Annotated in this window: 43 protein-coding genes, 2 tRNA genes and 1 pseudogene (1 of these 46 cut by a window edge); 19 read left to right on the top strand and 27 right to left on the bottom strand. The window is 70.4% G+C overall.

The window, feature by feature from the left end:
• The 8 genes from mrdA to AB0917_RS00625 form a co-directional block, all read right to left on the bottom strand.
• On the bottom strand, nt 1-2,107 hold the 5' portion of the coding sequence (gene mrdA / locus AB0917_RS00660) for a penicillin-binding protein 2 (protein WP_366817236.1). It extends 110 nt beyond the left edge of the window; the window shows 2,107 of its 2,217 coding nt (coding positions 1-2,107); the start codon lies at nt 2,105-2,107; its stop codon lies off the left edge, out of view.
• Nucleotides 2,108-2,141: 34 nt separating this feature from the next.
• Nucleotides 2,142-2,807 carry a rod shape-determining protein MreD gene (mreD, locus tag AB0917_RS00655; protein ID WP_366817235.1) on the bottom strand — a complete coding sequence of 222 codons (666 nt, stop codon included), beginning with the start codon at nt 2,805-2,807 and terminating at the stop codon, nt 2,142-2,144.
• 11 nt (nt 2,808-2,818) lie between these two features.
• Nucleotides 2,819-3,832 carry a rod shape-determining protein MreC gene (gene mreC / locus AB0917_RS00650; protein WP_366817234.1) on the bottom strand — a complete coding sequence of 338 codons (1,014 nt, stop codon included), beginning with the start codon at nt 3,830-3,832 and terminating at the stop codon, nt 2,819-2,821.
• A gap of 157 nt (nt 3,833-3,989) precedes the next feature.
• On the bottom strand, nt 3,990-5,009 hold the full coding sequence (locus tag AB0917_RS00645; protein WP_366817233.1) for a rod shape-determining protein: 1,020 nt from the start codon (nt 5,007-5,009) through the stop codon (nt 3,990-3,992).
• Nucleotides 5,010-5,297: 288 nt separating this feature from the next.
• Nucleotides 5,298-5,711 (bottom strand): nucleoside-diphosphate kinase, encoded by a 414-nt coding sequence (gene ndk, locus AB0917_RS00640; protein ID WP_032753273.1) that lies wholly within the window; start codon nt 5,709-5,711, stop codon nt 5,298-5,300.
• A gap of 161 nt (nt 5,712-5,872) precedes the next feature.
• On the bottom strand, nt 5,873-6,226 hold the full coding sequence (locus AB0917_RS00635) for a DUF4233 domain-containing protein (protein WP_366817232.1): 354 nt from the start codon (nt 6,224-6,226) through the stop codon (nt 5,873-5,875).
• 7 nt (nt 6,227-6,233) lie between these two features.
• Nucleotides 6,234-7,766: a folylpolyglutamate synthase/dihydrofolate synthase family protein gene (locus tag AB0917_RS00630; protein WP_366817231.1), complete on the bottom strand. Its 1,533-nt coding sequence runs from the start codon at nt 7,764-7,766 to the stop codon at nt 6,234-6,236.
• A 136-nt stretch (nt 7,767-7,902) separates the two neighbouring features.
• Entirely contained in the window at nt 7,903-10,524 is a 2,622-nt protein-coding gene (locus tag AB0917_RS00625) for a valine--tRNA ligase (RefSeq protein WP_366817230.1), read from the bottom strand.
• A 137-nt stretch (nt 10,525-10,661) separates the two neighbouring features.
• Between AB0917_RS00625 and AB0917_RS00620 the strand changes: the two genes are divergently transcribed.
• Nucleotides 10,662-11,732 carry a hypothetical protein gene (locus AB0917_RS00620; protein WP_366817229.1) on the top strand — a complete coding sequence of 357 codons (1,071 nt, stop codon included), beginning with the start codon at nt 10,662-10,664 and terminating at the stop codon, nt 11,730-11,732.
• A gap of 76 nt (nt 11,733-11,808) precedes the next feature.
• On the opposite strand, the gene clpX is transcribed toward AB0917_RS00620, so the two are convergent.
• The 5 genes from clpX to AB0917_RS00595 form a co-directional block, all read right to left on the bottom strand.
• Entirely contained in the window at nt 11,809-13,107 is a 1,299-nt protein-coding gene (gene clpX, locus AB0917_RS00615) for an ATP-dependent Clp protease ATP-binding subunit ClpX (protein WP_366817228.1), read from the bottom strand.
• A 157-nt stretch (nt 13,108-13,264) separates the two neighbouring features.
• Entirely contained in the window at nt 13,265-13,948 is a 684-nt protein-coding gene (locus AB0917_RS00610; RefSeq protein ID WP_097866920.1) for an ATP-dependent Clp protease proteolytic subunit, read from the bottom strand.
• A 79-nt stretch (nt 13,949-14,027) separates the two neighbouring features.
• Nucleotides 14,028-14,633, bottom strand: coding sequence for an ATP-dependent Clp protease proteolytic subunit (locus AB0917_RS00605; RefSeq protein WP_366817271.1), 606 nt, complete (start codon nt 14,631-14,633; stop codon nt 14,028-14,030).
• A gap of 334 nt (nt 14,634-14,967) precedes the next feature.
• Complete coding sequence (gene tig / locus AB0917_RS00600; RefSeq protein ID WP_366817227.1) at nt 14,968-16,368, bottom strand: trigger factor; 1,401 nt, start codon at nt 16,366-16,368, stop codon at nt 14,968-14,970.
• Nucleotides 16,369-16,518: 150 nt separating this feature from the next.
• Nucleotides 16,519-16,595, bottom strand: a tRNA-Pro gene (locus AB0917_RS00595).
• A 166-nt stretch (nt 16,596-16,761) separates the two neighbouring features.
• Between AB0917_RS00595 and AB0917_RS00590 the strand changes: the two genes are divergently transcribed.
• Nucleotides 16,762-16,835, top strand: a tRNA-Gly gene (locus AB0917_RS00590).
• A gap of 167 nt (nt 16,836-17,002) precedes the next feature.
• On the opposite strand, the gene AB0917_RS00585 is transcribed toward AB0917_RS00590, so the two are convergent.
• Nucleotides 17,003-17,179: a hypothetical protein gene (locus tag AB0917_RS00585; protein WP_366817226.1), complete on the bottom strand. Its 177-nt coding sequence runs from the start codon at nt 17,177-17,179 to the stop codon at nt 17,003-17,005.
• Nucleotides 17,180-17,642: 463 nt separating this feature from the next.
• Here AB0917_RS00585 and AB0917_RS00580 point away from each other — a divergent pair, with 463 nt between their 5' ends.
• Entirely contained in the window at nt 17,643-18,773 is a 1,131-nt protein-coding gene (locus AB0917_RS00580) for an acyltransferase family protein (protein WP_366817225.1), read from the top strand.
• A gap of 339 nt (nt 18,774-19,112) precedes the next feature.
• Nucleotides 19,113-20,327, top strand: a complete 1,215-nt coding sequence (locus AB0917_RS00575) for a cation:proton antiporter (protein ID WP_366817224.1) — start codon at nt 19,113-19,115, stop codon at nt 20,325-20,327.
• 179 nt (nt 20,328-20,506) lie between these two features.
• On the opposite strand, the gene AB0917_RS00570 is transcribed toward AB0917_RS00575, so the two are convergent.
• Complete coding sequence (locus tag AB0917_RS00570) at nt 20,507-21,652, bottom strand: PP2C family protein-serine/threonine phosphatase (protein ID WP_366817223.1); 1,146 nt, start codon at nt 21,650-21,652, stop codon at nt 20,507-20,509.
• A gap of 105 nt (nt 21,653-21,757) precedes the next feature.
• Between AB0917_RS00570 and AB0917_RS00565 the strand changes: the two genes are divergently transcribed.
• Nucleotides 21,758-22,993 (top strand): GNAT family N-acetyltransferase, encoded by a 1,236-nt coding sequence (locus tag AB0917_RS00565; protein ID WP_366817222.1) that lies wholly within the window; start codon nt 21,758-21,760, stop codon nt 22,991-22,993.
• Between the two features lie 125 nt (nt 22,994-23,118).
• On the opposite strand, the gene AB0917_RS00560 is transcribed toward AB0917_RS00565, so the two are convergent.
• Together AB0917_RS00560 and AB0917_RS00555 are read right to left on the bottom strand one after the other, a co-directional pair.
• Nucleotides 23,119-23,943, bottom strand: coding sequence for a DNA-formamidopyrimidine glycosylase family protein (locus AB0917_RS00560; RefSeq protein WP_366817221.1), 825 nt, complete (start codon nt 23,941-23,943; stop codon nt 23,119-23,121).
• A 96-nt stretch (nt 23,944-24,039) separates the two neighbouring features.
• On the bottom strand, nt 24,040-24,528 hold the full coding sequence (locus AB0917_RS00555) for a ribose-5-phosphate isomerase (RefSeq protein WP_356750215.1): 489 nt from the start codon (nt 24,526-24,528) through the stop codon (nt 24,040-24,042).
• A gap of 189 nt (nt 24,529-24,717) precedes the next feature.
• Here AB0917_RS00555 and AB0917_RS00550 point away from each other — a divergent pair, with 189 nt between their 5' ends.
• Complete coding sequence (locus AB0917_RS00550) at nt 24,718-26,061, top strand: FAD-dependent oxidoreductase (protein ID WP_366817220.1); 1,344 nt, start codon at nt 24,718-24,720, stop codon at nt 26,059-26,061.
• A 15-nt stretch (nt 26,062-26,076) separates the two neighbouring features.
• Here the strand turns inward: AB0917_RS00550 and AB0917_RS00545 are convergent, their stop codons facing one another.
• The gene (locus AB0917_RS00545; RefSeq protein ID WP_366817218.1) at nt 26,077-26,670 is read right to left on the bottom strand and encodes a biotin transporter BioY; all 594 of its coding nucleotides are present in this window, start codon (nt 26,668-26,670) and stop codon (nt 26,077-26,079) included.
• A 258-nt stretch (nt 26,671-26,928) separates the two neighbouring features.
• Between AB0917_RS00545 and AB0917_RS00540 the strand changes: the two genes are divergently transcribed.
• From AB0917_RS00540 to AB0917_RS00530, 3 genes are all read left to right on the top strand, one after another.
• Nucleotides 26,929-28,389, top strand: a complete 1,461-nt coding sequence (locus AB0917_RS00540) for an amino acid permease (protein WP_366817217.1) — start codon at nt 26,929-26,931, stop codon at nt 28,387-28,389.
• 174 nt (nt 28,390-28,563) lie between these two features.
• Nucleotides 28,564-30,048, top strand: coding sequence for an amino acid permease (locus AB0917_RS00535; RefSeq protein ID WP_366817216.1), 1,485 nt, complete (start codon nt 28,564-28,566; stop codon nt 30,046-30,048).
• A 288-nt stretch (nt 30,049-30,336) separates the two neighbouring features.
• Nucleotides 30,337-32,460, top strand: coding sequence for a hypothetical protein (locus AB0917_RS00530; protein WP_366817215.1), 2,124 nt, complete (start codon nt 30,337-30,339; stop codon nt 32,458-32,460).
• A gap of 162 nt (nt 32,461-32,622) precedes the next feature.
• Here AB0917_RS00530 and AB0917_RS00525 read toward each other — a convergent pair whose 3' ends face one another.
• Entirely contained in the window at nt 32,623-33,294 is a 672-nt protein-coding gene (locus tag AB0917_RS00525) for a DNA starvation/stationary phase protection protein (RefSeq protein ID WP_366817214.1), read from the bottom strand.
• Between the two features lie 85 nt (nt 33,295-33,379).
• Nucleotides 33,380-35,641, bottom strand: a complete 2,262-nt coding sequence (tkt, locus tag AB0917_RS00520) for a transketolase (protein ID WP_366817213.1) — start codon at nt 35,639-35,641, stop codon at nt 33,380-33,382.
• 453 nt (nt 35,642-36,094) lie between these two features.
• Between tkt and AB0917_RS00515 the strand changes: the two genes are divergently transcribed.
• Complete coding sequence (locus AB0917_RS00515; protein ID WP_366817212.1) at nt 36,095-36,736, top strand: superoxide dismutase; 642 nt, start codon at nt 36,095-36,097, stop codon at nt 36,734-36,736.
• 501 nt (nt 36,737-37,237) lie between these two features.
• Nucleotides 37,238-38,500 carry a lectin gene (locus AB0917_RS00510; RefSeq protein ID WP_366817211.1) on the top strand — a complete coding sequence of 421 codons (1,263 nt, stop codon included), beginning with the start codon at nt 37,238-37,240 and terminating at the stop codon, nt 38,498-38,500.
• A gap of 188 nt (nt 38,501-38,688) precedes the next feature.
• Here AB0917_RS00510 and AB0917_RS00505 read toward each other — a convergent pair whose 3' ends face one another.
• Complete coding sequence (locus AB0917_RS00505; protein ID WP_366817210.1) at nt 38,689-38,895, bottom strand: DUF397 domain-containing protein; 207 nt, start codon at nt 38,893-38,895, stop codon at nt 38,689-38,691.
• Complete coding sequence (locus AB0917_RS00500; protein WP_366817209.1) at nt 38,892-39,770, bottom strand: helix-turn-helix transcriptional regulator; 879 nt, start codon at nt 39,768-39,770, stop codon at nt 38,892-38,894. The genes AB0917_RS00505 and AB0917_RS00500 overlap by 4 nt, the downstream gene beginning before the upstream one ends.
• 208 nt (nt 39,771-39,978) lie before the next feature.
• Here AB0917_RS00500 and AB0917_RS00495 point away from each other — a divergent pair, with 208 nt between their 5' ends.
• A complete protein-coding gene (locus tag AB0917_RS00495) occupies nt 39,979-40,380 on the top strand; it encodes an ATP-binding protein (RefSeq protein WP_366817208.1) in 402 nt (133 codons plus the stop codon).
• Between the two features lie 214 nt (nt 40,381-40,594).
• Here the strand turns inward: AB0917_RS00495 and AB0917_RS00490 are convergent, their stop codons facing one another.
• Complete coding sequence (locus AB0917_RS00490) at nt 40,595-41,008, bottom strand: MerR family transcriptional regulator (RefSeq protein WP_366817207.1); 414 nt, start codon at nt 41,006-41,008, stop codon at nt 40,595-40,597.
• A gap of 59 nt (nt 41,009-41,067) precedes the next feature.
• Here AB0917_RS00490 and AB0917_RS00485 point away from each other — a divergent pair, with 59 nt between their 5' ends.
• Nucleotides 41,068-41,979 (top strand): NAD(P)-binding domain-containing protein, encoded by a 912-nt coding sequence (locus AB0917_RS00485; protein WP_366817206.1) that lies wholly within the window; start codon nt 41,068-41,070, stop codon nt 41,977-41,979.
• A gap of 206 nt (nt 41,980-42,185) precedes the next feature.
• Nucleotides 42,186-42,707, top strand: coding sequence for a GNAT family N-acetyltransferase (locus AB0917_RS00480; RefSeq protein WP_366817205.1), 522 nt, complete (start codon nt 42,186-42,188; stop codon nt 42,705-42,707).
• 128 nt (nt 42,708-42,835) lie between these two features.
• On the opposite strand, the gene AB0917_RS00475 is transcribed toward AB0917_RS00480, so the two are convergent.
• Together AB0917_RS00475 and AB0917_RS00470 are read right to left on the bottom strand one after the other, a co-directional pair.
• Nucleotides 42,836-43,183: a VOC family protein gene (locus tag AB0917_RS00475; RefSeq protein ID WP_366817204.1), complete on the bottom strand. Its 348-nt coding sequence runs from the start codon at nt 43,181-43,183 to the stop codon at nt 42,836-42,838.
• An 80-nt stretch (nt 43,184-43,263) separates the two neighbouring features.
• Nucleotides 43,264-43,914 (bottom strand): DsbA family protein, encoded by a 651-nt coding sequence (locus AB0917_RS00470; RefSeq protein WP_366817203.1) that lies wholly within the window; start codon nt 43,912-43,914, stop codon nt 43,264-43,266.
• 168 nt (nt 43,915-44,082) lie between these two features.
• Between AB0917_RS00470 and pepN (AB0917_RS00465) the strand changes: the two genes are divergently transcribed.
• From pepN (AB0917_RS00465) to AB0917_RS00450, 4 genes are all read left to right on the top strand, one after another.
• Nucleotides 44,083-46,683 carry an aminopeptidase N gene (gene pepN, locus AB0917_RS00465; RefSeq protein WP_366817202.1) on the top strand — a complete coding sequence of 867 codons (2,601 nt, stop codon included), beginning with the start codon at nt 44,083-44,085 and terminating at the stop codon, nt 46,681-46,683.
• 209 nt (nt 46,684-46,892) lie between these two features.
• The gene (locus AB0917_RS00460; protein ID WP_366817201.1) at nt 46,893-47,978 is read left to right on the top strand and encodes a hypothetical protein; all 1,086 of its coding nucleotides are present in this window, start codon (nt 46,893-46,895) and stop codon (nt 47,976-47,978) included.
• 231 nt (nt 47,979-48,209) lie between these two features.
• The gene (locus tag AB0917_RS00455) at nt 48,210-51,518 is read left to right on the top strand and encodes a S8 family serine peptidase (protein ID WP_366817200.1); all 3,309 of its coding nucleotides are present in this window, start codon (nt 48,210-48,212) and stop codon (nt 51,516-51,518) included.
• Nucleotides 51,519-51,900: 382 nt separating this feature from the next.
• The gene (locus AB0917_RS00450; RefSeq protein ID WP_366817199.1) at nt 51,901-52,929 is read left to right on the top strand and encodes an aspartate-semialdehyde dehydrogenase; all 1,029 of its coding nucleotides are present in this window, start codon (nt 51,901-51,903) and stop codon (nt 52,927-52,929) included.
• A 120-nt stretch (nt 52,930-53,049) separates the two neighbouring features.
• Here the strand turns inward: AB0917_RS00450 and AB0917_RS00445 are convergent.
• Nucleotides 53,050-53,451: pseudogene (locus AB0917_RS00445) on the bottom strand (DUF1203 domain-containing protein); the annotation flags it as partial.
• A gap of 163 nt (nt 53,452-53,614) precedes the next feature.
• Between AB0917_RS00445 and pepN (AB0917_RS00440) the strand changes: the two are divergent.
• Nucleotides 53,615-56,191, top strand: a complete 2,577-nt coding sequence (pepN, locus tag AB0917_RS00440) for an aminopeptidase N (protein ID WP_366817198.1) — start codon at nt 53,615-53,617, stop codon at nt 56,189-56,191.
• Nucleotides 56,192-56,451: 260 nt separating this feature from the next.
• On the opposite strand, the gene alc is transcribed toward pepN (AB0917_RS00440), so the two are convergent.
• A complete protein-coding gene (alc, locus tag AB0917_RS00435; protein ID WP_366817197.1) occupies nt 56,452-57,606 on the bottom strand; it encodes an allantoicase in 1,155 nt (384 codons plus the stop codon).
• Nucleotides 57,607-57,671: the final 65 nt, after the last annotated feature.

Here is a 57,671-nt window from a genome sequence, read left to right as displayed (position 1 = left end):
GGTTGTACGGCTCGACCTTCGGGCCGTGGATCGAGCCGTCGGGCTGGATCTTCGGCAGCGCCTTCTGGGGCTGGGGCAGCAGGGCCTTCTTCAGGTCCTGGTTGCCCTCGGCGTCGAGGCCGTAGAGCGCGTCGTAGATCTTGCGGACGGCGGGTCCGGAGGCGCCGGAGCCGGTGCCGCCCTGGGAGATCGTCATGATGACCGTGTAGTCGTCGGTGTAGGTGGCGAACCACGAGGTGGTCTGCTTGTCGTGCACCTGCGCGGTGCCGGTCTTGGCGCGCATCGGGATCTTCTCCTGCGGCCAGCCGCCGAACCGCCAGGCGGCGGTGCCGCCGGGCTCGACCACCGAGCGCAGCCCCTTGTCGAGGTCCTTGACGGTCTTGGCGTCGATGGGCAGCTTTCCGGTGGCCTTGGGCTTGATCTCCTGGACGGTCTTGCCGTCGGGGCTGATCACGGCCTTGCCGACGGTGGGCGCGTAGAGGGTGCCGCCGTTGCTGATGGCGGCGTAGGCGGTGGCCATCTGGATGGGGGTGACGAGGACGTCACCCTGGCCGATGGCGTAGTTGATGCTGTCGTAGGCCTTGAGCTGGTTGCCTTCGAGGCAGCTCTCGTAGGCGATCTGCTGCACGTAGGTGCCGCCCTTCTTGCCCTCCTTGCACCAGGCGTCCTTGTTCGCCTCCCAGAAGTTCTGCTTCCACTCCCGGTCGGGGATGCGGCCCTTGACCTCGTCCGGCAGGTCGATACCGGTCGTGGAGCCGAGGCCGAAGTCACGGGCGGTGGTGTAGAACCAGTTCTTGGCGTCCTTCTTCGGCTTTATGCCGCCGTCCCGCACCCACTCCTCGTGGCCCAGACGGTAGAAAACGGTGTTGCAGGAGTATTTGAGCGCGTCGCCGAGGGTGATGGGGCCGTGGCCCTGGGACTCGAAGTTGGCGAAGGTCTGGCTGCCGAGGCTGTAGGAGCTGCTGCAGTTGTAGCGGCCGTCGAAGGGGTGGCCGCCCCGCACGGCGGCGCTCGCGGAGACCACCTTGAAGATGGAGCCGGCGGGCGCCTGGCCCTGGATGGCCCGGTTGAGCAGCGGGTAGTTGGACTTCTTGCTCGTGAGCTTGGCGTACTCCTTGCCGGAGATGCCGCCGACCCAGGCGTTGGGGTCGTAGTCGGGCTGGGAGGCCATCGCGACGACGCGGCCGGTCCGGGACTCCATGACGACCACGGCGCCGGAGTCGGCCTCGTACTTACGGCCGGTGATCTTGTCGGTCTCCTGGCGGACGGTCTTCATCGCCTGCGCGAGCTCGTACTCGGCCACCGCCTGCACCCGGGCGTCGAGGCTGGTGACGAGGTTGGAGCCGGGCACCGCCGGGTCGTTCTCCGCCTCGCCCATGACACGGCCGAGGTTGTCGACCTCGTAGCGGGTGACGCCCGCCTTGCCGCGCAGCTCCTTGTCGTACGTGCGCTCCAGCCCGAAGCGGCCGACCTGGTCGGAGCGCAGGAACGGCGACGGCCCGTCCTTCGCCTTCTGGATCTCGTCGTCGGTGACGGGCGACAGATAGCCGAGGACCTGCGCGGTCTTCGCCTTGCCGGGTGCGGCGTAGCGGCGTACGGCGGTGGGCTCGGCGGTGATGCCGGGGAAGTCCTCGGCGCGCTCGCGGATCTGGAGGGCCTGCTGGGTGGTGGCCTCGTCGGTGACCGGGATCGGCTGGTAGGGCGAGCCGTTCCAGCAGGGCTGGGGGGTCTTGGCATCGCAGAGGCGGACCTTGTCCCTGACGTCCTCGGGCTTCATGTCCAGGACGTCGGCGAGCCGGGTGAGGACGCCGACGCCGTCGTCCTTCATCTTCAGCAGCTCGGTGCGGCTCGCGGAGACGACGAGCCGGGTCTCGTTGTCGGCGAGCGGTACGCCGCGCGCGTCGAGGATCGAGCCGCGCACGGCGGGCTGGACGACCTGCTGCACACCGTTGCCCGCCGCTTCGGCGGTGTACTCGTCGCCGTTGCGGATCTGGAGGTACCACAGGCGCCCGCCGAGGGTGAACAGCAGCGAGAGGACGAGGACCTGGATGACGATGAGCCGGATCTGGACCCGTTGGGTCCGCCCGGTCTCGGGGATGTTGCTCACAGGGCGCCCCCGGTCTCCCGCGTCGAGTACGGCTTCACAGTCGCTTGACCCCCTTGATGCGGCCGGCGCGGGCGGCGCGGTTGCGGGCGGCCTTGACGCGCAGGCCGCCGCGCTGGCTGCCGATCCGCAGACCGGTGCCCGAGGCGAGCCAGCCCGCGGCGACGTCGTTGGAGCCGGAGGAGGCCTCGGAGACCGGGTCGTTCTCGGTGCGTCTGGCCAGCGCCATGATCAGCGGCACCGTGAAGGGGGCCAGCAGCAGGTCGTAGACCGCGGCGGTGAACAGCAGGCTGCCCAGGCCCACATGGCGGGCGGCCGTGTCGCCGACGAGGGCGCCGACGCCCGCGTACAGCAGGGTCGAGCCGATCGCGGCGGCGACCACCACGGCCATCGGGGCGAAGGCCGACTTGAGCTGCCCGTTCTCCGGCCGGGCCAGGCCCGCGAGGTAGCCGATGAGACAGAGCACCAGGGCGTAGCGCCCGGCGGCGTGGTCGGCGGGGGGCGCGAGGTCCGCGAGGAGGCCCGCGCCGAAGCCGATGAGCGAACCGCTGACGGGCCCGTACACGAAGGCGAGTCCGAGGACGGTGAGGAGCAGCAGGTCGGGGACGGCGCCGGGGAGCTGGAGGCGGGCGAGGACGGAGACCTGGACGACGAGGGCGACGACGACCAGGACGGTGGAGAGCAGAGTCCGGTTCAGGCGCATGGGGATCAGCTCTACTCCTGGTCGTTTGCCGCGTTGTCGGGTTGCTGTGCGTCGCCCTGCTGGTCGTTGACGTTGCCGACGACCTTGCCCGAGCCGTCGACGATGTCGCCGCCGGGCTGGACGGTGACGGTGACCGTGGGGGCCGGCTTCGTCTCCGTCTTGGCGGGCGCCTTCGGCAGGACCGCGTCGCGGGGGTCCGAGCGCGGGGCCTGGACGACGACGCCGACGATGTCGAGCTTGGTGAACCCGACGTACGGCTTCACGTGGACGGTCCGGGTCAGCGCACCGCCCGAGGGGTCGACGCGGACGACCTCGCCGACCGGGACGCCGGGCACGAAGGGCTTGTTCTTGCTGGAGCCGAAGGTGACGAGCCGGTCGCCCGGCTTCACCTCGGCCTTGCCGTTGAGGAACTGGACCGAGAGCGGGCGCGAGCCCTGGCCGGTGGCGAAACCGAGCTCGTCGGTCTTCTCCATCCGGGTGCCCACGGTGAAGTCGGGGTCGTTGGCCAGCAGGACCGTCGCGGTGCTCGGGCCGACGGTGGTGACCCGGCCGACCAGCCCCTCACCGTTGAGAACGGTCATGTCACGGCTGATGCCGTCGTCGGAGCCGGCGTCGATGGTGATCGTCCAGGAGAAGCCCTGGGCCGCTCCTATGGCGATGACCTGGGCGCCCTTGATGCCGTACTGTCCGGCGCCCGCGTTCTTCAGCATGGCGTCGAGCTGGCGGACGCGGCTGTTGGTGCGGTCGTCGCTGCCGAGCCGGGCCTTCAGCGCGGCGTTCTCCTGCTCCAGGACGGAGATCCGGTCGTGCCGGTTGCCCGAGTCCCGTACCGCCCCTATGGCGTTGCCCACCGGATTGACCGCTGCGGCGACGCCGTTCTCCACGGGTCCGAAGACCGTGGCCGCGGCCTGCCGGGCGCCGTCCACCGGTGACTCCTCGCCGCCTCGGATATCCACCGTGATCAGGGCGAATGCGATGGCGATCAGCAGCACCAGGAGCAGCCGGCTCTCTCGTGTGTCCCTCACGTGCGGCGGCCGTGCCTTCCTCGTCGGAATGTTCGTGCCTGTGTGTACGTGGCTGTCGTGACGTCAGTCGGTACGTGCACAGCAACGATCTATATCAACGATCCGGCGGGCGGAGCAGCAGCGTCCGCGCGCCGGATCGGGTGATGCTCCGTCTGCCCTACCGGCGGGGCTGGGCGTCCAGCACCTGCTGGAGCGCCTCGAACTCCTCGACGCACTTGCCGGAGCCGAGCGCCACGGAGTCCAGCGGGTCCTCGGCGATGTGGATCGGCATGCCCGTCTCGTGGCGCAGCCGCTCGTCCAGGCCGCGCAGCAGCGCACCGCCGCCGGTGAGGACGATGCCACGGTCCATGATGTCGCCGGAGAGCTCGGGCGGGCACTTGTCGAGCGTCGTCTTCACGGCGTCGACGATCGCGTTGACCGGCTCCTCGATGGCCTTGCGCACCTCGGCGGCCGAGATGACGACCGTCTTGGGCAGCCCGGAGACCAGGTCGCGGCCGCGGATCTCGGTGTGCTCGTCCTTCTCCAGGTCGAACGCCGAACCGATCGTGATCTTGATCTGTTCGGCGGTCCGCTCACCGAGGAGGAGCGAATACTCCTTCTTGATGTGCTGGATGATCGCGTTGTCCAGCTCGTCACCGGCGGTGCGGATCGACTGGGCAGTGACGATTCCGCCGAGGGAGATCACCGCGACCTCGGTGGTGCCGCCACCGATGTCCACGACCATGTTGCCGGTGGCCTCGTGGACGGGCAGACCGGAGCCGATGGCCGCGGCCATGGGCTCCTCGATGATGTGCACCTGGCGCGCGCCTGCCTGCGTCGACGCCTCGATGACGGCGCGGCGCTCGACCCCGGTGATACCGGAGGGCACGCAGACGACGACCCGGGGACGGGCCAGGTAACGGCGCTTGTGGATCTTGAGGATGAAGTAGCGGAGCATCCGCTCCGTGATCTCGAAGTCGGCGATCACGCCGTCCTTCAGGGGCCGTACGGCAACGATGTTGCCCGGCGTACGCCCGATCATCTTCTTGGCCTCGGAGCCGACCGCCAGAATTCCGCCGGTGTTGGTGTTGATGGCCACGACGGACGGCTCGTTCATGACGATGCCGCGCCCCCTGACGTACACCAGCGTGTTGGCAGTCCCGAGGTCGATAGCCATGTCACGGCCGATGAACGACATTGAGTTCCCCTTGTTCCCCATGAGGATGCGTCGGGCCTTCCCAAGAAGCGATGATGGCTTGTTCTGGTAGGCGAGGTTGGCGCTGCGGGCGTGGAAGCTTCCATCGTAGTGCCGTATGCACGGACACAGCGCGAGGGTCCTTCGCCGGTGTGGGCGGAACGGGTGCCCGTCCTACCCATGGTGACGTTACGTCGGAGGGATGCGTTCCCGCGATCCCGAACCCTATGCCGAAGGGCGACCGAATTACTTCGGTCGCCCTAGGCAGGCAGCGCTGTTTGGCCGATCGGGTCAGGAAAGTCCCGGAAAGAAAAGCTTCAGTTCTCGCTCTGCGGACTCCTGCGAGTCCGAGGCGTGGATGAGGTTCTCCCTGGTGATCGTGCCGAAGTCACCGCGGATGGAACCGGGCGCGGCGGCGATCGGGTCGGTGGGGCCGGCCAGGGCACGGACGCCCTCGATCACCCGCTCGCCCTCGGCCACCAGGGCGACGACCGGACCGGAGGCCATGAACTCCACGAGCGGCTCGTAGAACGGGCGGCCCTTGTGCTCACCGTAGTGCTGCTCCAGCGTGTCCTGGTCCAGGGTGCGCAGCTCCAGCGCGGTGATCCGCCAGCCCGCCTTGCGCTCGATCCGGCCGACGATCTCGCCGATCAGTCCGCGGCGGACCGCGTCGGGCTTGAGCAGGACGAGGGTGCGCTGAGTCATGTGCGGCTCCTTGCAGACACTACGGGTGCGGTGAGGCGAGATTACAGGGGTACGGAACCGGGCCGGCGGCCGGGTTCACCCAGAGTCACCTTCGGGCCCCGGCCGCCGGTGACGGGACCCCGGGCCGCCGGTCGCGGGGGCCGGGCCCCCGGGGCACGGCGTCAGGCCGCGGCCTCGCCGGCCTCCTGCTGGGCGGCCCAGTGGGCCTTCGCCTCGTCGATCCGGCGGCCGTAGTGCACCGAGGCCCACCACAGTCCGCCGAAGACCAGACCGAGGATGAACATCATCGGGACGACGAAGCCGCTGAGGACCAGGGCGACCTGGAGGGCCCAGCCGAGCTGGATTCCGCCGGGGCGGGTGAGCATCCCGCAGAGCAGCAGGGAGAGCACCATGCCGACCCCGCAGACCGTCCAGACCGCGGCCAGGGAGACGTCGTCCAGCTTCATCGCGACGAGTCCGGCGAAGCCGATCACGAAGAACTCACCGAGCAGCGTCGAGGAGCAGAGCGTCCGCATGGCTGTCTCAGCCCCTTCCCAGAAGCAGCCGGGCCTCGCCGACCGTGATCACCGATCCGGTCACCAGGACCCCGGCGCCCGCGTACTCGTCGTCCTCCTCGGCCAGCGTGATCGCCGCCTCCAGCGCGTCGTCCAGACGCGGTTCGACCTGGACCCGGTCGTCGCCGAATACCTCGACGGCGATGGCGGCCAGCTCGTCCGCGTCCATCGCGCGCGGGGTGGAGTTCTGCGTGATGACGATCTCGGCGAAGATCGGCTCGAAGGCCTCGAGCAGCCCGCGCACGTCCTTGTCGCCGCTGGTGCCGACCACGCCGATCAGCCGGGAGAAGCTGAACGCCTCGGAGATCCCGTCCGCCGCGGCCTTGGCGCCCGCCGGGTTGTGCGCGGCGTCCAGGACGACGGTCGGGCTGGAGCGCACGACCTCCAGGCGGCCGGGCGAGATCACCGCGGCGAACGCCTTGCGGATCGCGTCGATGTCCAGCGATCGGGCCTGCTCGGCGCCGATGCCGAAGAACGCCTCGACGGCGGCGAGCGCGACCGCCGCGTTGTGCGCCTGGTGGGCCCCGTACAGCGGCAGGAAGATGTCTGTGTACTCGGTGGCCGCACCGCCCAGCCCGCGCAGGGTGAGCAGCTGTCCGCCGACCGCGACCTCGCGGGAGGCGACGCCGAACTCCATGCCCTCGCGGGCCACGGTGGCGTCGACCTCGACGGCCTTCTTCAGCATCACCTGTGCGGCGTCCACCGGCTGCTGGGCCAGGATGACCGTGGCGCCCTGCTTGATGACACCGGCCTTCTCCCCGGCGATCTCGGCCGGTGTGGTGCCGAGGCGGTCGGTGTGGTCCAGCGAGATGGGGGTGACGACCGCGACGGTGGAGTCGATGACGTTGGTGGCGTCCCAGGTGCCGCCCATGCCGACCTCGACGACCGCCACGTCGACGGGCGCGTCGGCGAAGGCCGCGTACGCCATGCCGGTGAGCACCTCGAAGAAGGAGAGCCGGTAGGGCTGCTGGGCGTCGACCATCTCGACGTACGGCTTGACGTCCTCGTACGTCTCGATGAACCGCTCGGGCTCGATCGGGGAGCCGTCGAGGCTGATCCGCTCGGTGATCGACTGGACGTGCGGCGAGGTGTAGCGGCCGGTGCGCAGCTCGAACGCGTTGAGCAGGGCCTCGATCATGCGGGCCGTGGAGGTCTTGCCGTTGGTCCCCGTGATGTGGATCGAGGGGTAGGCGCGCTGCGGCTCGCCGAGCACGTCCATCAGGGCGGCGATGCGCGTGACGGAGGGCTCGAGCTTGGTCTCGCCCCAGCGTCCGGCGAGCTCCTGCTCCACCGCGCGCAGCGCCCGGTCGGTCTCGGGGTCGGTGGGTCGGGCGGGGACCGCTTCGCCCTGGGGTGTTCCCGCGTAGGTGCGCAGGGTGCGGCTCCCGGCCTCGATCACCGCCAGGTCGGGGTCGCGCTGGGTCTCTTCGCCGACGATCTCCGCGAAGGTGTCGTCGGGCTCGGACGCGTCGTGCCGGTCTGAAGGGCGGGGCTCACTCACGGGGCCAGTCTACGGATGGGCACCGACATCGCGCGCAGCGCCCGGCACACTGCGGACGGGCGGGGCGCCCAGGGCGTACGGCGAAGCCCCCGCGCCCCCGGTCGGTCGGGGGTGCGGGGGCCTCGCCCTCAGCACATCAGCTCTGCGGGAGGGCCGCCAGCTGGGCGGAGATCCGCTCGATGTCGGCCTCGGCCTTGGTGAGGCGGCCGCGGATCTTGTCGACCACGTTGTCCGGGGCCTTGGCCAGGAACGCCTCGTTGCCGAGCTTGCCCTCTGCCTGGGCCTTCTCCTTGCGCGCCGACTCCAGGTCCTTGGTGAGGCGCTTGCGCTCGGCCGGGACGTCGATGGTGCCGGACAGGTCCAGGGCGACGGTGGCGCCGGCGACGGGGAGGGAGGCGGTGGCCTGGAAGCCGTCGCCGGCGGGCTGGAGCCGCAGGAGCTGGCGGATGGCCGCCTCGTGCGGCGCCAGCGCCGTACCGCTCAGGGTCAGCTCGGCCGGGACCTTCTGGCCGGGCTGGAGGCCCTGGTCGTTGCGGAACCGGCGGACCTCGGTGACGACCTGCTGGACCAGCTCGATCTCCTTCTCGGCCGCGTCGTCGCGGAAGCCGGAGTCGCCGGGCCACTGCGCGATGACGATCGACTCGCGCCCGGTGAGCGCGGTCCACAGCGCCTCCGTGACGAACGGGACGATCGGGTGCAGCAGCCGCAGCATCACGTCGAGGACCTCGCCGAGGACCCGGCCCGAGACCTCGGCCGGGCGGCCGCCCGCGAAGAACGTGGTCTTGGAGAGCTCGACGTACCAGTCGAAGACCTCGTCCCAGGCGAAGTGGCGCAGCGACTCGCTGATCTTCGCGAACTGGAAGTCGTCGTAGAACGCGTCGACGTCCGCGACCGTCTTGTTGAGACGGGACAGGATCCAGCGGTCGGTGACCGACATCTCCTCGACCGGGGGCAGGTCGCCCTCGATCGTGGCGCCGTTCATCAGCGCGAAGCGGGTCGCGTTCCAGATCTTGTTGGAGAACTTCGCCGAGCCCTGGACCCAGTCCTCACCGATCGGCACGTCGGTGCCCGGGTTGGCGCCGCGCGCGAGGGTGAAGCGCAGGGCGTCGGAGCCGTACTTGTCCATCCAGTCCAGCGGGTTGACGACGTTGCCGAAGGACTTCGACATCTTCTTGCCGTGCTCGTCGCGGACCATGCCGTGCAGGACGATGGTGCCGAAGGGCGGGACGCCGTCGTTGACGTACAGGCCGAACATCATCATCCGGGCGACCCAGAAGAAGAGGATGTCGTAGCCGGTGACCAGGACGGAGTTCGGGTAGAACTTCGCGAGGCTGTCGGTCCGTTCGGGCCAGCCGAGGGTGGAGAAGGGCCACAGACCCGAGGAGAACCAGGTGTCCAGGACGTCGCTGTCCTGGGTCCAGCCCTCGCCGGTGGGCGCCTCGTCGTCCGGTCCGACGCAGACGACCTCGCCGTTCGGCCCGTACCAGACGGGGATGCGGTGGCCCCACCAGAGCTGGCGCGAGATGCACCAGTCGTGGAGGTTGTCGACCCAGTCGAAGTACCGCTTCTCCATCTCCTGCGGGTGGATCTTGACCTTGCCGTCGCGGACCGCGTCACCGGCGGCCTCGGCGAGCGGGGCGACCTTGACCCACCACTGGAGCGAGAGGCGCGGCTCGATGGTGGTCTTGCAGCGCGAGCAGTGCCCGACGGAGTGGACGTACGGCCGCTTCTCGGCGACGATCCGGCCCTCGGCGCGCAGGGCGGCGACGATGGCGGAGCGGGCCTCCAGCCGGTCCAGGCCCTCGAAGGGGCCCGGGACGGTGATGACCGCGCGCTCGTCCAGGACGGCGATGAACGGCAGGTCGTGGCGGTTGCCGATCTCGAAGTCGTTCGGGTCGTGCGCGGGGGTCACCTTGACCGCGCCGGTGCCGAACTCCGGGTCGACGTGGTGGTCGGCGACGACCGGGATCGTACGGTCGGTCAGCGGCAGCTTGATCTGCTTGCCGATCAGGTGCTGGTAGCGCTCGTCGTCGGGGTGGACGGCGACGGCGGTGTCACCGAGCATCGTCTCGGCGCGGGTGGTGGCGACGACGATGGTCTCGTCGCCCTCCCCGTACGTCATGGAGACGAGCTCGCCGTCGTCCTCCTGGTACTCGACCTCGATGTCGGAGATCGCGGTGAGACAGCGCGGGCACCAGTTGATGATGCGCTCGGCGCGGTAGATCAGCCCGTCGTCGTACATCTGCTTGAAGACGGTCTGGACGGCCTTGGAGAGGCCCTCGTCCATGGTGAAGCGCTCACGGGACCAGGCGACGCCCTCGCCGAGGCGGCGCATCTGGCCGGAGATCTGGCCGCCGGACTCGTTCTTCCACTTCCAGACGCGCTCGACGAAGGCCTCGCGGCCCAGGTCGTGGCGGGACTTTCCCTCCTTGCCGAGCTCGCGCTCGACGACGTTCTGGGTGGCGATGCCGGCGTGGTCCATGCCCGGCTGGTAGAGCGCCTCGAAGCCCTGCATCCGCTTCCGGCGGACCAGCGCGTCGATCAGGGTGTGCTCGAAGGCGTGGCCCAGGTGGAGGGAGCCGGTGACGTTCGGCGGCGGGATGACGATGCTGTAGGGCGGCTTGTCGCTGTGCTCGTCGGCTTCGAAGTAACCACGCTCTACCCAGCGCTCGTACAGCTTCCCCTCTACATCGGCCGGCGCGTACGTGGTCGGCAGTTCGGGGTTGCTGGCTGGCTGCTGCGATGAGTTCTCGGTCACGGGGGACAGTTTAGGGCCGTCACAGCTCTGCACTGAAACGGATTGGTTCAGTAACGGTGTCGGGGCCGATCCCCCATGTCAGGGCGGCTTCCGTCAGGATGTTCGCAACGCATAAGAGTTTCGGAGGGGACACCGCAATGAGTTACAACCAGCCGGGCCCGTACGGCGGGCAGCCGCCGCAGGGCCAGCCCGGACCGTACGGACAGCAGCCCGGTCCGTACGGCGGCCCGCCGCCGCAGGGCCCCCCGCAGGGCCAGCCCGGCTACGGTTACCCCCAGCAGGCCCCTCCGGGTGTCCCGCCGCAGCAGCCCGGCCCCTACGGCGCACCGCCCCAGGGCCAGCCCGGCTACGGCACGCCTCCGCAGGGGCAGCCCGCCTACGGCACCCCTCCCCCGGGCCAGCCCGGCTACGGCTACCCGCAGCCCCAGCAGCCGGGCCCGTACGGCCAGCAGCCGCCCACTCCCCCGTACGGCGGCCAGCCGGTGTACGGGGCCCAGCCGCCGCAGCAGCCGAAGAAGAAGACCGGGCTGATCGTGGGGGCGTCCGTGGTGGCGCTGGCGGTCATCGGGGCCGGGATCTGGTTCTTCACGTCGGGCGGCGCGAGCAACAGCGATGTGGCCGACTCCACCAGGGGCTACAAGCTGACGCCGACCGAATCGGTGGACGACTACACGCGGAAGACGTCCACGCCCGTGCGCTCCGCCCCGCTGACGGGCAAGTCGAAGGAGGACGCCGAGGCCGCGGGGCTGAAGAACCCGCAGCAGACCGGCGCCGAGTACGCGGCCGGTTCCGACGACAACCCGCTCACGAAGAAGATGCTTCTGCTCCAGGGCTACTGGGGCGAGGTCGAGGACCCGGCCGGCATCATCAACAACACCTTCAGCGACGCCGAGAAGAAGATGGGCTCGACCAGCAACGGCAACGAGGTCTCTCTCGTCGGCAGCCCGACGGACGTCAAGCCGGCCGGTTTCGACGGTGCCCTGATGCGGTGCCAGGACCTGAAGACGATCAACAGCAAGGCCGACGGCACCCCCGCGAAGGGGCCGAAGGAGATCATCACGCCGGTCTGCATCTGGGCCGACTACAGCACCGTCGGGATGGTCGTCGGCGCCGACGCCGGCAACGCCCTGACGGGCAAGGGGATGGGGCAGGACGAGGTCGCCGCCCTCGCCGCCAAGCTCTACAACACCTCGCGCACCAAGATCTGACGCGCTCGACCCCGAAGGGGCGCCTGTCCGGTCGGCCGGACGGGCGCCCCTTCGGCGTACGTGAACTTCGCTGCCGCTAAGCGGACTTCTCGTGGCGGCCGCCGTCGTTCTTGCCGATCGTGCGCGGCTCGCGCGGGACCAGCGTCGGGTTGACGTGGTTGCGGACGACGTCCGGCGTGATGACGACGCGGGCGACGTCCTTGCGGGAGGGGACCTCGTACATCACGGACTGGAGGACTTCCTCCATGATGGCCCGCAGGCCGCGCGCGCCGGTCTGGCGCAGGATCGCCTGGTCGGCGATGGCCTCCAGCGACTCGCGCTCGAACTCCAGCTCCACGCCGTCGAGTTCGAAGAGCCGCTGGTACTGCTTGACCAGGGCGTTGCGCGGCTCGATGAGGATCTGGAGCAGCGCCTCGCGGTCCAGGTTGTGCACGGAGGTCAGCACGGGGAGGCGGCCGATGAACTCGGGGATCATCCCGAACTTCACCAGGTCCTCCGGCATGACCTCCTGGAACTGGTCGCTCGCCTGGATCTCCAGCTTGGAGCGGATCGTGGCGCCGAACCCGATGCCCTTGGCGCCGGCCCGGGACTCGATGATCTTCTCCAGTCCGGAGAAGGCGCCGCCCACGATGAACAGGACGTTCGTCGTGTCGATCTGGATGAACTCCTGGTGCGGGTGTTTGCGTCCGCCCTGCGGCGGCACGGAGGCGGTGGTGCCCTCCAGGATCTTCAGCAGGGCCTGCTGGACGCCCTCGCCGGAGACATCGCGGGTGATCGACGGGTTCTCGCTCTTGCGGGCGACCTTGTCGATCTCGTCGATGTAGATGATCCCGGTCTCGGCCTTCTTGACGTCGTAGTCGGCCGCCTGGATCAGCTTCAGCAGGATGTTCTCGACGTCCTCGCCGACATAGCCGGCCTCCGTCAGCGCGGTGGCGTCCGCGATGGCGAACGGGACGTTGAGCATGCGGGCCAGGGTCTGCGCGAGGAGCGTCTTGCCGGAGCCCGTGGGGCCCAGCAGCAGGATGTTCGACTTGGCGAGCTCGATCGCGTCCTCACGACCCGCGCCGCCGCCGTTCTCCCCGGCCTGGACCCGCTTGTAGTGGTTGTACACCGCGACCGAGAGGGCCTTCTTCGCGGGCTCCTGCCCGACGACGTACCCCTCGAGGAACTCGTAGATCTCGCGGGGCTTGGGAAGCTCTTCCCAGCGGACCTCGCTCGTCTCCGCGAGCTCCTCCTCGATGATCTCGTTGCAGAGATCGATGCACTCGTCGCAGATGTACACACCGGGTCCCGCGATGAGCTTCTTCACCTGCTTCTGGCTCTTGCCACAGAACGAGCACTTGAGCAGGTCGCCGCCATCACCGATGCGTGCCACGAGGTGCTTCCCCTTCGCCTGGGAGGCCGCCTGGTTCAGCGGCTCCTGGTGCCTCTATCCGACGGTACCTTGCCTGGGCCCCCGTTCGGGCCCCCCTTGGCACGGTTCACACGGCCGAGACCGTGGACACGGAATGTGCCAAGGGGAAAGACCGACGTCAGACCGATGCGCCCGCGGTCGTCTTGCGGGTGGACACGATCTGGTCGACGAGCCCGTACGCCAGGGCGTCCTCGGCCGTGAGGATCTTGTCACGCTCGATGTCCTCGCTGATCTTCTCCAGCGGGGTGGTCGAGTGCCGGGCCAGCATCTCCTCCAGCTGCGTCCGCATGCGGAGGATCTCGTTGGCCGCGATCTCCAGGTCGGAGAGCTGCTCGCGGCCCGTCTGCGAGGACGGCTGGTGGATCAGGACGCGGGCGTGCGGGAGCGCCATGCGCTTGCCCGGGGTGCCGGCGGCGAGCAGGACGGCGGCGGCGGAGGCGGCCTGGCCCATGCAGACCGTCTGGATGTCCGGCTTCACGAACTGCATCGTGTCGTAGATCGCGGTGAGCGCGGTGAACGAGCCGCCGGGGCTGTTGATGTAGATCGAGATGTCGCGGTCCGGGTCCATCGACTCCAGGCAGAGCAGCTGCGCCATGACGTCGTTGGCCGAGGCGTCGTCGATCTGGACGCCGAGGAAGATCACGCGCTCCTCGAAGAGCTTCGCGTACGGGTCGTACTCACGCACACCCTGCGAGGTGCGCTCCACGAAGCGCGGGACGACGTAGCGGTTGTCCACCTGCGGGCCGGTGTAGAGGCCGCTCGCGGAGGCGCCGGAGAAGTTGTTCATGTGGGTGTTCACCATCCTGGTGGCGTTCTGTGGGCTGGGGGTCTCGGCGTACGAGAGGTGTGCGGGAGGTGCTGCCGGTCCGGTGGGAACCGGATCAGGCACCGGTGCCGCCGCCGCCCGGGATGCCCGACGCGAACGTGATGATCTCGTCGATGAGGCCGTAGTCCTTGGCCTCCTCCGCCGTGTACCAGCGGTCGCGGTCGCCGTCGCGGATGATCGTCTCGACGGTCTGGCCGGAGTGGCGGGCGGTGATCTCGGCCATACGCGTCTTGGTGCGGAGCAGGTACTCGGCCTGGATCTTGATGTCCGAGGCCGTTCCGCCGATACCGGCCGAGCCCTGGTGCATGAGGATGTCGGTGTTCGGGAGCGCGAAGCGCTTGCCCGCGGCACCGCCGGTGAGCAGGAACTGGCCCATCGAGGCCGCCATGCCCATCCCGATGGTGACCACGTCGTTCGGGATGTACTGCATGGTGTCGTAGACCGCCATGCCGGCCGTCACCGAGCCACCGGGGCTGTTGATGTAGAGGTAGATGTCCTTGTCCGGGTCGGCGGCAAGGAGCAGGAGCTGCGCGGTGATCTTGTTGGCGATGTCATCGTCGACCTGCTGACCGAGGAAGATGATGCGCTCGCCGAGCAGTCGGCTGTAGACCTGGTCACCGAGGCCTCCACCGAGGGACGGCTCTCCGGCGGCGTAGGGCATCAGATTCGTCACGTATCCACCTGCTCGTCTCTGACGGCTCCGGCCGTCTCAGCGTCTTCGTACCGGGCGGATGAGGGAATCCCCCACCCTTCCTCTTCATGGACCCTAACGCGCAGGTGGGACAACGCCATCCCGGTTCCGCAACTGTTCGCTGGGAGCGCAAGGTCCGCAGGGGGCACAGGGGTTCCGGGGCCGCACGGCGATACGACGGGGATACGGGGACGGGCCCCGGACGCGTGTGGTGCGTCCGGGGCCCGTCGTGCCGGTCGGCGTGATGCCGTCGTGCGGAGTCGTGCCGATCGGCGTGGTGCCGTCGTGCGGATCAGGGCGAGGCTCAGGCCTCGTTCTTCTCCTCGGCCTTGTCGGCCGCCTTCTCCTCGGTGGCGGCCTCGGCCGTCTCCGTGGTGCCGGCGGTCTCGTCCTCGTCGTCCTCCAGGTCGACGACCTCACCGTTGGTGTCGACGACCTTGGCGGCCTCGACGACGACGGCGAGCGCCTTGCCGCGGGCGACCTCGCCGACGAGCATCGGCACCTGGCCACCCTCGACGACGGCCTGGGCGAACTGGTCGGGGCTCATGCCGGAGGAGGCAGCGCGCCGCATGAGGTGCTCGGTGAGCTCCTCCTGGTTGACGTTCAGCTTCTCCTTGTTGACCAGCTCGTCGAGGATGAACTGGGTCTTGATGCCCTTGACGGCCTGCTCGGAGGTCTCGTTCTCGAACTCCTCCAGGGTCTTGCCCTGGATCTCCAGGTACTTCTCGAGGTCGAGACCCATCTGGCCGAGCTGGTGGTGCTCCAGGTTGTGCTTGCGGGTCTGGACCTCGTCCGCGAGCAGCTTCTCCGGGATCGGGACCTCGGCGAGCTTCAGCAGCTCCTCCAGGACGCGCTCCTGGGCCTGGGTGGCCTGGTCGTACTGCTTGGTGGTCTCCAGGCGCTTGCGGCTGTCGGCCTTCAGCTCCTCCAGCGTGTCGAACTCGCTGGCCATCTGGGCGAAGTCATCGTCCAGCTCGGGGAGCTCACGGGCGGCGACGGCGGTGACCTTGACGGTGACCTCCGCGGCCTTGCCCTCGGCGGAGCCGCCCTTCAGCTCGGAGGTGAAGGTGGCCTCGCCACCGGCCTCCAGGCCGGTCACGGCCTCGTCGATGCCGTCGAGGAGCTCGCCGGAACCGATGGTGTACGAGACACCGGCGGCCACGCCGTCCTCCAGGACCTCTCCGTCGACCTTGGCCTCCAGGTCGATCGTGACGACGTCGCCGTCGGCGGCGGCGCGCTCGACCGGGTTGGTGGAGGCGAAGCGCTCGCGCAGCTGCTCCACGGCCTTCTCGACCTCTTCGTCGGTGACCTCGAGGGCGTCGACGGTGACCTCGATGCCGGAGTAGTCCGGAATCTCGATCTCGGGGCGTACGTCAACCTCGGCGGTGAAGGCCAGCAGCTCGCCGTCCTTCAGCTCGGTGATGTCGACCTCGGGCTGGCCGAGGACGTTCAGCTCACCCTCGTTGACCGCCTCGGTGTAGAACTTCGGGAGGGCGTCGTTGACGGCCTCCTCCAGCACAGCACCGCGGCCGAACCGCTGGTCGATGACCCGGGCGGGGATCTTGCCCTTGCGGAAGCCCTTCACCGTGACCTGCTGGTTGATCTTCTTGTACGCCGCGTCGAGGCTGTCCTTGAGCTCCTCGAAGGGCACCTCGATGCTGAGCCGAACCCGAGTCGGGTTCAGGGTCTCCACGGCGCTCTTCACGGTTCGGTCTCCTTGGTGGCTGACTTCTTGGGGTTCTGCTGGGCCGCCGATCGGCGGCTTCGCGGACCGAGCCCGGTACATCAGACACACGGGCACGCAATTTGCATAGTAACGGCAAGGGGGAGGACTCCCACAATGCGATCTTGCTGGTGGTCGGGGTGGCCGGATTCGAACCGACGACCTTCCGCTCCCAAAGCGGACGCGCTACCAAGCTGCGCCACACCCCGTCGGTGCGACACGTAGGGTACATGCACCGGAGCCGTAGGTCGGCCGCTTTACGGGGCGGCCGGGGGCGGAGGTCCGGCGGCCGGCGCCGACAGGTGTGCGGACAGCGCCGCCGACCCGCTACGATGCTCTTCGTGCCGCGGTCCTCGGACCGGCGGTGCGGTGCACGCGGGCGTAGCTCAATGGTAGAGCCCTAGTCTTCCAAACTAGCTACGCGGGTTCGATTCCCGTCGCCCGCTCCACGCCTGGGCCCGGTCCGACTCCTCCGTCGGACCGGGCCTCTCGCGTATAGGGGGCCGCGTGGCGGACGCGGCCGCTCCCGGTGGCCGATCCGGCCCCGGAAGCCGTTCCGCCCACGGAAGCCGTTCGGCTCCCGGGAGCTGATCGGGCCTCAGGACCTGACCCGGCCTCAGAAGCTGATCTGGTTGATCGTGTCCGCTATCGAGTTCATGAACCTGTTGATCGACGGGGCCATGCCGGTCGATGCCAGGAAGAAGCCGAAGAGCACGGCGACGAACGCGGGTCCGGGCTTGATGGAGCCGCCACGGATCAGCACCACCAGGATGACCGCGAACAGCAGCACCATAGACAGTGAAATAGCCACGTCTGATCACACCCTCGGTCGGTCCGCCTTGCCGGCCCGGAAGCGTGCACCACTGCGCGCCCCGTCGCGTCCATCGTGCCACCAACTCCCGGGTATCTGCTGCCGGGTGACGGATCACACTGACCGGATCCCGCCATCATGCCCAGCTCAGCGGGGCTCCACGCCGCAGACCCCGCGCTTCCGCCGCGAAATCCGCGCGGCCCCACATTCACCGGCCCCCGTCGCGGTGACCGTTTCCTTATCCCCACAGCTCGTTCACAGGAAATTGGGGCGCACGATGCGAGGTAATTCACTCGGCCAACTCCCCGACGATATGCCCTGTTTAAGCGGGACGAAGCATGCCATAGCGGGCAGTGTTCGACGGTTTCATCTGCGAATGGAGGGGAACACGCGATATCTCATCGCGGTTTTACGCAAGGCAATCGACGGGTCTAAGGTGCCTTAAATGTTCCAAGCCCCGAGCGCGTTCACCAGGGCCCCGCTCCCCCCGGCGACCCGGGAGTCGGAGCCCGGACACGGACGGACGCTCACCCCCACGGCCGCCGCCCCGGCCCCCTCGGCGGCGGGGCGGCGCGACCCCTACTTCGACAACGTGAAGTATTTGGCCATCGTCCTGGTGGCGGTGGCGCACGCCTGGGAACCGGTGATGGACGGCAGCCGGGCCACCCGGGCGCTCTACATGATCGTGTACGCGTTCCACATGCCGGCCTTCATCCTCATCTCCGGCTACTTCTCCCGCACGTTCGACATGTCCACCCCGAAGGTGAAGCGCCTGATCACCGGCGTCGCCGTGCCGTACGTGCTGTTCGAGACGGCCTACTCGCTCTTCAGGCGGTACGCGGGCGATTCGCCCGACACCCCGATCAGCCTGGCCGATCCGCTGTACCTGACCTGGTTCCTGATGGCCCTGTTCATCTGGCGGGTCACTACGCCGATCTGGCGCACCTTGCGCCATCCGCTGCCGGTGGCGCTCGCCATCGCGATGCTGGCCTCCGTCTCCCCCGACATCGGTGACGACCTGGATCTCCAACGCGTCTTCCAGTTCCTGCCGTTCTTCGTGCTCGGCCTGCTGATGAGGCCCGAGCACTTCCAGCTGGTCCGGCGCCGTGAGGTGCGGCTGCTCTCCCTGCCCCTGGCCACGGGCGCCCTGCTGTTCGCCTACTGGGTCGCCCCGCGTATGCAGCTCGGCTGGCTCTACCGCGCCAACAGCGCCCAGGAGATGGACGCTCCGTGGTGGTCGGGCATGGTGATGTCCCTGACCCTGTTCGGGTGCGCCCTGGCGCTGACCATCGGCTTCCTGGCCTGGGTGCCGCGCAGGCGCACGTGGTTCACGGCGCTGGGCGCCGGGACGATCTGCGGCTATCTGCTCCACGGCTTCCTGATCAAGGGCGCCCTGTACGCGGGGGTGTTCGACCGCTACACCTGGCTCTCCGACCCCGTCGGCCTGGTCGTCGTCTCGGCCGTGGCCGCGGTCGCGGTGACGCTGATGTGCTCGCCGCCGGTGGGCCGGGCACTGAGGTTCGCCACCGAGCCGGAGATGAAGTGGGCGTTCCGGAAGGACCCCGCGAAGCGCTGACCCCGCCCCACCTCCCCTCCTTCCCTCCCCCTCTTCCCTGATCCACCCGTGGCGGCCGCCACGGGTGGATCAGTGCGTTTCCGGGTTGGCCGATTCCTTTCGGTGCGCGCGGACAGCTCCTCGACCGGGCACCCGGTGACGGCCGGGGCCATGCCCTTTACCTGCCGCGGACACCGCCATCTCCCTGAACGGACAAACACCGACAATCTGGCGGACTCATAGTTGCGGAGACAATCGTTCGGTAAACTAATTACTGATGGTTTGTTGACACCCTCTTGATGCCCTCTTGACCTAACCCGAAGGAACAGGCTCATCGGACACGCAGACACCCTCCTCGCTATGGGCGGCGCCTTCCTGGCCGCTGCCGTCCTCGCCCGCCTCGGCGGCCGCATCGGGCTGCCGACGATCCCCCTGTTCATCCTGGCCGGTATCCTCCTCGGCCCTCATACGCCCGGTTACACGCTTCTCTCCAACCCGCACGACCTGGAGATGCTCTCCGCGCTGGGACTCGTCCTCCTGCTCTTCTACTTGGGGCTCGAGTTCCACATGGACGACCTCAAGACCGGCGGCCGGAAGATGGCCATCGCGGGCGGGACCTATCTGGCCCTGAACGTGGGTGCCGGTCTCGCCTTCGGCTTCGCGCTCGGCTGGGGCACATCGGAGGCGTTGGTCCTCGCCGGTGTCCTCGGCATATCCTCGTCCGCCATCGTCACCAAGATCCTGGTGGACCTGGGGCGCATCGGTAACCCGGAGACCCGGCCCATCCTCGGCATCATCGTCGTCGAGGACGTCTTCCTCGCCCTTTACCTGGCGGCCCTCCAGCCGATCCTGTCCGGCGCGGACAGCCTCTCGGCCATGCTCGTCGACGGTGGCAAGGCCTTCGGCTTCCTGCTGCTGCTCGCCCTGGCCGCCCGGTTCGGCACGAAGCTCATCGGCAAGCTGATGAACACCAAGGACGACGAGCTCCTCGTCATCTCCTTCCTCGGTGCCGCGGTCTTCGTCGCCGGGGTCTCCGAGATGTTCGGCGTCGCCGACGCGATCGGTGCCTTCATGGTCGGTCTGATGCTCGGCTCGACCGCGTCCGGTGAGCGCATCCTCAAGCTGGTCCACCCGCTGCGGGACGCGTTCGGCGCGATCTTCTTCTTCGCCTTCGGTCTCTCCATCGACCCGGGCGACCTCCGCAGCGTCTTCTGGCCGGTGCTGGCGGCCGTCATCCTCACGCTCGCCATGAACGTGGCCGCCGGTCTCGCCGCCGCCAAGGTGTACACCTTCGGCGCGCAGGCCACGGCCAACATCGCCACCACGCTGGTGGCCCGGGGCGAGTTCGCGCTCATCCTGGCCACGATGGCGGCGGGCGCCGGGCTGGACAAACGGCTCTCGCCGTTCATCGCCGGCTATGTGCTGCTGCTCGCCGTCCTCGCGCCTCTGGCGGCCGGGCGCTCGCACTGGCTGGCCAGGGTCCTCCCCGGAGGACAGGGTGGCAAAGACGGTGGCAAAGACGGTGGTGGCGGGGACGGCGACAAGGATCAGGAGCAGATCCCGGTGTCGGTCTGAACGGAACCCGGCGCCGGCGGAAACGGGACCGGTGCCGGTCCGGGTGGAAGCGGAGAGGTGCCCTCGTACCTCACCTGCGGGTGACGATCACCACATGGTCACTCGCGGGTGACGGGCGCCTCTCCGTTGACGTGTCCCCCGTGGCGCGGCTCTCTCAGTGCCTGCGTGAGAGCAGCGTCTCAGTGCCTGCGTGAGAGCAGCAGGAGTGCCCGGTCGTCGTTGACGTCCTTGGCGCAGGCCTCGATCAGATGCCAGGCAGCGCCCTCGAACCCGGCGGAGACATAACGGTCGGCCTCGCCCGTCAGCCGGTCGATCCCCTCGGCGATGTCCCGGTCGGACGCCTCGACGAGGCCGTCCGTGAAGAGCATCAGTACGTCCCCCGGCGCGAGCGAGCCCTTGACCGCGTCGAACTCGGCCCCGTCGTAGACGCCGAGCAGCGGGCCCTCCCCCGACTTCTCCTCCCACTGTCCGCTGCCCGAGTGCAGTTGCAGGGCGGGCGGGTGCCCGGCCGAGAAGATCTCGTAGTCGCCGGAGTCCAGGTCCAGCACCAGGTGGATCGAGGTCGCGAACCCCTCGTCCCAGTCCTGGCGCAGCAGATAGCCGTTGGCCGCGGTGAGGAAGCCGTGCGGCGGCAGCGAGCCGAGCAGTCCGCCGAAGGCCCCGGAGAGCAGCAGGGCCCGGGAGCCCGCGTCCATGCCCTTGCCGGAGACGTCGGTGAGGACGACCTCCAGGGTGCGGCCCCCGCTGGTGCGGGCCGCGACGACGAAGTCCCCGGAGAACGACTGGCCGCCGGCCGGGCGCAGGGCCATCTCGCGGTGCCAGCCCTGGGGCAGCCGGGGCAGGGAGCTCTGGACCCGGATGCGTTCGCGCAGGTCGAAGAGCATCGTGCCGCCGCGCCGCCAGGGCACCCCGACCCGGGCCCGGAACTGGGCCAGGATCAGCCCGAAGAACCCGCAGGCGGCGACCACGAGCACGGTGCCCGGAGTGACCCTGGCCGGGCCGTCCGCGTACGGGCCGAGCGTGAGCGCCTCCACGATCAGGGCGGCGGCGGACGTGGCGTACAGGCCGAGCAGGCTGGCGGGTCGCAGCAGCAGCCCGCCCGCGACGATGGGCAGGGCCAGGGCGGCCGGGTCGACCCAGACCGGGCTGGCGATGGTGGCGAAGGTGATGGCCGGAATCGTCAGCAGGAGGCCGGCCAGGGCGATCCAGTCGGAGCCGTCGCCCCGGAAGTAGTCCACCCCGGATCGGCGCAGCCCGATGCGGGCCCGGTGCATCGATCTGCGCCACCGGGCCCAGAAGTCGTCCACTCCTCCGCGACGGGCCATTGCCGGGACCCTATCCACCCGGACGCCTCCGGTGCAGGGGGACCCCGGTGACAATGCGCGCGAAATCGGGTCGTCCGCTTCGGCTCACCCTGGTAGGGATGGCATATGACATCAGAACTCCGTGTGCTGCGACCTGCTGAATGGGACCCCTGGTTCGCCTGTCTGGAGCGTGCCTTCGGGGGCGTGCTGAGTGCCCCGGAGTCGCGTGCGCTCTGGCAGGAGCTGACCGAGCACGACCGGAACATCGGCCTCTGGGACGGGGAGGTGTGCGTCGGTACGGCGGGGGCGTACAGCTTCCGGCTGACCGTGCCCGGCGGTGCGGCGGTGCCGACGGCGGGGGTGACGGCGGTGAGCGTCGCCGGGACGCACCGGCGGCGCGGGCTGCTGCGGACGATGATGCGGCGCCAGTTGGACGACGTACGTTCCTGGGGTGAGCCGCTCGCCGTGCTGACGGCGTCGGAACCGGCCATCTACGGGCGCTTCGGGTACGGGGCCGCGACCCGGGCCCTGAGCCTGGACGTCGACACCGCCCGCGTACAGCTCGATCTGCCGCCGGGCACGGACGAGGTGCGGGTGCGGTACACGGACCCGGTGGCGGCCCTGCCGGCGTGCGAGGAGGTGTACGGGCGGCTCGCCGCGGAGCGTCCGGGCACGCCGGTGCGGCAGCCGAAGTGGGAGCGGTCCGCGGTGATCGACACGGAGCAGGACCGGGCGGGCGCCTCGCCGTTGCAGTGCGTGCTCGCCGAGCGGGACGGCGAGGTGCTGGGGTACGCCACGTTCCGGGTGAGGCCCGACTGGGACCGGGCGGGGCCCAAGGGGACGGTGGCGGTGCGGGATCTGGGGGCGCTGGACCCGGCGTCGTACGCGGCGCTGTGGCGGTTCCTGTTCGGCCTCGACCTGACGTCGTCCGTGGAGGCGGGCCCGCGGCCGGTGGACGAGCCGCTGCTGCATCTGGTCTCGGACGTGCGGCGGTGCGGGGCGCGGGTGCAGGACGGGCTCTACGTACGGCTGGTGGAGGTGGGGGCGGCGCTGGAGGCGCGCGCGTACCGCACGCCGGTGGATGTGGTGCTGGAGGTGGAGGACGCCTTCTGCCCGTGGAACGCGGGGCGCTGGCACCTGGTGGCCGACGCGAAGGGCGGTGCCTCGTGCCGGCGTGCGCCGGATCGCGCGCCGGATCTGGAGCTGTCGGTACGGGAGCTGGGCGCCGCCTACCTGGGCGGGGTGCCGTTCACCTCGCTCGCGGCGGCGGGCCGGGTGCGGGAGGTGCGGCCGGGGGCGGTGGCGGAGGTCTCGTCGGCGTTCTCGTGGCACGTGGAGCCGTGGCTGCCGCACAACTTCTGAGGCGGCGGTATGGGGCTGCTCCCGTGCGGGCGTACGGGCGATGGGGCCGTAGGGGAGATGGGTCCGTACGGCCGGTGCGGTCCGTACGGCCGGTGCGGACCCGTCTACGGGAGCCGTCCGGCCTCTCAGGTGCCGGACAGGCCCCGGTCCTGGCAGCGCGGGCACCAGAAGAGGTTGCGGGCGGCGAGGTCCGCCGTCCGGATCTCGCTCTCGCAGATGTGGCAGGGCAGGTTGGCCCGGCGGTAGACGTAGACCTCGCCGCCGTGGTCGTCCTTGCGGGGCGGGCGGCCCATCGCCTCGGGGAGGTGCTCGGGGCGGACGGTGTCGATCCGGTTGTTCCGTACGCCCTCGTGCATCAGCTCCACCAGGTCCGCCCAGACCGCCTCCCACTCGGCGCGGGTGAGGTCCTTGCCGGCGCGGTAGGGGTCGATGCCGTGGCGGAAGAGGACCTCGGCCCGGTAGACGTTGCCGACGCCCGCGATGACCTTCTGGTCCATCAGGAGGGCGGCGACCGTGGTCCGGCTGCGGGAGATCCGCTGCCAGGCGCGCTCCCCGTCCTCGTCGCCCCGGAGCGGGTCCGGGCCCAGGCGCTCGTGTATCGCGCGCTTCTCGGGCTCGGTGATCAGGGCGCAGGTGGTGGGGCCGCGCAGATCGGCGTGGTGGCCCGCGTTGACCAGGCGCAGCCGGACGGTGTCGGTGGGCGGCGGGGGCGGTGCGGTGCCGAAGCCGAGCTTGCCGAAGAGGCCGAGGTGGATGTGGACCCAGCCGGTGGAGCCGAAGCCCAGGAAGAGGTGCTTGCCGTGGGCGTCGGTGGTGGTGAGGGTGTGCCCGTCGAGCAGGGCCGCGCTGTCGGAGAACTTGCCCTGCGGGCTGCTCACCCGGACCGGGGCTCCCGCGAACCGCTCGGCGTGGTCCTGGGCGAGGCGGTGGATCGTGTGTCCCTCGGGCACGGCGGGCTGCTCCCTGTGGAGGTACGGGCGGTGACATGACCGTGCCGCCGGGTACGGGGCCCGGCGGCACAGGTGGCGTGGGGCGGCGGGGGCGTGTCAGCCCTGCTGCGGGTGGTGGGCGGGGATCGGGGGGAGTTCGCCGGTGGTCTCGTACGCCGAGAGCATCTCGATGCGGCGCGTGTGGCGCTCCTCGTTCGAGTACGGCGTGGAGAGGAAGATCTCGACGAACTTCGTGGACTCCTCCAGCGTGTGCATCCTGCCGCCGATCGCGACGACGTTGGCGTTGTTGTGCTCGCGGCCGAGAGCGGCGGTCTGCTCGCTCCAGGCGAGTGCGGCGCGGACGCCCTTGACCTTGTTGGCGGCGATCTGCTCGCCGTTTCCGGAGCCGCCGATCACGATGCCGAGGCTGTCCGGGTCGGCGGCCGTCTTCTCGGCCGCCCGCAGGCAGAACGGCGGATAGTCGTCCTGGGCGTCGTAGATGTGAGGACCGCAGTCGACGGCCTCGTGCCCGTGGGCACCGAGCCACTCGACGAGGTGGTTCTTGAGTTCGTAACCGGCATGGTCGGATCCGAGGTACACGCGCATGGTGCGAAGTGTGGCACGGACTTCGGGCGGCGGCGGTCAGCGGGGTCGGGGCCCGTCCCGCGTACGTGATCCGTACGATCCCTGCGGTCCATACCTGACGGCCGATGTCAGGTATACCGGGGAGGCTCCCCTTCGTACCGCTGAGAGCGCCGAGAGCGCCGAGAGCGCCGACGAAGGAGAGCACCCCTCATGGCTTCCGCAAGGGATTCCGCAGCCGAAGGGCCCGCCGGGCCCGCCACCTTCCAGACCGGCTTCCCGATCCGGCCCGAGCGGCTGGTGGAGGCCGCCACGCCCGAGGACGTACGGGAGGCCGTGGCGTACGCCGGCGGGCGCGGGCTCCACATCGCCGCGCACGCCTCCGGCCACGGCCTCCCCGGTCCCGTCGAGGGCGGGGTCCTCGTCGCCACCCGCGCCCTGGACTCCGTCACCGTCGACCCGCTCCGCCGCACCGCCCGGATCGGCGCGGGCGCGAGCTGGGGGCGGGTGATCGAGGCGGCGGCCCCGCACGGGCTCGCCCCGCTCAACGGCTCCTCCCCCTCCGTGGGCGCCGTCTCGTACACGCTGGGCGGCGGGCTCGGGATCCTGGCCCGGGGGTTCGGGTACGCCTCCGACCACGTCCGCTCGCTGGACGTGGTGACCGCCGACGGCACCGCGCGCCGGGTCACGCCGGAGCGCGAGCCGGAGCTCTTCTGGGGGCTGCGCGGGGGCGGGCACCGGCTGGGCCTGGTGACCGGTATGGAGATCGGGCTGGTGGCGGTGGAGCGGCTCTACGGGGGCGCCATCGCCTTCGCCGGGGAGCGGGCGGCCGAGGTGGTGCGCGGCTATCTGGAGTGGACGCGGACCGTGCCGGACACGCTGACGTCCTCGCTGGCCGCGCTCGTCCACCCGGACATGCCGCAACTGCCCGAGGAGCTGCGCGGGCGGTACGTGGTCTCCGTGCGGGTGGCGTTCACGGGGGACGTCCAGGAGGGCGAGCGGCTGGTGGCGCCGCTGCGGGCGATCGGGGCGGCGCCGAGGGGTGGGGGCGGCGCGGCGGGCTCCGCCGTCCTGGCGGACTCGCTGCGGGAGATGCCGTACACCGAGAGCCACACCATCCACAGCGACCCGCCGTTCCCGCACGCGTACTACGGGGACAGCGCGGTGCTCGGGGAGCTGGACGCGGAGCGGACCGTACAGGCCTTCGAACTGGCCGGGCCCCGGGCGCCGATGATGACGGTGGTGCAGCTCAACCACCTGGGCGGGGCGCTGGCGGCGGAGCAGGGGGCGCCGAGCGCCGTGCCGTACCGCGATGCCCGGTTCCTGCTGCGGCTGCTGTCGCCGCTGGACGGTACGGACGTGGGCTCGGTGCGCGCGCTGTACGGGGAGGTGGGGCGGGTGCTGGGGCCGCTCGCCGTGGGGCGTTCGCTGAACTTCTCCTTCGGCGGCGGGGACCGTACCGGCGGTTTCCATGAGCCGGAGACGGCGAAGAGGCTCGCCGGTCTGGTCTCCCAGTACGACCCGGCGGGCCTCTTCGGTGGCCCGTACGGGGCCTGAGTCTTCGGCAGCGGCTCAGCCGCGGTGGCCCAGGAGCTTCCAGGAGGCGGGCAGGGCGCCCATCGCCAGGGCCGCCTTGAGCGCGTCGCCGATCAGGAACGGGACCAGACCGGCCGCGACGGCGGCGCTCAGGGACATGCCGGTGGCGAGCGCCAGGTAGGGCACGCCGACGGCGTAGATGATCGCGGAGCCGATCACCATCGTGCCCGCCGTGCGCAGCACGGAGCGGTCGCCGCCTCGGCGGGCGAGGGCGCCGACCACGGTGGCGGCGAGCAGCATCCCGAGGATGTAGCCGAGGGACGGCATCGCGTAGCCCGAGGTGCCCTCCGCGAACCACGGCATGCCCGCCATGCCGACCAGCGCGTACACCGCCAGGGAGAGGAAGCCCCGGCGGGCGCCGAGCGCGGTGCCGATGAGGAGCGCGGCGAAGGTCTGGCCGGTGACGGGGACCGGGGAGCCGGGGACCGGGACGGCGATCTGGGCCGCGATGCCGGTGAGGGCGGCGCCGCCCAGCACGAGGGCCGCGTCGACGGCGTAGCGGTGCCGGACTGCGGGCAGCAGGTCGGCGAGGACCGCTCCGGAACGGACGGGGGCGGCAGCAGTGCTCATCGGGACTCCGCGGGTGAGGGCAGGTGGGGAGGGACTGCTGCCGACGTTAGCCCAGCAGTGAACGACCGATCACCATCAGCCGCCCACAAAGCGGCGGTTGGCAGGTTGGTGGAGTTCACACAAAGACCCCCGCACAATCGCCTTTCGGCGTGACACTCGTCACGGAGGTGGGGCGGGAGCTGGTCCGTTTTGCCCGGAGGGCGCCGCGGCCCCAGACTGTAGGTTCCCCATAAATGACCCGAGAGTGACCCGCACCCCATGCACGAGGCTCCACCCCCCACGCCGGCCGCCCCCACGCCGGCCGCCCCCGCACCGGCCGTCACCGCACCGGCCGCCCCCGTACCGCTTCCGGTTCCGGTTCCCGCCGAGCCGCTCGCCCACGGACTGAAACAGCGTCACCTCACGATGCTCGGGCTCGGCGGGGTGATCGGGGCCGGACTGTTCGTCGGGTCGGGTGCCGGGATCGCGGTGGCGGGGCCCGCCATCGTCGTCTCGTATCTGATCGCGGGGGCGCTCGCGATGCTGGTGATGCGGATGCTCGGCGAGATGTCCGCCGCGATGCCCGCCTCCGGCTCCTTCTCCGTCCACGCGGAGCGGGCGCTCGGGCGGTGGGCCGGGTTCAGCGTCGGCTGGCTGTACTGGTTCCTGCTGGTGGTGGTCCTCGCCGTGGAGGCGACGGCCGCCGCGCAGATCGCCCACGGGTGGGTGCCGGCGGTCGAACCGTGGGCGTGGGTCCTGCTGTTCATGGTGGTGTTCACCGCGGCGAACCTGACGGCGGTGAAGAACTTCGGCGAGTTCGAGTTCTGGTTCGCCTCCTTGAAGGTCATCGCGATCGTGGTCTTCCTGGGGCTGGGCCTGCTGGCGGTCCTCGGGTGGCTCCCGGACACCGACCCGGTCGGCATGACCAACCTGACCGGCCAGGGGGGTTTCCTGCCGAACGGCTGGGGCGGGGTCGTCTCCGGCGTCCTGACCGTGGTCTTCGCCTTCGGCGGCCTGGAGGTCGTCACCATCGCCGCCGCCGAGACGGACGACCCGGCGAGGGCGGTGGGGCGCGCGGTGCGCAGCGCGGTGGTGCGCATCCTCTTCTTCTACGTCGGTTCGATGCTGGTCATCGTGACCGTGCTGCCGTGGACCGCCCAGCAGGCCGGGCTGAGCCCGTATGTGAAGGTGCTGGACTCGATCGGGGTGCCGCAGGCCGGGCAGATCATGAGCATCGTGGTGTTCGTGGCGCTGCTCTCGGCGCTCAACGCCAACCTGTACGGCTCGTCGCGGATGGTGTTCTCGCTGGCGGAGCGGGGCGAGGCGCCGCGCGGGCTGCTGAAGGTGTCGGGCGGCGGGGTTCCCCGGAGGGCCGTGCTGGCGTCGGTGGCCTTCGGTTTCGTCTCCGTACTGCTCAATCTGTTCTGGCCGGACACCGTGTTCCTCTACATGCTCAACTCGGTCGGCGCGGTGCTGCTGTTCGTCTGGGCGCTGATCGCCGCCTCCCAACTGCGGCTGCGCGCCCGGCTGGAGCGGGAGGCGCCGGCGGCGCTGGCCCTGCGGATGTGGTGCTTCCCGTATCTGACCTGGCTGACGCTGGCCGGGCTGCTGGGGGTGCTGCTGCTGATGCTGACCGACGCCGACGCCCGGCCCCAGGTGCTGTGGTCGGCGGGGGCGACGGCGCTGGTGCTGCTGGTGGCGGTGGGGCGTCAGCGGCGGGAACGTAGGGACGCCGCGTGAACGTAAGGGGTGCCGCGTGAACATGAAGGGGCGTGCGGCTGTCGTCGGCCGGTAGGCGGGTGTGCACCTTGTGTGAGCCTCGTGCCCGTATAGCGGACATCTGTTCCGTGTGAGCGGTGAGGTGCTCAGACTGTGGATCCGTCCCCTGTCTCAGCTATCGAACAGAGTTCGTCCATGCCTCGGGCCTCCTCGCCTCCTCCCGCCGCTGACTCCGCAGCCTCCGCGACTCCCACGCACCCCGGGACCCCCGCGACGGCGACGGCCGACTCCGCGCTCACCCACGGTCTCAAACAGCGGCACCTTTCGATGATCGCCCTCGGCGGGGTGATCGGCGCCGGGCTCTTCGTCGGCTCGGGCGCCGGGATCGCCGCGGCCGGGCCCTCGATCGTCGTCGCGTACGCGCTGTCCGGGCTGCTCGTCATGATGGTGATGCGCATGCTCGGCGAGATGTCGGCCGCCAACCCGGCCTCCGGCTCCTTCTCCGTGCACGCCGAACGGGCGATCGGCCCCTGGGCCGGGTTCACCGCGGGCTGGTCCTTCTGGTTCCTGCTCTGCGTCGCCGTCGGCCTGGAGGGCATCGGCGCCGCCCAGATCGTCAGCGGCTGGCTGCCCGGGACGCCGGAGTGGGCCTGGGTGGCCCTGTTCATGGTGGTCTTCCTGGGGACGAACCTGGCCGCCGTGAAGAACTTCGGTGAGTTCGAGTTCTGGTTCGCCGCCTTGAAGGTCATCGCGATCACCCTGTTCCTGGTGCTCGGCCTGCTGGCGATCCTCGGCGTGCTCCCGGACACGAACGCGCCCGGCCTGTCCAACCTCACCGGCGACGGGGGCTTCCTGCCCAAGGGCATGGACGGCTTCATCATCGGGCTCCTCGCCTCCGTCTTCGCGTACGGCGGTCTGGAGACCGTCACCATCGCCGCCGCCGAGTCCGAGAACCCGGTGCAGGGCGTCGCGAAGGCGGTCCGTACGGCGATGTGGCGCATCGCGGTCTTCTACATCGGCTCGATGGCCGTCATCGTCACCCTGGTCCCCTGGGACAACCCGAAGGTCGCCGAGGTCGGCCCCTTCTACGCGATGCTCGACCACCTCGGTGTCGGCAGCGCCGCGCAGATCATGAACGTGGTCATCCTCATCGCCCTGCTCTCCGCGATGAACGCCAACATCTACGGCGCTTCGCGGATGGCCCGGTCCCTGGTCGCCCGGGGCCAGGGACCGGCGCGGCTCGGCCGGATCTCCTCCGGGGTGCCGCGCAACGCGGTGCTGTTCTCCTCGGTGTTCGGCTTCCTGTGCGTGCTGCTCAGCTACTGGCGGCCGGACGACGTCTTCCCCTGGCTGCTGAACATGATCGGCGCGGTGATCCTGGTGGTGTGGATCTTCATCGCCGTCTCGCAGCTGATCCTGCGCAGCCGCACCGAGCGCGAGGCGCCGGAGACGCTGGTCGTACGGATGTGGCTCTTCCCGGTCCTCACGATCGTCGCCCTGGCAGGCATGGTGGCCATCTTCCTGCTGATGCTGCGCCAGCCGGACACCCGCGACCAGTTGCTGGCCACGGGTGCGCTGACGGTGGTGCTGATCGGCATCGGGGTCGTACGTCAGCGGCGCCAGGGTCGTCAGGGGCACCAGGGGGACGGCGTGGCGGAGGTCCCGGCGCAACGGAAGTAGGCGCTCCTCGTCGCTGTGACCGGGCGGCGGCTCTCTCCGGGCGCCCCGAGCACACCGCCGACGCGTACGCCCACCCCGTACGGCCCGGCCCTCCCCGGGGCCCGGGAGCCGCGGATGGTCGACGCTAGGGTGTTCGATCAGGGTGCGATCGAGGGGGAAGCGTTGAACTCGGGCGAAGAGAAGGAAAGTTGCGCCACCGCAGGAGATCCGGGAAAGCCCGGAGATCCGGGTAAGCCGGGAGGTCCGGGAAAGCCGGGTAGGCCGGGAGATCCGGCAGATCCCGGCACCGTGGGCGGCGCTCCCCTCCTAGCCGGCCGGTGGCTGCCCGCAGTGCTCGGCTGTGTCCTCGCCCTCATCCTCCTCGCGGCCTTCCCGCCCTGGCCCGACACGCTGGTCGACGACCTGGGCAGCACCCCGTGGTGGGTCACCGTTCCGGTGCTGGGTGCGGGGCTGGTGCTCCTCGTGGGCGCCGGTACCCGTCGCAGTGCCGCCTGGGCCCTGCTCCCCCTGGCCGCCGCCTCGCTGCTGGGCGCCCTGGCCTTCCTCACCGCGTCGGGCCCGGCCTCCGGTTCCGGCGGCGACGTGCGCCCGGCCGCTCCCCTCGCGGCGGCTCTGGTCTGCGGCCTCGCGGTGCTGTTCTGCCTGCCGCTGGTCCGGCGGCGCCGTCCGTGGATCGGCCACGCCCACGCACCGGAGCTGCTGCGTCGCCGGGTCCGGACGCTCACCGTGTGCGCGCTCGCCGGAGCGCTCGTCGGCGGGCTGCTCGGCGCGGGCGCGGGCCTCGGTGCGGAGCGCATCCGGGACGTGGCCGCTGCCGCCGCCGCTGCCGAGGAAGAGGAGGAGCCGCTGTTCAACGCCACCTCCGAGCCTCTGGCGGAAGGAAAGAAGCCCTTCACCACCGACATGGAGGTCAATGCCTTCGGGATGCCCCGAATGGAAGAGATCGAGGTGGGCAAGGTGGCCTGGCAGAAGTCCCTGTCCGGCCCGGCGGAACTGAGTGTGTGCCCGGAGAGGAGAGAGGCGAGCGCGTACGAGAACGTCAACGATCTCCCTCCCGACTGGCCGGTCCAAAGCACCCTGGTCACCGTCGAGAAGGTGGCCGGGGGCGATGCGGTCATCGGCCTGGACGCCGCCGACGGCAGCGAACGCTGGCGCTACACCGTGCATGCCGAGGGCGATGTGCGCCTGGGTCAGGTCGGTGTCGGTGAGCGGTGCGACGTGCTGGTCGTCGTCGATCCCGACGTGGTCGTCTCGCTCGACTCCGTCACGGGGCGGGTCCAGGGCACGAGAGAGTTCACGTGGCCGGGTGCGATCAGGGACCGCGAGAAGTGGCGCTCCACACACGCGTGGACCCCCTGGCGCCTGATCCCCGCCTCGGCCCCCTTCTCCCCTTCCACCGGATCCGGCGAGGGCCCCGGAGGCACCGGGTCCCGCCCGGAGGCGGAAGGACAGCTGCTGCTGGCGCTCGGGAGCAGCAACAGCAACTACCTCTGGGCGGGCGGGCTGGACGAGGTCGCCTACCTCAGCGGGCAGAACGGGCTGGCGGCGGTCTACCGCCGGGACGCCTCGCTCGCGGGCCTCAGCGAGCAGCCCGAGGGGCTGTACCCAGGGGCGTGCCAGTACCTGGTGGACTACTCGCCGAGGAAATGGGGCCCCTACCTCCTCCAGTCCGGCTGCACTCAGCCCACGGTGTTCGAGCTGGCACAGCCCGCCCGGCTTCCCGACGGCGGTGCTCCTCTTCCGCTCACCCACCGGGCTCTGCCTTCGCTGGGATGCGCCGGCAGAGCGCACGACCGGTACCAACTGCCCGTCTTCAGCGCCCTGTGGAACGGGTACTCCGATGCCTGGATCGTCGGGGAGTGCCGGACGGAAGGCAAGCAGGACAAGGGAAAGGCTCCGGTCCAGCAGTTGATCAGACTGGACATGGGGGGAACGATGCCGGTGGAGCCGCCGGAGCCCGCCGTCACGCTGCCGGCCGGCGCCGGGGCGATGTTCCCGCACGAGAAGGCGCCCTGGGGGCAGGACTGGTTCTACCTGGAGGACGGCGAGCTGCGCGCGTTGTTCTACGAGCGCAAGGACGATCCGGAGGGCAAGGCCGTGCGGTACGCCGCACCGGACGGCGAACCGCTGTCAGCGGTGGCCTTCCTCGACGCGCAGAAGCAGTACACCGAGAACGGCCTCGCCGTCACGGAGCAGGGGACCGTGGTCACCTTCACCCACGAGAGGATCAGCTCGGGCCTGTACGCCGCGAAACACACCGGCCGGACCACGGTGGCCCGCGGCGCGTGCGCAGGCACCCGGGACCTGCTGGTCGATGCGGTGAGGGAGAGCGTGCTGATGCTGTGCCGGAGCGCCGGGGGGACCGAGGTCACCCTGCTCACCGCCGGCCCCGGCTACGAGCCCGCCTCCTGACTCGTCCTGCGCTGTGGAGGGAACCCGGGGCGGCGGGCCGGAGCCCGTTCCGCCCCGGCGGGGGCTCCCCGGGTCGGCCCGGCGGGGGCTCCCCGGGTCGGCCCGGCGGGGGCTCCCCGGGTCGGTGGTGAACGCCGGCCCGCCGCCCCTCACCGCTCCCTCTCAGCGTGTGGTGCGCCTGCTCGCCGTCTTCTTGGCGGTCTTCTTGGCCGCCGTCTTCTTGGCGGGGGCGGGCAGCGCCGTCTTCTTCGCCGGGGTCCGCTTGGCGGCCGCGCGCTTCGGGGACGCGGCTTCGGCCGCCCCCTCCTCGGTGTCCTCACCGGCGTTCGACAGGGTCCCGGAGCTGCTCTCCAGGTGGGCGCGGACGAACCACTGGAACTGTTCCAGGCCGCGCAGGTGCTCGATGAGCAGGTCCTCGGTGACGGGGTCGATCTCGCCGGTCTTCTCGACCGCCTCGCGGTGGCCCTCGATGATCCCTGTGTAGACCAGGTCCAGGGCGCCGAGGTGGGCGATGGCGTCGGCGCGGCCGACGCTGTAGTCGTCCCAGGTCCGCTCCTTGACCAGGGCGCCGGGCGTGCCCTGCGGCTCGCCGCCCAGGGCCGAGATGCGCTCGGCTGCCGCGTCGGCCATCTCCCGTACGGCGGCGGTCTGCGGGTCGAGCATCTCGTGGACGGCGATGAAGTGCGGCCCGACCACGTTCCAGTGGATGTGCTTCAGGGTCAGGGCGAGGTCGTTGAGCGCGTGCAGGCGCAGCGTCAGGAGGTCGATGACCTGTCGGCCCTCGTCGACGCCGAGGCCGGGGACGGTGTAGCGGGGGGTGCGTGCGGGGGACATGGGGCTCCTCTTCGTGGGGGGCGACGGTGGTGGTGGGGGGGAGGGCGGCGTCGCCGGTGCCGCCCTCGGTCACGGGGAGTGCGGTCTAGCCGACGTCGCCGGTGCCGCCCTCGGTCGGGGTGGCGCCGGGGCGCTCGCCGCCGGGCCGTACGGAGCCGTCGGCGGCCGTGCGGATGCTGGCCAGGGCCGCGTCGGCCACCGCGCGGGGCGTGAGGCCGAACTCCTCGTACAGGCGCTCGTAGTCGGCCGACGCGCCGAAGTGCTCCAGGCTGACCATGCGGCCCGCGTCGCCCACGATGTCCCGCCAGCCCTGGGCCACGGCGGCCTCGACGCTGACCCGGGCCCGTACGGCGGGCGGCAGCACCTCGTCCTGGTACGGATAGGGCTGGTCGGCGAACCACTCACGGCAGGGCATGGAGACCACCCGCGCGTCGTGCCCCTCGGCGGCCAGCAACTCGCGGGCCTCCAGGGCGATGTGGACCTCGGACCCGGTGCCGATGAGGATGACGTCCGGGGTGCCGTTCCGGCTGTCGGCGAGTACGTAACCGCCTCGGGCGGCCTGCTCGGCGGGGGCGTACGCGCTCTCCCCCCGCTCCAGGACGGGCAGCGGCTGCCGGGTCAGGGCGAGGCCGGCGGGCCGGTCGGGGTGCTCCAGGACGGTGCGCCAGCAGACGGAGGTCTCGTTCGCGTCGGCGGGCCGTACGACGTCGAGGCCGGGGATCGCGCGGAGTGCGGCCAGGTGCTCGACGGGCTGGTGGGTGGGGCCGTCCTCGCCGAGGCCGATGGAGTCGTGGGTCCAGACGTAGGTGACCGGGAGCCGCATCAGGGCGGCGAGGCGGACGGCCGGGCGCATGTAGTCGCTGAAGATCAGGAACGTACCGCCGTAGGGGCGGGTGAGGCTCTGGAGCGCGATGCCGTTGAGGATGGCGCCCATGGCGTGCTCGCGGACACCGAAGTGGAGCGTACGGCCGTACGGCTCGCCGGGGAACTCGCCGGTCTGCCTGGACTCCGGTACGAAGGACGGCTCGCCGTCCATGGTGGTGTTGTTGCTGCCCGCGAGGTCGGCCGAGCCGCCCCACAGCTCGGGCAGCACCGGCGCCAGCGCCGTCAGCACCTCGCCGGAGGCCTTGCGGGTGGCGATGCCCTTGGGGTCGGCGTCGAAGACGGGGAGGCTGTCGGTCCAGCCGTCGGGAAGCTTCTGTTCCAGCAGCCGGTCGAGCAGGGCGGCGCGCTCGGGGTTGGCGGAGCGCCACTCCTGGTAGCGGGGCTCCCAGGCACGGTGGGCCTCGGCGCCCCGCTCCCGTACGGCACGGGCGTGTTCCCGTACGTCGTCCTCGACGGTGAAGTCGGCGTCCGGGTCGAAGCCGAGCAGCTTCTTGGTGGCGGCCACCTCGTCGTCGCCGAGGGCGGAGCCGTGGGCCTTGCCGGTGTTCTGCTTGGTGGGCGCGGGCCAGCCGATGATCGTGCGCAGCAGGATCAGGGAGGGGCGGCCGCGCTCGTTCTTCGCGGCTTCGACGGCGGCGAGCAGGGCGTCGACGTCCTCCACGTAGTCGCCGGTGCGGGTGAAGTCGACCGTCTGGACGTGCCAGCCGTACGAGGCGTAGCGGGCGGTCACGTCCTCGCTGAAGGCGATGTCGGTGTCGTCCTCGATGGAGATGTGGTTGGAGTCGTAGAAGACGACGAGGTTGCCCAGCTCCTGGTGACCGGCGAGTGAACTGGCCTCGGACGTCACGCCTTCCATCAGGTCGCCGTCGGAGGCGACGACGTACACGTGGTGGTCGAAGGGGCTGGCGCCGGCGGGCGCGTCCGGGTCGAGGAGGCCGCGCTCGCGGCGGGCCGCCATGGCCATGCCGACGGCGGAGGCGAGCCCCTGGCCCAGCGGTCCGGTGGTGATCTCGACGCCCCGGGTGTGGCGGTACTCCGGGTGGCCGGGGGTGCTGGAGCCCCAGGTGCGCAGCGCCTTCAGGTCCTCCAGCTCCATGCCGTACCCGCTCAGGTACAGCTGGATGTAGAGGGTGAGGCTGGAGTGCCCGCAGGAGAGCACGAAGCGGTCCCGCCCGAGCCACTGGTCGTCGGCCGGGTCGTGGCGCATGACCTGCTGGAAGAGCAGGTACGCCAGGGGCGCCAGGCTCATGGCGGTGCCCGGGTGGCCGTGGCCCGCCTTCTGCACCGCGTCGGCGGCCAGCAGCCGCACGGTGTCGACGGCGCGGACGTCGAGCGGGCCCCAGCCCGCGGCGTCCGCGACCGGCGGGGCCAGCTTCGGGTCACGGGGGTGGGCGGCGCCGGAGTCCTGGGAGGCGTCGCTCCGGGAGGTGTTCGAGGCGTCGGGGGCGTTCGGGGATGGCATCAAGTCCTCCTGGTCGGTGCGGCGGGGGTGGTGCGCGCGGCGCACGCGCGCCCGGCGCGGAAGCAGGCTCGGCGGGCCCCGGGCGACCCGGCCGCCACCGCGCGGACCGCTCGGCCGTATCGCGGGTCCCCCGGGAAGCGGCGTCCAAACATGGGCGCCCGCGGGGAGAGGGGCAGGCGGGAGGCGGCCGTGGAGACAGAGCGCCTTTATAGCAAGAAAAAGGCAGATAATAGGACACCCGACGAGAGCGAGACTCACCCATCCGCGCCGGACGGGCCCGCCACCCTCACTCCCCTCCGCTCCCCTCCACCCCCTCCGCTCTCCACCCTCCCCGCCCCGAGCCCTAGGCCGAAGGGCTGATCACTTCACCAGCCCTCCTGCTGTTAGCCTGCTCTTGCATATAGATTGCAATAACAACTGGACGGCATTCCCAGCAGTCGGAGGGCTCGCATCATGGCCACGTACACGCTCCCGGAACTCCCGTACGACTACGCGGCGCTCGAACCGGTCATCAATCCGCAGATCATCGAGCTGCACCACGACAAGCACCACGCCGCCTACGTCAAGGGAGCGAACGACACCCTGGAGCAGCTGGAAGAGGCTCGCGACAAGGAGGCCTGGGGAGCGATCAACGGCCTCCAGAAGAACCTCGCGTTCCACCTCTCCGGCCACATCCTGCACTCGATCTACTGGCACAACATGACCGGTGACGGCGGCGGCGAGCCGCTCGCGGCGGACGGCGTGGGCGACCTCGCCGACGCGATCACCGAGTCCTTCGGCTCCTACGCCGGCTTCAAGTCCCAGCTGACGAAGGCCGCGGCCACCACGCAGGGCTCCGGCTGGGGCGTGCTCGCGTACGAGCCCGTCAGCGACAAGCTCATCGTCGAGCAGGTCTACGACCACCAGGGCAACGTCGGCCAGGGCTCGGTCCCGATCCTGGTCTTCGACGCCTGGGAGCACGCCTTCTACCTTCAGTACAAGAACCAGAAGGTGGACTTCATCGAGGCGATGTGGCGGGTCGTCAACTGGCAGGACGTGGCGAAGCGTTACGCCGCCGCCAAGGAGCGCGCGGACGTACTGCTGCTCGCCCCCTGACCCGGCTCCCGATTCCGGTTCCTGACCCGGCTCCTGACTCCGGCTCCTGACCCCGGTTCCTGATTCCGGTTCCTGATTCCGGCTCCCGATTCCGCCACGGCGGACAGCACGTCCTGCCTCGTGATCGTCTTCTCAACCTTCACTTCGGCAGGCGGATGAACGGCAAGCCCCCGCGAGGACGTGACTCGCGGGGGCTTTCCCATGCCCTCCCGCGAGAGACTCCCGCCGCACCCGCCCGGAGCTGCGCCATCGCCCCCGAGGCCACCCCCACCGGGCCCGGCGGAACACCAAGTCGGCCCGCGTTCAAGAAAATTGGTCCAGACGAACGCCTTGACGGGCCCGTGGCGTGCTTCTTAAATCACTATCGCCAACTGTTGAACACAGCACGCCCTCACGATCACCACATCACTTCACTTCGTGTCCTCTCACGGTCATCTGCACCTCGACACTGATCATGGACACGCCACTTCTCTCCCCACACGAAAGAGATGTGATCACCCCGTGCGCACGTCCTGGCGCCACAGACCCCTCATCTGGCTGACGGCGGCCGCCTGCCTCGGCCTCGCCGCCCTCACCCCGACCGCCGTGCAGGCCGCCCCCGCCCCGGCTCCCATCACCACCACCGCCGTGGTCTTCGAGGAGAACTTCGACGGCCCGGCCGGCTCCGGCGTCAACACCTCCAGGTGGCAGCTGGAGGCCGGCGACAACGTCAACAACCACGAGCGCCAGTACTACACCTCGGGCACCAACAACGCCGCGCTCGACGGCCAGGGCAACCTCGTCATCACGGCGAAGAGGGAGAACCCGGCCAACTACAACTGCTGGTACGGGCGGTGCGAGTACACCTCGGCCCGCCTCAACACGGCCGGCAAGTTCACCGCCCAGTACGGGCACATCGAAGCACGCATGAAGCTCCCCCGCGGCCAGGGCATGTGGCCCGCGTTCTGGATGCTCGGCAACGACTTCGGCAACGTCGGCTGGCCGCAGAGCGGCGAGATCGACATCATGGAGAACGTCGGCTTCGAGCCGGGCACCGTGCACGGCACGCTGCACGGACCGGGCTACTCCGGCTCCGGCGGCATCGGCGCCGGCTACACCCTGCCCGGCGGCGCGGCCTTCGCGGACGCCTTCCACACCTTCGCCATCGACTGGAGCCCCAACTCCATCAGGTGGTCCGTGGACGGGAACGTCTACCAGACGCGCACCCCCGCCGACCTCGGCGGCAGGCAGTGGGTCTTCAACAAGCCCTTCTTCCTCATCCTGAACCTCGCGGTCGGCGGCTACTGGCCCGGCGACCCCAACGGCTCCACGCAGTTCCCCCAGCAGCTCGTCGTGGACTACATACGGGTGACCACCGACGGCGGCACCACCCCGCCGCCCACCGGCAACAAGACCATCCGGGGCATCGGCGGCAAGTGCCTCGACGTGGCGGGCGCCAGCTCCGCCAACGGGACCGCCGTGCAGCTCTACGACTGCAACGGCACCGCCGCCCAGCAGTGGGACGTACGCTCCGACGGCACCGTCCGGGCCCTCGGCAAGTGCCTCGACGTGACCGGCAACAGCACTGCGGACGGAGCACCGCTCCAACTCTGGGACTGCAGCGGCGGCCCGAACCAGCGGTGGACCGTGACCGGAGCGCGCGACATCGTCAACCCACAGGCGGACAAGTGCGTGGACGCCACCGGCGGCTCCTCCGCCAACGGCACCCGCGCCCAACTGTGGTCCTGCACGGGCGCCGCCAACCAGAAGTGGACGGTCGCCTGAGCGCGGGCGCCCGGCAAAGCGGCATCGCCCGGCGGAGCCGTACCACCCGGCTGACCTCCTGCCCCGCCGACCGGCACCGCCCCCGCACGGACTGACCCACACAACGCACCACATGCCCGCCCGAGGCTGCATTGCGGCCCCGGGCGGGCACTTCGACGACGTCGCGGGCAGCCGGGCCACCCACCACTTCAGCCGCCGAAAGTACCGGCCTTCACGCCGTCGATGAACGCGGCCCAGTCGCCGGGCCCGAAGAACTGAAGCCCGCCGGCCGGATTCTTGCTGTCCCGCACGGCCCGGCCGCCGTCAGCGGTGCGGGCGACCTCGACGCACTCCTGCTGACCACCCTGCGAAGCGCTGGACTTCTTGAACTCGGTGACGATCTTCTGGCTGGTCATGTCGGCTCTTTCTCTGACTCGGGGAGGCTGGCGAGACACTCACGCAGGAACGTGAGACTTTGTGCGGGCGTCAGGGCATCTGATCGAAGGGCTTCGAAAATCTGGGCGTGCATGGCCATCTCCTCCAGATCCTCGATGATGACCGTGCTGGTCGTACCATCGAAGGCGACCGCACCGGGCGCCGGTTCGGGGGCGAAGTGGTACATGACGAAGTGAGAGGTCATGTGCGCCGCCTGCCACGCCGAAGCCGGCAGCACCTGCACGCTGACGTTCTGACGCTGCGCCACGTTCAGGATATGGAGAAGTTGATCACGGTGCGCCTTCACCGAGGGCATCGGCGCCGTCAGGGCCGGCTCCCAGATGACAGCGGCGAACCGAGCTCCGCCCTCTTCGATCTTCTTCCGCCGCACACGGCGAATCGCCACCATCTCGTCAACGGCATCAGACGCATGGGCGGTCAGGCTCGCAGCGAGCAGGGCTCTCAGATAGTCGTCGGTCTGCAACAGTCCCGGAAGAAATAGCGGCTGCCAGGTGCGGATGTACGTGGCGTCGGATTCGAGCGTGATGACGTCCGCGTACTCCGGCTTCGCAGCCCACTCGTAATCCAGCCACCAGCCACGCTTGTTGGAGTCCCGCGCAAGCTGCTCCAAGCGCTCGTAGACAGCCTTGTCCTCCACTCCGTAGAGCTCCAGCAGCAGGCGCACATCCCCAGGGCGCGCTGACACCTGCCCAGCCTCGATCCTGCTGATCTTCGCCTTGGAACCCGCGATGTGCTCCGCAGCGTGCATCTGGTCGAGCCTGGCTGCCTCGCGGTAGCGCCTGAGTTCGGATCCCAACCGCCTACTGCGCACGGTAGGGCGTCCACCTGCGGGCATGTCCCCTCCTCTTACTGTCCGTGACCAGTCTGCACGCCAACGGGCGGTAAGCGCCAGACGGTTGCCTTTTCAGTGAGATGCAACTTCTCGATATCGTTCGATTGCACCATGCCAGCTTCTCGCTCTACCGTGGATTGCGTCACACCAAGTGCCGATTCTGGCACGTCTGGTGATCATGGTTCCGCCTGCCCACGACCTTGGGGGACACATGTCCGGGCGCACAGACAGCAAGAGGTTCCGGGTCCGCAGGGACTCCATTCCCGCCGCTCGGCGGCACGTCAGAACGGTCCTGGTCGGGTGGAAGCTCGGCGGCCTGGTGGACGACGCGTCGCTGATCGCCAGCGAGTTGGCCACCAACGTCATCACCCACGCCAAGGGCACCGGCGACTACTTCGAGTTGGGGTTACGGCGCCGAAGCGGCGTGCTGATCCTGGAGGTCGCCGACTCCTACCAGTGGCTGATGCCGGAACTCCGCAAGCCCACCGACGACGACACGTCGGGCCGAGGCCTCCTCATCGTCGACGCGCTCGCCGAGCGGTGGGGCGTGCGACCGCGCAACCCCGGAAAGACCGTTTGGGCTCAACTGCCCACCGGCAACGCTCCCCTGTGAAGGGCCCTCCACCCCACGCGCACGCACCTGCCCGTCCCCCGCCCCGGCCCTTCGCCGAACTGGTACGTATCGAGGCCGACCCCGTGGTCGGCCGGGCAGTCGCTTCCGCCCTCAAGGCCGCCGGGTACGCCCCGTGCCTGATCGCCAGGGACGGCCTGCGGGGAGATCCGGACGGGGCGCGTACGAGACCGGTTGATCGCCACGTGCTCTTTGCTCAGGCGGGCCCCTGCGCTCCCCCGGATGCCACCGCGCACGCCTCCTCGTCGGTCACCCCCGCCGCCGCTGTGCCTTCGATCAGTGCGTCCAGCCGGTCTCGGGCGGCGAGAAGGCCGGCGACGGCCTCGTCGATGCGGGCCCGTTCGCGGTCCAGGTAGGGGAGGGCGCTGGAGCAGGCCGGTTCCTGGATGCGGTCCTCGTCGACCATGCAGGGCAGTAGTTCAGCGATGGTGACGGTGTTGAGGCCTGCGGCCAGCAACATGCGGATGCTCCGTACGGTGACGACGTCCGCTTCCTCGTACTCGCGGTAGCCGCTGGGGCGGCGAGCCGGCCGGAGCAGGCCCTGCTCCTCGTAGTAGCGCAACAGACGCTGGCTGACGCCGGTCCGCCGGGCGAACTCCCCCATGAGCATATGACGACCACCACGTTGGGTTGACTCTCACACCGATGTGAGACAGCAGTCTATTCCGCATGACACATCAGCCATCAACTCAGCTGTCGCTCCCACCCGTTACCGTCATCGGACTCGGCCCCATGGGGCTCGCTCTCGCCGGAACCCTGCTGCGGAGCGGCCATCCCACCACCGTCTGGAACCGCACTCCCGAGAAGGCCCGCGATCTCGTCTCCCGGGGCGCGCGCCTCGGGGTGTCCGTGGCCGATGCCGTAACCGCCAGTCCCCTCACCCTCGTATGCCTGAAGGATTACGCGTCGCTGTATGAGGTGCTCGATCCCGCGGCCGGAACGGTGTCGGGCCGGGCGCTGGTCAACCTCAACTCCGGCACGCCTCAAGAAGCGCACACGGCAACCGAATGGGCGGCCGAGCGTGGCGCCGGGTATCTCGACGGCGCGATCATGGTGCCGCCGCCCCTCGTCGGGGACCCGGGGTCCGTCTTCCTCTACAGCGGTCCGCGCGAGGTCTTCGACGCCCACCGGGCCACGCTGGAGAGCCTGGGCGACCCCCGCTACCTCGGCGACGACCCCGGGCTGGCCGTGCTCCACAACGCGGCGCTGCTCGGCCTCATGTACGCGACCATGAACGGATTCCTGCACGCCACCGCGCTGGCCGGCTCGGCGGGTGTGCCGACGGCGGAGTTCGCCGATCTCGCGGTCAACTGGTTCCTGCCCACGGTGGTGAACTCAACCCTGGCCGAGCACGCGCCGGACCTCGACGCGGGCCACTATCCGGGCGACCTCGGCACCCTGGAGATGAACCTGAACGCCCTGGACCACATCGCCCGCACCTGCGTGGAACAGGGCGTGCACGCCGAGCAGCCCCGGCTGATGCGGGAGATCGCGGCGCAGGCCATCGGCGACGGCCATGGCGGCTCGAACTACCTGGCCGTGTTCGAGGTCTTCAAGAAGGCGGCTGCTTCGGCCACCTGAAGGCCGGCCGCCGGGTCGGAGAGGGCGGGGTCGGCGGTGACCGGGGCAGGGCGCGGGCCGAGGTCAGGGCGTCGGTCAGATCGGTGAGCGGGGCGTCCACCGTGGCCCTCGGGCCCGCCCGGCGCGCCCTGGCCCTGCCCCCGCCCCACCTCCCCGACCGGCAATCCACGTGCCGTCCCGTCGCTCCGCGTGGTACTCCTCGCCGTATGGGAGATCTCGTGACAGCGCGGCTCGTGCTGCATCCGATGACCGTTGACGAAGCTGGGCGGCTGGTGGCGGGCGAGTCGCCCGGCGAAGACCGGTGGGCGCCCGGGTACCCCACCGACGGGGACGTGGTCGCCGCCACGCGCCTGCTGAACACCTGCGCGGACACCGGGGACCCCCAGCCGTTCGGCAACTATGAGATCCGTCGCCGCGAGGACGGCCTGGCGATCGGCGGTCTGGGCTTCCACAGCCCCCCGGACGAGCACGGCAGCGTGACGATCGGCTACGGCATCGTCCCGTCGGCGCAGGGCCAGGGGTACGCGTCCGAAGCCCTGCGCGGACTGCTGCTCTTCGCGCGGTCGCACGGCGCCGCCCGGGTGAAGGGCGACGCCGACCACGACAACATCGCGTCCCAGCGCGTCATGATGGCGGCCGGGATGCGGGCGGTCGGAGAGGACGACCGGGTCAGGTACTTCGAGACCGACTGGACCGACACGGCTGCGACACCTGACCCGCGCGCCTAGGGAGCGCCCGGCCCGGAACCACCGGACACTCCCGCTCAAGGAGCGCCCGGCCCGGACCCCCCGGACACTCCCGCATAAGGAGCGCCCGCCCCCGAACCGCCGGGCACGTCCTCCCCGGACACGCCCGCCTAGTGCATCCCGGCGTCTCCCAGACAGAACTCGTTGCCCTCCGGGTCCTGGAGGGTGGTCCACGCCCCCGGCTCCGTGTACTCGCCGATCACCGTCGCGCCCAGCTTCACCAGGCGCTCCACGTCGGCCGGGCGGTCGGGCGAGGAGAAGTCGACGTGCACCCGGTTCTTGGTCACCTTGGATTCGGGCACCCGTTGGAAGCCGAGCACCATCGGTGTCGTGGCGAGGATGACGAACTCACCCTCGTGATCCTGTGCCACCTGGACGCCCAGGGCCTCGGCCCACCAGGCGGCGAGCGCGCGGGCGTCGGTGCAGTCGATCGTGACCATCTCAGCTGCGATTCGCATGCCTGTCACCGTACGACCCGCCACTGACAACGGGCCGGGAGCACGCGCGTACCCCCGGCCCGCGGCCGCCGAAAGGAGCCTCAGTCGAAGATCGGGCCCTGCGTGCGGGTCCGCTTGATCTCGTAGAACCCCGGGATGGAGGCGACCAGCAGCGTGCCGTCCCAGAGCTTCGCCGCGTCCTCGCCCTTGGGGGCGGGGGTGACGACGGGGCCGAAGAAGGCGACCTGCTCGCCGTCCGCGCCGGGCACGGCGATGACGGGGGTGCCGACCTCCTGGCCGACCTTGTCGATGCCCTCCTTGTGGGAGGCGCGCAGCTGCGTGTCGTACGTGTCCTTGTCCGCGTACTCCAACAGGTCCTCGGGCAGGCCGACGTCCTTCAGGGCGCCGGCGACGGCCTCGAGGGTGGGGCCCTCGCCGTTGTTGTGGATGCGAGTGCCGAGGGCCGTGTAGAGGGGGCCGACGACGTCGTCGCCGTGGAGCTGCTGGGCGGCGACGACGACCCGTACCGGGCCCCACGCCTTGTTCTCCAGCAGGTCGCGGTACTCCTCGGGCAGTTCGTCCAGCTTGTCCTCGTTCAGGACGGCCAGGCTCATCACGTGCCAGCGGACCTCGATGTCGCGGACCTTCTCGACCTCGAGGATCCAGCGGGAGGTCATCCACGCCCACGGGCAGAGCGGGTCGAACCAGAAGTCGGCCGGGGTCTTGCCGTTCGCGGGGGTGTTCTGGGACATCTCTCTCCTCAGGAAAGGCCAGTTGCTGCTGTGGTCCAGAACACCTCCGCGGGACCTCCCATTCCCGGACCGCGCGGTACGGGAGCACCGGATACCGGTCACCGGAGACGCGTGCAAGGATCAATGGGTTCGAACACGACACATGACGCGCGTCACGAAGGAGTGCCCGTGCCCGGTGAAAACCTGTCCCGCGACGAGGCCCAGAAGAGGGCCGAGCTGCTGACCGTCGACGGTTACGAGGTCGAGCTCGACCTGCGTTCCGCCGTCGGCGAGCCCGAGGGGGCCGACGGGGGCGACGGGGACGCCGGTCCGCGGACGTTCCGGTCGCTCACCACCATCCGGTTCCGCTCCGCCGTCGCGGACGCCTCGACCTTCGCCGACCTGGTCGCGCCCGGTGTGGACGCCGTGACGCTGAACGGGAAGGCCCTCGACCCCGCCGCCGTCTTCGACGGGGCCCGGGTGGCCCTGGACGGGCTCCTGGAGGGCGAGAACGTCCTCGTGGTGGACGCCCGGTGCGCGTACAGCAGGACCGGCGAGGGCATGCACCGCTTCGTCGACCCGGAGGACGGCGAGGTCTACCTCTACACGCAGTACGAGCCGGCCGACGCCCGCCGGGTCTTCGCCAACTTCGAACAGCCCGACCTGAAGGCCCCCTACCGTTTCCAGGTGACCGCCCCCGCCGGCTGGCGGGTCTGGTCCAACGGGGCCGAGGAGTCGCACGAGGGCGGGGTGTGGCGGTTCGCGGAGACGAAGCCGATCTCCACGTACATCACGGCCGTCGTCGCCGGTCCGTACCACTACGTGACCGATCACTACAGCCGTACGTTCGACGACGGCACCACCCTGGAGATCCCGCTCGGCGCGATGTGCCGCAAGGGGCTCGCCAAGCACTTCGACGCGGACGACGTCTTCCTGGTCACCAAGCAGGGCCTGGACTTCTTCCACGACAACTTCGACTACCCGTACCCCTTCGGGAAGTACGACCAGGCGTTCGTGCCGGAGTACAACCTCGGGGCGATGGAGAACCCGGGCATGGTCACCTTCCGCGAGGAGTACATCTTCCGCGGCAAGGTCACCTCGGCGGCCTACGAGCGGCGCGCCAACGTCATCCTGCACGAGATGGCGCACATGTGGTTCGGCGACCTGGTCACCATGGAGTGGTGGGACGACCTGTGGCTGAAGGAGTCCTTCGCGGACTTCATGGGCTCCTTCTCGATGGTGGAGGCGACCCGCTTCACCAACGGCTGGATCACCTTCGCCAACAACCGCAAGGCGTGGGCCTACCGCGCCGACCAGCTGCCCTCCACGCACCCGATCACGGCCGACATCCGTGACCTGGAGGACGCCAAGCTGAACTTCGACGGCATCACGTACGCCAAGGGCGCCTCCGTACTGAAGCAGCTCGTGGCGTACGTGGGACGCGACGCCTTCCTTGAGGGCGCGCGGCGCTACTTCAAGAGCCACGCGTACGGCAACACGCGCCTGGGTGACCTTCTTTCGGTGCTGGCGGAGACCTCGGGGCGTGACATGACGGCCTGGTCGCGCTCGTGGCTCCAGACGGCCGGCGTCAACGTGCTGACGCCCGTCGCGGCGTACGACGCGGCCGGGACGCTCACCGAGCTGACCGTCGTCCAGGAGGCCGCCGCCTCCCACCCGGAGCTGCGCCCGCACCGGGTCGCCGTCGGCCTGTACCGGCTCACGCCCGAGGGTGAGCTGACGCGTTACGCCCGCGCCGAGGTGGACGTGGCCGGGGAGCGCACGGTGGTGAAGGAGCTGGCCGGGGCGGAGCGGCCCGACCTGATCCTGGTCAACGACGACGACCTCACGTACTGCAAGGTCCGCTTCGACGAGGGGTCCCTGGCCACCCTCCGCGACCACCTGGGCTCCATCACCGACCCGCTGGCCCGCGCCCTGTGCTGGTCGGCCCTGTGGAACCTGACCCGGGACGCGGCTCTGCCCGCCCGCGACTTCGTCGCGCTGGTGCTGGCGCACGCCGGGCGGGAGAGCGACATCGGGGTCCTCCAGATGCTGCACGCCTGGGCGCAGTCGGCGCTGGTGAACTACGCCGCCCCCGCCTGGCGCGAGGAGGGCGGCCGGGCGCTGGCCGAGGGCGCGCTGCGCGAGCTGCGGCAGGCCGAGCCGGGCAGCCAGCACCAGCTGACGTGGGCCCGCTTCTTCGCGGCCGTCGCGGGCTCCGAGGCGGACTTCCAGCTGCTGGGCGGGCTGCTGGAGGGTACGGCCCGGATCGAGGGCCTGGAGATCGACCAGGAGCTGCGCTGGACCTTCCTCTCGCCGCTCGCCTCGCACGGCGTGGCGGACGAGGCGGCGATCGACGCCGAGCTGGCCCGCGACGACACGGCGTCCGGCAAGCGCCACCACGTGCGGTGCCTGGCCTCGCGCCCGTCCGAGGCGGTCAAGGCGCAGGCGTGGGCGGCGGTCGTGGAGTCGGACAAGCTCTCCAACGCCCTGGTCGAAGCGACGATCGCGGGGTTCGAGCAGCCCTCGCAGCGGGAGTTGCTGACCCCGTACGCGAGCCGCTACTTCGAGGTGATCGAGCGGGTCTGGGCGGAGCGGTCCATCCAGATCGGCATGCACGTGGTGAGGGGGCTCTTCCCCGCTCTCCAGGACAGCCCCGAGACCCTCGCGGCGACCGACGCCTGGCTCGCCGGCCACGCGGAGGCCGCTCCGGCGCTGCGCCGGCTGGTGCTGGAGGCCCGGGACGACCTGGCGCGGGCGCTGCGCGGGCAGGAGTGCGACGCGCGGGCGTAGGCGGGCAGGCCCAAGGGGCGCGCGGAGTCGGTGTGTGCGCGGCGCGAAAGCGGCGCTCGCACACCTGCCCCGACGCGCCCCTCCCATTTCCGGCGCGACGCCCCTTTTCGGCTGTCGAACATCCGTACTTTAGGGCGTTGTTGTCCTGGATTGTCGACGGATGTGTAACAGGGGTTAGGGCACCCTGCGTTGGCGGGAAATCATCGACCATGACCCAGAACACCCCGCTCTCCCCTCTGTTCCCCCGCCCCCTGCACCACCTCCAGGACGTGACGCACCGCGTCCTGTCCGCCGCCCAGCTCCGGGCTCGGGGCGTCTCCGCCGCGCAGACGTCCGCGCAGTGCCTGCCCGGCGGCCGCTGGCAGCACCTGCTGCCGGGGGTCTACCTGCTGCACCCGGGCCCGCCCAGCGGCCAGGAGCGGCTGCGCGGCGCCCTGTTGTACGCGGGGCGCCCGCCGGCCTCCGCCCGGCGCACGCCCCCGGAGCCGTCGGACGCGGGGTTCGGCGAGGCGATGGTGACCGGGCCGGCGGCGCTCGCGCTGTACGGCTTCGCCACGGGAGGGGACCTCGGGTCGCTGCACCGCATCGACGTCCTGGTGCCGCGCACCCGGCGGCTGCGCTCGACCCGGTTCGTGGAGGTGGTGCGGGGGACCGCGCTGCCCGCTCCGGTGCGGCTGGCCGGGGTGCCCGTCGCCCCGGTGGAGCGGGCGCTGGCCGACACGGTGGCGGGCATGGCCGAGGCACAGGACGTGGCCCGGCTGCTGACCGAGGCCGTACGGGCCGGGCACAGTGAACCGGCCGCCGTGGTGCGGGAGCTGAGCGCGGCGAAGCTGCTGGGGCGGCCCGCGGTGGCGCGTGCGGTGGACGCGCTGCTGGCGGAGGGGCGGGCGGTCGCGGAGGAGCGGCTGTACGCGATGGTGCGCGAGCACGGACTGCCCGAACCGCTGTGGAACGTCGGCCTCCGGCTGCCGGGCGGGCCGGAGCTGGGCGAGGTGGACGCGTACTGGCCGGATCTCGCCGTCGCCGTCGAGCTGGACACCCGGGCGCCCCGGTTCGGTGCGCCGGGCGAAGGGCCGTGGGAGGTGAACCGGGGTCCGGAGCGCGCGGAGGACCCCCAGTGGTCCGCGTACGCCGCCAAGCGGGACCGCTTGGAGCGGCTGGGGGTCACGGTCGTCCACCTCACCCCGAGGAAGCTGCGCGAGGCGATGGACCAGCAGGCCACAGTGGTGCGCACGGCGCTGATGGCGGCGGGCGACCGGGAGCCGGCCGCGTACGTGATGGTGCTGCCCCGTTGAGACGGGGGCCCGCGGCGGCCCGGTGCCACTGGTCCGGACCACATGCCCGGAATCTATGATTCCCCCCTGCGCTTTCGCCTCATTCGTCCCTCGTGACGCATCGTGCCCCGTGGCGGATCTATGCCATGTACCTGTCTCGTCTCCGTCAACTCTCCACAAAGCCCTGTCATTTACGACAGGGTGAGCGGTCATCCGGTACCGAATTCCGGACTCTCTCTTTCAATTACAGGGATGCTGATGACCAAGGAATCCCCCAGCTCCATACCCGGGGCGAGGCGCGCCGCGCGTATCGCGGCCGCTGCCGGCCTGGCTGCCGCCCTCGCGGCCTCCAGCGCCGCGCCGGTGTTCGCCGCCGACGACCCGGCACCGGCACCCGTCAAGCCGGCCGCCACGAGCGACCGGGGCGACAAGCTCGGCAAGGCCGACGCCGAAGTTCTGGCGAAGGCCGAGGCCAAGGGCGAGAAGAACATCACGATGATGATCGCCACCACTCCGGGGGCGACCGAGCAGGTCACCGAGCAGCTGGACGCCGTCAAGGGCTCCGTGCTCGGCCAGACCTACGACAAGCTCGGCTACGTACGGGCGACGGTGCCGACCAGCACCGCCGAGGCCACCATCGAGGCGGCCTCCAAGCTCAAGTCCGTTCTCGGCATCGATCTCAAGCAGGAGATCAAGCTGGACGACCCGACGCCCTCGGGCGACCGGGCCGCGGGGGCCAAGCAGCTGAAGGCCACGGGCAGTTACCCGGCGCCGGGCAAGAAGACCCCGGCCGCCAACCCGTACAACCCGTCCTTCGAGACGGGCGCGGTCGAGTTCGTCCAGAAGAACCCGAAGGCCGACGGCCGCGGGATCACCATCGGTGTCCTGGACTCCGGTGTCGACCTCGGCCACCCGGCGCTGGCGAAGACCACCACCGGCGAGCGCAAGATCGTCGACTGGGTGACCGCGACCGACCCGGTCAACGACGGCGACGGCACCTGGCTGCGGATGTCCCAGACCGTCACCGGTCCGACGTTCACCGCCGGCGGCCAGACCTACTCGGCGCCCGCGGGCACCTACCGGTTCGCCACCTTCGCCGAGGCGGCGACCACCGGCGGCGACATGGCGGGCGACCTCAACCGCGACGGTGACACCACCGACGTCTGGGGCGTGCTCTACGACCCGGTCACCGGCACCGTCCGGGTCGACCTGAACAGCAACGCCAACTTCTCCGACGACGCGGTGCTCAAGCCGTACAAGGAGAAGTTCCAGGTCGCCTACTTCGGTCAGGACGACCCGCGCACCGAGGTCGTCGAGCGCATCCCGTTCGTCGTCGAGACCCGCAAGAACGTGGTCTACAACGCGTCGGGTGACAAGTCCGACTACGTCAACATCGGCGTGATCGAGGGCTCGCACGGCACGCACGTCGCGGGCATCACCGCGGCCAACGGCCTGTTCGGCGGCAAGATGAACGGCGCGGCGCCCGGCGCCAAGGTCGTCTCCTCGCGCGCCTGCACCTGGTCCGGCGGCTGCACCAACATCGCGCTGACCGAGGGCATGATCGACCTCGTCGTCAACCGCGGCGTCGACATCGTCAACATGTCGATCGGTGGCCTGCCGCCGCTGAACGACGGCAACAACGCCCGCGCCGAGCTCTACAAGCGCCTCGTCGACATCTACGGCGTCCAGCTCGTCATCTCGGCCGGCAACAGCGGCCCGGGGCTCAACACCATCGGTGACCCGGCCCTGGCCGACCACGTCATCTCGGTGGGCGCGTCGATCTCCAAGGAGACGTGGGCCGCGAACTACGGCTCCAGCGTCACCAAGAAGTACGACCTGCTCCCCTTCTCCTCGCGCGGTCCGCGTGAGGACGGCGGCTTCACGCCGACCATCTCGGCTCCGGGTGCGGCGATCAACACCACCCAGACCTGGGCCGAGGGCGGTCCGGTCAAGGAGGCGGGCTACTCCCTGCCGGCCGGCTACTCGATGCTCCAGGGCACCTCGATGGCCTCGCCGCAGGCCGCCGGTGCCGCGGCTCTGCTGCTCTCCGCCGCGAAGCAGAAGGGCCTGGAGCTGCCCCCGGCCGACCTCCGGGTCGCGCTGACCAGCTCGGCGACCCACATCAAGGACGTGCCCGCGCACGCCCAGGGTTCCGGTCTGATCGACATCGTCGGTGCCTGGAAGCTCATCACCAAGAAGGGCAACCCGGCGCACGAGTACAAGGTGAAGGCCCCGGTCGACACCGCGATCGACTTCGCGCTCAAGGACCCGGGCTTCGGCACCGGCCTCTACGACCGTGAGGGCGGCCTCAAGGTCGGCGAGACGAAGGTCTACGAGATCACCGTCACCCGCACCACGGGACCGGACCGCAACGTCCAGCACAAGCTGTCGTGGAAGAACAACAACGGCACCTTCAAGCTGAGCAGCCCCCAGTACGTCTCGCTGCCGCTGGACGTCCCGGTGAAGCTGAAGGTCACGGCGAAGGCCAAGACCGCGGGCGTGCACAGCGCCATCCTGGAGCTGGACGACAGCAAGACCATCGGCATCGACCACCAGGTCCTGTCCACGGTCGTCGTCGCCCACGAGCTGAACCACCCCGGTTACGCGTTCAAGTCGTCGAGCTCGGTGCAGCGCAACGGCACCACCTCGTACTTCTTCAACGTGCCCGAGGGCGCCAAGACCCTCGAGGTCGCCATCAGCGCGCTGCGCTCGGGCAGCCAGACCCGGTTCATCGCCCTGCACCCGTACGGGACGCCGGTCGACCCGACCTCCACGGTCAACTGCTACCCGAACTACGAGAACCCGGCCAACACCTGCCGCCCGGACGTGCGGTCCTACAAGGACCCGTACCCCGGCGTGTGGGAGATCGAGGTCGAGGCGCGCCGTACGTCGCCGCTGCTGGACAACCCGTTCAAGCTGGACGTCTCGCTGCTCGGCGCCTCCTTCGACCCGGCGGTGCAGACCATCGCCGAGGCGAAGATCGGTGCTCCGGCCGCGGTGAACTGGACGGTCACCAACGGCGCGGCGGCTCTTGAGGGCAAGCTCAAGGGCGGCGCGCTCGGCTCGGCCAAGGTGGACAAGCCGTCGATCTCCACGGGCGAGACCCGGCAGACCACGGTCACCATCGGTGCGGGCGTCGAGAAGCTCGACTTCGCCATCGGCGGTACGTCGGACGCCAACGCCGACCTCGACCTGTACGTCTTCCGGGGCGCCACCCAGGTCGGCAGCGGCACCACCGCCGGCTCGGAGGAGAAGGTCAGCCTGGCCAACCCGGCCGCCGGTACGTACACGGTCATCGTCGAGGGCTACTCGGTTCCGTCCGGGTCGACCACGTACGACTACCGCGACGTGTACTACTCGGCCTCGCTCGGCACCCTGAAGGTCGACGCGTCGAAGACCTACAACCTGGCGAACGGCGCCTCCGCGCAGGCCGCCGCCGAGGTCGTGGTCGCCGGTGCGGCTCCCGAGGGCCGGCAGTTCTTCGGCGAGGTCCAGCTTGTCAACGCGCGCGGCACCGCCGCGGGCACCGGCAGCGTCGTGATCGAGAAGGTCACGCCGTAACGGATCGCTCCTGAGGAATCCGACGGACCGGTCCTGAGAGACCCGACGGATCGGTCCTGAGGAACCCGAGGGATCGGTCCTGAGAAACCCTGATCGATCCTGATCGGCAGCGGGGCGGGCGCTCATCACGAGCTCCCGCCCCGCTGTCGTGTGTCCACCGCGCGTGTTCATCGCGCTGTCCACCGCGCGTGTTCATCGTCACACCGGGACCGGGCCGCCGCAGATGTTCCCCTTGGCACACACGGCCGATGCAGAATCTGCGGTCATCGCGCGATGAGTCCGCAGGTCGGACAATGGATTGGACAAGCCGGGGCCGGTCATACGCATCATGGAGCGGCAAACGGGCCGCGCACGCGTACAGCTCACGTACAGAGGAGTCCCAGTGAAGGTCGGAATCGTCGGCGCCACCGGTCAGGTCGGCACAGTCATGCTCAGAATCCTGGCCGACCGGAACTTCCCGGTCGACGAGCTGCGGCTGTTCGCCTCCGCCCGGTCCGCGGGCTCCACGATCGACTTCAAGGGCTCCGGCGTCACCGTCGAGGACGCCTCCACGGCCGACTACACCGGTCTGGACATCGTGCTGTTCTCCGCCGGCGGCGCGACCTCCAAGGCGCTGGCCGAGAAGGTCGCCGGCCAGGGCGCCGTGGTGATCGACAACTCCTCCGCCTGGCGCAAGGACCCCGAGGTCCCCCTCGTCGTCTCCGAGGTCAACCCGCACGCGGCCCGCGTCCGCCCCAAGGGGATCATCGCCAACCCGAACTGCACCACGATGGCCGCGATGCCCGTGCTGCGCCCGCTGCACGCCGAGGCCGGTCTCCAGGCGCTGACCGTCGCCACGTACCAGGCCGTCTCCGGCTCCGGGGTGGCCGGCGTCGCCGAGCTGCACGGCCAGGCGTCCAAGGTCGTCGCCGAGGCCGAGAAGCTGGCCCACGACGGCGAGGCCGTGGACTTCCCCGAGCCGGCCGTCTACAAGCGCCCCATCGCCTTCAACGTGCTGCCGCTGGCGGGCTCGATCGTGGACGACGGTTCGTTCGAGACGGACGAGGAGCAGAAGCTCCGCAACGAGTCCCGCAAGATCCTGGAGATCCCGGAGCTGAAGGTCTCCGGCACCTGCGTCCGGGTCCCGGTCTTCTCCGGCCACTCGCTCCAGATCAACGCCCGCTTCGCCCGCCCGATCGGCGTCGAGCGCGCCTACGAGCTCCTGAAGGACGCCGAGGGCGTCGAGCTCTCGGAGATCCCGACCCCGCTCCAGGCGGCGGGCAAGGACGCCTCCTTCGTGGGCCGCATCCGGGTCGACGAGACCGTGGACAACGGCCTCGCGCTCTTCGTCTCCAACGACAACCTCCGCAAGGGCGCCGCGCTGAACGCGGTCCAGATCGCGGAGCTGGTGGCGGCCGAGCTGAAGGGCTGACGCGCGACCCTCATACGCGTACGCGTACGGAAGGGGCGGCCACCGGGGAACACCGGTGGCCGCCCCTTCGTGTGGTCACGGGGCCGGAGCGCGAGGTGGCGACGGCAGGGCCCTGTCGATGCGGCGCACCGTGCGCAGGGCGCCAGGGCGTGCGAACGGGTAGCCCCGGCGCGCCGGGTCCGGGCCCGCGCACTCCTCGGCGTGGATGAAGACGGGGCCCTGCTCGTCGTACGCCCCCGGGCTCGCCCCGGTCCCGGCCGCCCAGCGGCGCAGCGGGGCGTAGGAGACCAGGGCGATGCGCTCCCCCGGCTCGCTGCCGCGCAGGCAGCAGCGGAGGGGGGCGCCGCCTTCCGTCTCCGTGTACGGGGCGCAGGGGCTCCCCGCGTCGTCGGTGGCGCGGAGTTCGGCGAGGGCGGCGGGGGTGACGGCGCGGGGCTCGTACCGAGTGGTGACGTCGGGCTCGTACCGAGTGGTGGGGCGGGGGTCGTATCGGGTGGTGGCGCGGGGCTCGTAGCCGGTCATGCTTCGAGCCTGCACCGGCCGGACGGACTCCTCCGGCGGAATTCGGACATCGTGCTGGGAGCGCCGAGCCGGGATGGGCCGCCGGGCGCACGCCGGGAGCACCGCCCATGGAAGGATGGCCAAAAACACCGCATACCAAGTCGCACACCAAGGAGATGACCGCGTGCCTGGCACGAATCTGACCCGCGAAGAGGCACAGGAGCGGGCGCGCCTGCTGACCGTGGACGCGTACGAGATCGATCTCGACCTCTCCGGAGCGCAGGAGGGCGGCACCTACCGGTCCGTGACCACCGTGCGCTTCGACTCCGCGGAGGCGGGTGCGGAGACCTTCATCGACCTGGTCGCCCCGGCCGTCCACGAGGTCGTGCTCAACGGCAAGGCGCTGGACGTCGCCGCCGTGTTCCGCGACTCCCGGATCGCGCTGCCGCGGCTGAGCGAGGGCGCCAACGAGCTGAAGGTCGTCGCCGACTGCGCGTACACCAACACCGGTGAGGGGCTGCACCGGTTCGTCGACCCGGTCGACGAGCAGGCCTATCTCTACACCCAGTTCGAGGTGCCGGACGCCCGCCGCGTCTTCGCCTCCTTCGAGCAGCCGGACCTGAAGGCGTCCTTCCAGTTCACCGTGAAGGCCCCCGTCGGCTGGACGGTCATCTCGAACTCGCCGACGCCCGAGCCGAAGGACGACGTCTGGACGTTCGAGCCGACGCCGCGCATCTCCACGTACATCACGGCGCTCATCGTCGGCCCGTACCACTCGGTGCACAGCAGCTACGAGAAGGACGGCCAGTCCGTCCCGCTCGGCATCTACTGCCGCCCCTCGCTCGCGGAGTACCTGGACGCGGAGGACATCTTCGCCGTCACCCGGCAGGGCTTCGCGTGGTTCCAGGAGAAGTTCGACTACCCGTACCCGTTCGCCAAGTACGACCAGCTCTTCGTCCCGGAGTTCAACGCGGGCGCGATGGAGAACGCGGGCGCGGTCACCATCCGCGACCAGTACGTCTTCCGCTCCAAGGTGACGGACGCGGCGTACGAGGTGCGGGCCGAGACCATCCTGCACGAGCTGGCCCACATGTGGTTCGGCGACCTCGTCACCATGGAGTGGTGGAACGACCTCTGGCTGAACGAGTCGTTCGCCACCTACACCTCGATCGCCTGCCAGGCGGACGCCGAGGGTTCCAGGTGGCCGCACTCGTGGACCACGTTCGCCAACTCCATGAAGACCTGGGCGTACCGGCAGGACCAGCTGCCCTCCACCCACCCGATCATGGCGGACATCCGGGACCTGGACGACGTCCTCGTCAACTTCGACGGAATCACGTACGCCAAGGGCGCCTCGGTGCTCAAGCAGCTCGTGGCGTACGTCGGCAAGGACGCGTTCTTCCAGGGCGTGCAGGCCTACTTCAAGGCGCACGCGTTCGGCAACACCCGCCTGTCCGACCTGCTGGGCGCGTTGGAGAAGACCTCCGGCCGCGATCTGAGCACCTGGTCGAAGGCGTGGCTGGAGACGGCCGGCATCAACATCCTGCGCCCGGAGATCGAGACCGACGCCGACGGTCACATCACCTCCTTCACCGTCCTCCAGGAGGCCCCGGCGCTGCCCGCCGGAGCCAAGGGCGAGCCGACGCTGCGCCCGCACCGGATCGCCATCGGCGCCTACGACCTGGACGCGGACGGCAAGCTCGTCCGTACGGACCGGATCGAGCTGGACGTCGAGGGCGAGCGCACCACCGTGCCGTTCCCGGAGGGCACCGCCCGCCCGGCGGTCATCCTCCTCAACGACGACGACCTCTCGTACGCGAAGGTCCGCCTGGACGAGGAGTCGCTGCGGGTCGTCACCGAGCACCTGGGCGACTTCGCCGAGTCGCTGCCGCGCGCCCTGTGCTGGGCCTCCGCCTGGGACATGACGCGCGACGGCGAGCTGGCGACCCGGGACTACCTCGCGCTGGTGCTCTCGGGCATCGGCAAGGAGTCGGACATCGGCGTCGTGCAGTCGCTGCACCGCCAGGTGAAGCTGGCCCTGGACCTGTACGCGGCCCCCGAGACCCGTGAGGCCGCGCTCAACCAGTGGACGGAGGCGACGCTGGCGCACCTGCGGGCGGCGGAGCCGGGCAGCGACCACCAGCTGGCGTGGGCCCGCGCCTTCGCGGCGACGGCCCGCAACCCGCAGCAGCTGGACCTGCTCCAGTCGCTGCTGGACGGTACGGAGGCCATCGAGGGCCTGACCGTCGACACCGAGCTGCGCTGGTCGTTCGTACAGCGGCTGGCGGCCGTCGGCCTGCTGGACGAGGAGGAGATCGCCGCCGAGTACGAGCGCGACAGGACGGCGGCGGGCGAGCGCCACGCGGCCTCCGCTCGGGCGGCCCAGCCCTCGGAGGAGGCCAAGGCCCAGGCGTGGGCCTCGGTCGTGGAGTCCGGCAATCTGCCCAACTCCCTCCAGGAGGCGGTCATCGGCGGCTTCGTCCAGTCGGACCAGCGCGAGCTGCTGGCTCCGTACACGGAGAAGTACTTCGCCTCGGTGAAGGAGGTCTCCGACTCGCGCAGCCACGAGATGGCCCAGCAGATCATCGTGGGCCTCTACCCGGCGCTCCAGGTCTCCCAGGAGACGCTGGACGCCACGGACGCGTGGCTGGCCTCGGCCGAGCCGAGCGCGGCCCTGCGCCGGCTGATGTCGGAGTCGCGGTCGGGCGTGGAGCGGGCCCTGAAGGCCCAGGCGGCGGACGCGGCGGCGGCCACCGCGTAGCCCTGTGCGCGGACGCCCCGGGGCGTCCTCTCCGCTGCTGCGGAGGGGGCGCCCCTTCGCCTTGCACGCCCCTCCTCCGTGGAGACCGCCCGGCGGGCGGGCGCGGGAGCGCAGCCGTCCACCGGGCGGGAACTGGGGAACACCTCAGGGTGATGCCGCAGGGTTACCGGGGCACAAGGGCACGCGACCGAGTTACGGGTCACGCGCCCGGGTCGCGGGTTACGCGACCGAGTCACGGGCCAGGGGCCCGAGTCACGGGGTTACGCGCCCGACTCCTCGTAGCGGCGGGTGAGTTCGGCCGTGCCGGACTCCGTGAAGCCCCCGTGCAGCCGCATCCGGGCCACCCCGCCGTCGGGGAAGGCGTCGAGGCGGACGTGGGTGACGACGGCCTGGGCGCCCAGCACGAAGCGGTGGAGGGTGTCGGGCTGGAGGCGGGTGCGCGGGATGATCTCGAACCACTCGCCGGTCTCGCCGTCGCGGCCGTGGAGGGCGATCCAGCCGGCGGCGTTGCCCTTGAGGCAGGCGGTGTCGATCTCGACCGCGCGGACCGCGCCCTGCGCGGCGAGGCGGAAGCGGACCCAGTCGTTGGTGTCGCGGACCCGGCGGCGGCGGTTCTCCCAGCCGTCGTCCATCTTGCGGGAGGTGCCCGGCAGGATGATCTGGGTGGGCGAGGAGTAGAAGCGGTCGGACGCGTCCTCGTAACGGCCGCCGTTGAGGACCGAGACCAGGTCGACGGTGGAGAGCGCGGCGATCCAGGCCGGGTCGGGGACGACCTCGCCGTGGACGCGGAGGCGGGCTATGCCGCCGTCGGGGTGCTGGCAGAGGCGGAGGTGGGTGTAGCGGCGGTCGCTGGTGATCTCGAAGGCGTTGGCCGCGTGGCCGCGTACGGGGGTGGGCGGAAGGATCTCCTCCCACTTCACCTCGTCGGCGAGCAGCTCCTCGGGGCTCGGGGCGCCTTCGACGGCGGTGGCCTGCACCGATACGCGCTGGGGGTAGTTGCCGCGGAAGTGGGCGGTGTCCACGACCAGGCCGCGGACGATGCCCGGGGCGCCGAGGCGGACGATCGCCCAGTCGTGGTCCTCGGGGGCCGGGAAGGGGTGTTCGGCGTCCGTGCCCCGGCGGCGGCGGGTCTCCCAGCCGTCCATGATCTTGCCCTTGTGGCCGAAGCGCTCGGGGTCGAAGACGGCGCGCTCGCGCAGGAGGAGGTTCTCGCGCTCGGCGAAGAACTCGTCGGCGGCGGCGACCACACCCGCGCCGAGCCGGCGGTCGGCGAGGTCGACCAGCTCGGTGAAGGGGAGGTCGCCCGCCTCGCGGTAGTCGGCGTACGGGTCGCCGCCGCCGTAGGGCGCGGCGTCGTTTGCGTGGGGGTCGGTGTCGGGGTTCTGGAATGTGGTCCCGCTCGCGTCGAAGGTCATGCCCCCACCTTCGCGCCACCGGACCCATCAGGTCCATCGAAAGTTTTCGCAGATACCGTTCAGCT

This window comes from Streptomyces sp. NPDC007346 (assembly GCF_040703535.1).
GTDB lineage: Bacteria > Actinomycetota > Actinomycetes > Streptomycetales > Streptomycetaceae > Streptomyces.
Note: the sequence above shows the minus strand (reverse complement) of the source record. Positions and strands in the feature narration are given on the sequence as shown.

Excerpts from the sequence above, each read along its gene's own strand:
- mreD (WP_366817235.1), bottom strand. The coding sequence starts at position 2,807 with ATGCGCCTGAACCGGACTCTGCTCTCCACCGTCCTGGTCGTCGTCGCC.
- AB0917_RS00645 (WP_366817233.1), bottom strand. The coding sequence starts at position 5,009 with ATGTCGTTCATCGGCCGTGACATGGCTATCGACCTCGGGACTGCCAAC.
- ndk (WP_032753273.1), bottom strand. The coding sequence starts at position 5,711 with ATGACTCAGCGCACCCTCGTCCTGCTCAAGCCCGACGCGGTCCGCCGC.
- AB0917_RS00635 (WP_366817232.1), bottom strand. The coding sequence starts at position 6,226 with ATGCGGACGCTCTGCTCCTCGACGCTGCTCGGTGAGTTCTTCGTGATC.
- AB0917_RS00620 (WP_366817229.1), top strand. The coding sequence starts at position 10,662 with ATGAGTTACAACCAGCCGGGCCCGTACGGCGGGCAGCCGCCGCAGGGC.
- AB0917_RS00610 (WP_097866920.1), bottom strand. The coding sequence starts at position 13,948 with ATGGTGAACACCCACATGAACAACTTCTCCGGCGCCTCCGCGAGCGGC.
- AB0917_RS00605 (WP_366817271.1), bottom strand. The coding sequence starts at position 14,633 with ATGCCCTACGCCGCCGGAGAGCCGTCCCTCGGTGGAGGCCTCGGTGAC.
- AB0917_RS00585 (WP_366817226.1), bottom strand. The coding sequence starts at position 17,179 with ATGGTGCTGCTGTTCGCGGTCATCCTGGTGGTGCTGATCCGTGGCGGC.
- AB0917_RS00580 (WP_366817225.1), top strand. The coding sequence starts at position 17,643 with ATGTTCCAAGCCCCGAGCGCGTTCACCAGGGCCCCGCTCCCCCCGGCG.
- AB0917_RS00575 (WP_366817224.1), top strand. The coding sequence starts at position 19,113 with ATGGGCGGCGCCTTCCTGGCCGCTGCCGTCCTCGCCCGCCTCGGCGGC.
- AB0917_RS00570 (WP_366817223.1), bottom strand. The coding sequence starts at position 21,652 with ATGGCCCGTCGCGGAGGAGTGGACGACTTCTGGGCCCGGTGGCGCAGA.
- AB0917_RS00565 (WP_366817222.1), top strand. The coding sequence starts at position 21,758 with ATGACATCAGAACTCCGTGTGCTGCGACCTGCTGAATGGGACCCCTGG.
- AB0917_RS00555 (WP_356750215.1), bottom strand. The coding sequence starts at position 24,528 with ATGCGCGTGTACCTCGGATCCGACCATGCCGGTTACGAACTCAAGAAC.
- AB0917_RS00550 (WP_366817220.1), top strand. The coding sequence starts at position 24,718 with ATGGCTTCCGCAAGGGATTCCGCAGCCGAAGGGCCCGCCGGGCCCGCC.
- AB0917_RS00545 (WP_366817218.1), bottom strand. The coding sequence starts at position 26,670 with ATGAGCACTGCTGCCGCCCCCGTCCGTTCCGGAGCGGTCCTCGCCGAC.
- AB0917_RS00540 (WP_366817217.1), top strand. The coding sequence starts at position 26,929 with ATGCACGAGGCTCCACCCCCCACGCCGGCCGCCCCCACGCCGGCCGCC.
- AB0917_RS00535 (WP_366817216.1), top strand. The coding sequence starts at position 28,564 with ATGCCTCGGGCCTCCTCGCCTCCTCCCGCCGCTGACTCCGCAGCCTCC.
- AB0917_RS00525 (WP_366817214.1), bottom strand. The coding sequence starts at position 33,294 with ATGTCCCCCGCACGCACCCCCCGCTACACCGTCCCCGGCCTCGGCGTC.
- tkt (WP_366817213.1), bottom strand. The coding sequence starts at position 35,641 with ATGCCATCCCCGAACGCCCCCGACGCCTCGAACACCTCCCGGAGCGAC.
- AB0917_RS00515 (WP_366817212.1), top strand. The coding sequence starts at position 36,095 with ATGGCCACGTACACGCTCCCGGAACTCCCGTACGACTACGCGGCGCTC.
- AB0917_RS00505 (WP_366817210.1), bottom strand. The coding sequence starts at position 38,895 with ATGACCAGCCAGAAGATCGTCACCGAGTTCAAGAAGTCCAGCGCTTCG.
- AB0917_RS00500 (WP_366817209.1), bottom strand. The coding sequence starts at position 39,770 with ATGCCCGCAGGTGGACGCCCTACCGTGCGCAGTAGGCGGTTGGGATCC.
- AB0917_RS00495 (WP_366817208.1), top strand. The coding sequence starts at position 39,979 with ATGTCCGGGCGCACAGACAGCAAGAGGTTCCGGGTCCGCAGGGACTCC.
- AB0917_RS00490 (WP_366817207.1), bottom strand. The coding sequence starts at position 41,008 with ATGCTCATGGGGGAGTTCGCCCGGCGGACCGGCGTCAGCCAGCGTCTG.
- AB0917_RS00485 (WP_366817206.1), top strand. The coding sequence starts at position 41,068 with ATGACACATCAGCCATCAACTCAGCTGTCGCTCCCACCCGTTACCGTC.
- AB0917_RS00480 (WP_366817205.1), top strand. The coding sequence starts at position 42,186 with ATGGGAGATCTCGTGACAGCGCGGCTCGTGCTGCATCCGATGACCGTT.
- AB0917_RS00475 (WP_366817204.1), bottom strand. The coding sequence starts at position 43,183 with ATGCGAATCGCAGCTGAGATGGTCACGATCGACTGCACCGACGCCCGC.
- AB0917_RS00470 (WP_366817203.1), bottom strand. The coding sequence starts at position 43,914 with ATGTCCCAGAACACCCCCGCGAACGGCAAGACCCCGGCCGACTTCTGG.
- AB0917_RS00460 (WP_366817201.1), top strand. The coding sequence starts at position 46,893 with ATGACCCAGAACACCCCGCTCTCCCCTCTGTTCCCCCGCCCCCTGCAC.
- AB0917_RS00455 (WP_366817200.1), top strand. The coding sequence starts at position 48,210 with ATGCTGATGACCAAGGAATCCCCCAGCTCCATACCCGGGGCGAGGCGC.
- alc (WP_366817197.1), bottom strand. The coding sequence starts at position 57,606 with ATGACCTTCGACGCGAGCGGGACCACATTCCAGAACCCCGACACCGAC.